The organism is Bradyrhizobium sp. UNPF46 (assembly GCF_006658625.1).
Taxonomy (GTDB): Bacteria; Pseudomonadota; Alphaproteobacteria; order Rhizobiales; family Xanthobacteraceae; genus Bradyrhizobium; species Bradyrhizobium nitroreducens.
On record NZ_LFJB01000007.1, the window covers coordinates 1 to 56,448 of the forward strand.

At 65.5% G+C, this 56,448-nt stretch carries 53 protein-coding genes and 1 pseudogene (1 of these 54 only partly in view); 19 read left to right on the top strand and 35 right to left on the bottom strand.

Annotation, left to right across the window (positions count from 1 at the left end; all coding sequences use genetic code 11):
* Positions 1–79: 79 nt before the first annotated feature.
* The 15 genes and pseudogenes from UNPF46_RS03885 to UNPF46_RS03955 all read right to left on the bottom strand — a co-directional run bounded on the left by UNPF46_RS03885 (position 80) and on the right by UNPF46_RS03955 (position 14,894).
* A complete protein-coding gene (locus UNPF46_RS03885; protein ID WP_142249100.1) occupies positions 80–376 on the bottom strand; it encodes a HypC/HybG/HupF family hydrogenase formation chaperone in 297 nt (98 codons plus the stop codon).
* A 21-nt stretch (positions 377–397) separates the two neighbouring features.
* Positions 398–976, bottom strand: a complete 579-nt coding sequence (locus UNPF46_RS03890) for a HyaD/HybD family hydrogenase maturation endopeptidase (RefSeq protein ID WP_142249101.1) — start codon at positions 974–976, stop codon at positions 398–400.
* Between the two features lie 17 nt (positions 977–993).
* Positions 994–1,737: a Ni/Fe-hydrogenase, b-type cytochrome subunit gene (gene cybH, locus UNPF46_RS03895; protein ID WP_100180383.1), complete on the bottom strand. Its 744-nt coding sequence runs from the start codon at positions 1,735–1,737 to the stop codon at positions 994–996.
* 12 nt (positions 1,738–1,749) lie between these two features.
* Complete coding sequence (locus UNPF46_RS03900; protein WP_142249102.1) at positions 1,750–3,540, bottom strand: nickel-dependent hydrogenase large subunit; 1,791 nt, start codon at positions 3,538–3,540, stop codon at positions 1,750–1,752.
* Between the two features lie 22 nt (positions 3,541–3,562).
* The gene (locus UNPF46_RS03905) at positions 3,563–4,654 is read right to left on the bottom strand and encodes a hydrogenase small subunit (RefSeq protein WP_142249103.1); all 1,092 of its coding nucleotides are present in this window, start codon (positions 4,652–4,654) and stop codon (positions 3,563–3,565) included.
* A gap of 198 nt (positions 4,655–4,852) precedes the next feature.
* Entirely contained in the window at positions 4,853–6,292 is a 1,440-nt protein-coding gene (locus UNPF46_RS03910) for a nickel-dependent hydrogenase large subunit (RefSeq protein ID WP_142249104.1), read from the bottom strand.
* Positions 6,289–7,302 carry an NADH-quinone oxidoreductase subunit B family protein gene (locus tag UNPF46_RS03915; RefSeq protein WP_142249105.1) on the bottom strand — a complete coding sequence of 338 codons (1,014 nt, stop codon included), beginning with the start codon at positions 7,300–7,302 and terminating at the stop codon, positions 6,289–6,291. Before UNPF46_RS03915 ends, UNPF46_RS03910 begins: the two co-directional genes overlap by 4 nt.
* Positions 7,303–7,370: 68 nt before the next feature.
* Positions 7,371–8,690 carry a DUF3422 domain-containing protein gene (locus tag UNPF46_RS03920; RefSeq protein WP_142249169.1) on the bottom strand — a complete coding sequence of 440 codons (1,320 nt, stop codon included), beginning with the start codon at positions 8,688–8,690 and terminating at the stop codon, positions 7,371–7,373.
* Between the two features lie 39 nt (positions 8,691–8,729).
* Positions 8,730–9,131: pseudogene (locus UNPF46_RS03925) on the bottom strand (TonB-dependent receptor); the annotation flags it as partial.
* Between the two features lie 396 nt (positions 9,132–9,527).
* Positions 9,528–10,058, bottom strand: a complete 531-nt coding sequence (locus UNPF46_RS03930) for a flavin reductase (protein ID WP_181769760.1) — start codon at positions 10,056–10,058, stop codon at positions 9,528–9,530.
* 8 nt (positions 10,059–10,066) lie between these two features.
* Positions 10,067–11,320, bottom strand: coding sequence for a Zn-dependent hydrolase (locus UNPF46_RS03935; RefSeq protein WP_142249107.1), 1,254 nt, complete (start codon positions 11,318–11,320; stop codon positions 10,067–10,069).
* Positions 11,321–11,323: 3 nt separating this feature from the next.
* The gene (locus UNPF46_RS03940) at positions 11,324–12,205 is read right to left on the bottom strand and encodes an alpha/beta fold hydrolase (RefSeq protein ID WP_181769761.1); all 882 of its coding nucleotides are present in this window, start codon (positions 12,203–12,205) and stop codon (positions 11,324–11,326) included.
* A gap of 11 nt (positions 12,206–12,216) precedes the next feature.
* A complete protein-coding gene (locus UNPF46_RS03945; RefSeq protein WP_142249108.1) occupies positions 12,217–13,362 on the bottom strand; it encodes a pyridoxal phosphate-dependent aminotransferase in 1,146 nt (381 codons plus the stop codon).
* Between the two features lie 7 nt (positions 13,363–13,369).
* Complete coding sequence (locus tag UNPF46_RS03950; protein ID WP_142249109.1) at positions 13,370–14,149, bottom strand: SDR family oxidoreductase; 780 nt, start codon at positions 14,147–14,149, stop codon at positions 13,370–13,372.
* 67 nt (positions 14,150–14,216) lie between these two features.
* The gene (locus tag UNPF46_RS03955) at positions 14,217–14,894 is read right to left on the bottom strand and encodes a GntR family transcriptional regulator (protein ID WP_210248323.1); all 678 of its coding nucleotides are present in this window, start codon (positions 14,892–14,894) and stop codon (positions 14,217–14,219) included.
* Between the two features lie 263 nt (positions 14,895–15,157).
* Here UNPF46_RS03955 and UNPF46_RS03960 point away from each other — a divergent pair, with 263 nt between their 5' ends.
* The 7 genes from UNPF46_RS03960 to UNPF46_RS03990 all read left to right on the top strand — a co-directional run bounded on the left by UNPF46_RS03960 (position 15,158) and on the right by UNPF46_RS03990 (position 21,739).
* Positions 15,158–16,021 (top strand): ABC transporter ATP-binding protein, encoded by an 864-nt coding sequence (locus UNPF46_RS03960; protein ID WP_142249110.1) that lies wholly within the window; start codon positions 15,158–15,160, stop codon positions 16,019–16,021.
* Positions 16,018–16,809, top strand: coding sequence for a class II aldolase/adducin family protein (locus tag UNPF46_RS03965; protein ID WP_142249111.1), 792 nt, complete (start codon positions 16,018–16,020; stop codon positions 16,807–16,809). Before UNPF46_RS03960 ends, UNPF46_RS03965 begins: the two co-directional genes overlap by 4 nt.
* A gap of 23 nt (positions 16,810–16,832) precedes the next feature.
* The gene (locus tag UNPF46_RS03970) at positions 16,833–17,849 is read left to right on the top strand and encodes an ABC transporter substrate-binding protein (RefSeq protein WP_142249112.1); all 1,017 of its coding nucleotides are present in this window, start codon (positions 16,833–16,835) and stop codon (positions 17,847–17,849) included.
* 50 nt (positions 17,850–17,899) lie between these two features.
* Positions 17,900–18,661, top strand: a complete 762-nt coding sequence (locus UNPF46_RS03975; protein ID WP_246668588.1) for an ABC transporter permease — start codon at positions 17,900–17,902, stop codon at positions 18,659–18,661.
* Entirely contained in the window at positions 18,658–19,416 is a 759-nt protein-coding gene (locus UNPF46_RS03980) for an ABC transporter permease (protein WP_142249114.1), read from the top strand. Before UNPF46_RS03975 ends, UNPF46_RS03980 begins: the two co-directional genes overlap by 4 nt.
* A gap of 16 nt (positions 19,417–19,432) precedes the next feature.
* The gene (locus tag UNPF46_RS03985) at positions 19,433–20,737 is read left to right on the top strand and encodes an LLM class flavin-dependent oxidoreductase (protein WP_142249115.1); all 1,305 of its coding nucleotides are present in this window, start codon (positions 19,433–19,435) and stop codon (positions 20,735–20,737) included.
* A 141-nt stretch (positions 20,738–20,878) separates the two neighbouring features.
* Entirely contained in the window at positions 20,879–21,739 is an 861-nt protein-coding gene (locus tag UNPF46_RS03990; protein WP_142249171.1) for an alpha/beta hydrolase, read from the top strand.
* Positions 21,740–21,850: 111 nt separating this feature from the next.
* Here the strand turns inward: UNPF46_RS03990 and UNPF46_RS03995 are convergent, their stop codons facing one another.
* The 10 genes from UNPF46_RS03995 to UNPF46_RS04040 all read right to left on the bottom strand — a co-directional run bounded on the left by UNPF46_RS03995 (position 21,851) and on the right by UNPF46_RS04040 (position 32,826).
* Complete coding sequence (locus UNPF46_RS03995; RefSeq protein ID WP_349628165.1) at positions 21,851–22,207, bottom strand: Rieske (2Fe-2S) protein; 357 nt, start codon at positions 22,205–22,207, stop codon at positions 21,851–21,853.
* A complete protein-coding gene (locus UNPF46_RS04000; RefSeq protein ID WP_174719222.1) occupies positions 22,200–22,904 on the bottom strand; it encodes an ABC transporter ATP-binding protein in 705 nt (234 codons plus the stop codon). Before UNPF46_RS04000 ends, UNPF46_RS03995 begins: the two co-directional genes overlap by 8 nt.
* Positions 22,897–23,679 (bottom strand): ABC transporter ATP-binding protein, encoded by a 783-nt coding sequence (locus tag UNPF46_RS04005; protein ID WP_181769762.1) that lies wholly within the window; start codon positions 23,677–23,679, stop codon positions 22,897–22,899. The genes UNPF46_RS04000 and UNPF46_RS04005 overlap by 8 nt, the downstream gene beginning before the upstream one ends.
* Complete coding sequence (locus tag UNPF46_RS04010) at positions 23,679–24,725, bottom strand: branched-chain amino acid ABC transporter permease (protein ID WP_142249118.1); 1,047 nt, start codon at positions 24,723–24,725, stop codon at positions 23,679–23,681. The genes UNPF46_RS04005 and UNPF46_RS04010 overlap by 1 nt, the downstream gene beginning before the upstream one ends.
* On the bottom strand, positions 24,722–25,594 hold the full coding sequence (locus tag UNPF46_RS04015) for a branched-chain amino acid ABC transporter permease (protein WP_181769763.1): 873 nt from the start codon (positions 25,592–25,594) through the stop codon (positions 24,722–24,724). Before UNPF46_RS04015 ends, UNPF46_RS04010 begins: the two co-directional genes overlap by 4 nt.
* Before the next feature lie 290 nt (positions 25,595–25,884).
* Positions 25,885–27,039 (bottom strand): ABC transporter substrate-binding protein, encoded by a 1,155-nt coding sequence (locus tag UNPF46_RS04020; protein ID WP_181769764.1) that lies wholly within the window; start codon positions 27,037–27,039, stop codon positions 25,885–25,887.
* 77 nt (positions 27,040–27,116) lie between these two features.
* Positions 27,117–28,316 (bottom strand): xanthine dehydrogenase family Fe-S subunit, encoded by a 1,200-nt coding sequence (locus tag UNPF46_RS04025; RefSeq protein ID WP_142249120.1) that lies wholly within the window; start codon positions 28,314–28,316, stop codon positions 27,117–27,119.
* Complete coding sequence (locus UNPF46_RS04030) at positions 28,313–29,149, bottom strand: FAD binding domain-containing protein (protein WP_142249121.1); 837 nt, start codon at positions 29,147–29,149, stop codon at positions 28,313–28,315. The genes UNPF46_RS04025 and UNPF46_RS04030 overlap by 4 nt, the downstream gene beginning before the upstream one ends.
* Positions 29,146–31,539 carry a xanthine dehydrogenase family protein molybdopterin-binding subunit gene (locus UNPF46_RS04035; RefSeq protein ID WP_142249122.1) on the bottom strand — a complete coding sequence of 798 codons (2,394 nt, stop codon included), beginning with the start codon at positions 31,537–31,539 and terminating at the stop codon, positions 29,146–29,148. Before UNPF46_RS04035 ends, UNPF46_RS04030 begins: the two co-directional genes overlap by 4 nt.
* A 9-nt stretch (positions 31,540–31,548) precedes the next feature.
* Complete coding sequence (locus UNPF46_RS04040; RefSeq protein WP_142249123.1) at positions 31,549–32,826, bottom strand: amidohydrolase/deacetylase family metallohydrolase; 1,278 nt, start codon at positions 32,824–32,826, stop codon at positions 31,549–31,551.
* A 161-nt stretch (positions 32,827–32,987) separates the two neighbouring features.
* On the opposite strand from UNPF46_RS04040, the gene UNPF46_RS04045 reads away from it, so the two are divergent.
* The 3 genes from UNPF46_RS04045 to UNPF46_RS04055 all read left to right on the top strand — a co-directional run bounded on the left by UNPF46_RS04045 (position 32,988) and on the right by UNPF46_RS04055 (position 36,152).
* Positions 32,988–33,482 (top strand): MarR family winged helix-turn-helix transcriptional regulator, encoded by a 495-nt coding sequence (locus UNPF46_RS04045; RefSeq protein WP_246668589.1) that lies wholly within the window; start codon positions 32,988–32,990, stop codon positions 33,480–33,482.
* Between the two features lie 289 nt (positions 33,483–33,771).
* Positions 33,772–35,190, top strand: coding sequence for a cytosine permease (locus tag UNPF46_RS04050; RefSeq protein WP_181769765.1), 1,419 nt, complete (start codon positions 33,772–33,774; stop codon positions 35,188–35,190).
* Positions 35,191–35,210: 20 nt separating this feature from the next.
* Complete coding sequence (locus UNPF46_RS04055) at positions 35,211–36,152, top strand: acetamidase/formamidase family protein (protein ID WP_502705480.1); 942 nt, start codon at positions 35,211–35,213, stop codon at positions 36,150–36,152.
* Between the two features lie 43 nt (positions 36,153–36,195).
* Here the strand turns inward: UNPF46_RS04055 and hydA are convergent, their stop codons facing one another.
* The 5 genes from hydA to UNPF46_RS04080 are packed head-to-tail and all read right to left on the bottom strand — an operon-like array spanning position 36,196 to position 40,974.
* Positions 36,196–37,605, bottom strand: coding sequence for a dihydropyrimidinase (hydA, locus tag UNPF46_RS04060; protein ID WP_181769766.1), 1,410 nt, complete (start codon positions 37,603–37,605; stop codon positions 36,196–36,198).
* Between the two features lie 11 nt (positions 37,606–37,616).
* Positions 37,617–38,348: a maleate cis-trans isomerase family protein gene (locus UNPF46_RS04065; protein WP_142249127.1), complete on the bottom strand. Its 732-nt coding sequence runs from the start codon at positions 38,346–38,348 to the stop codon at positions 37,617–37,619.
* 10 nt (positions 38,349–38,358) lie between these two features.
* Positions 38,359–39,135 carry an ABC transporter ATP-binding protein gene (locus UNPF46_RS04070; protein ID WP_100180357.1) on the bottom strand — a complete coding sequence of 259 codons (777 nt, stop codon included), beginning with the start codon at positions 39,133–39,135 and terminating at the stop codon, positions 38,359–38,361.
* Positions 39,135–39,986, bottom strand: coding sequence for an ABC transporter permease (locus tag UNPF46_RS04075; protein WP_142249128.1), 852 nt, complete (start codon positions 39,984–39,986; stop codon positions 39,135–39,137). Before UNPF46_RS04075 ends, UNPF46_RS04070 begins: the two co-directional genes overlap by 1 nt.
* Entirely contained in the window at positions 39,970–40,974 is a 1,005-nt protein-coding gene (locus UNPF46_RS04080) for an ABC transporter substrate-binding protein (RefSeq protein WP_142249129.1), read from the bottom strand. The genes UNPF46_RS04075 and UNPF46_RS04080 overlap by 17 nt, the downstream gene beginning before the upstream one ends.
* Before the next feature lie 198 nt (positions 40,975–41,172).
* On the opposite strand from UNPF46_RS04080, the gene UNPF46_RS04085 reads away from it, so the two are divergent.
* Both UNPF46_RS04085 and UNPF46_RS04090 read left to right on the top strand, forming a co-directional pair.
* A complete protein-coding gene (locus UNPF46_RS04085) occupies positions 41,173–41,880 on the top strand; it encodes a GntR family transcriptional regulator (protein WP_100180354.1) in 708 nt (235 codons plus the stop codon).
* 2 nt (positions 41,881–41,882) lie between these two features.
* Complete coding sequence (locus tag UNPF46_RS04090) at positions 41,883–42,632, top strand: aspartate/glutamate racemase family protein (protein WP_174719367.1); 750 nt, start codon at positions 41,883–41,885, stop codon at positions 42,630–42,632.
* Here the strand turns inward: UNPF46_RS04090 and UNPF46_RS04095 are convergent.
* Positions 42,629–44,068, bottom strand: a complete 1,440-nt coding sequence (locus UNPF46_RS04095) for an amidase (RefSeq protein WP_246668590.1) — start codon at positions 44,066–44,068, stop codon at positions 42,629–42,631. The two genes, UNPF46_RS04090 and UNPF46_RS04095, sit on opposite strands and share 4 nt — an antisense overlap.
* Before the next feature lie 40 nt (positions 44,069–44,108).
* On the opposite strand from UNPF46_RS04095, the gene UNPF46_RS04100 reads away from it, so the two are divergent.
* Genes UNPF46_RS04100 through UNPF46_RS04115 form a run of 4 tightly spaced genes read left to right on the top strand, consistent with a single transcriptional unit; the run spans position 44,109 to position 47,973 of the window.
* Entirely contained in the window at positions 44,109–45,203 is a 1,095-nt protein-coding gene (locus tag UNPF46_RS04100) for an ABC transporter ATP-binding protein (RefSeq protein WP_100180351.1), read from the top strand.
* 29 nt (positions 45,204–45,232) lie between these two features.
* Positions 45,233–46,279 (top strand): ABC transporter substrate-binding protein, encoded by a 1,047-nt coding sequence (locus UNPF46_RS04105; RefSeq protein ID WP_142249130.1) that lies wholly within the window; start codon positions 45,233–45,235, stop codon positions 46,277–46,279.
* A 15-nt stretch (positions 46,280–46,294) separates the two neighbouring features.
* Entirely contained in the window at positions 46,295–47,158 is an 864-nt protein-coding gene (locus UNPF46_RS04110) for an ABC transporter permease (RefSeq protein ID WP_142249131.1), read from the top strand.
* Positions 47,158–47,973 (top strand): ABC transporter permease, encoded by an 816-nt coding sequence (locus tag UNPF46_RS04115; protein WP_181769767.1) that lies wholly within the window; start codon positions 47,158–47,160, stop codon positions 47,971–47,973. Before UNPF46_RS04110 ends, UNPF46_RS04115 begins: the two co-directional genes overlap by 1 nt.
* Here UNPF46_RS04115 and UNPF46_RS04120 read toward each other — a convergent pair whose 3' ends face one another.
* Positions 47,974–48,309 carry a hydroxyisourate hydrolase gene (locus UNPF46_RS04120; protein WP_174719215.1) on the bottom strand — a complete coding sequence of 112 codons (336 nt, stop codon included), beginning with the start codon at positions 48,307–48,309 and terminating at the stop codon, positions 47,974–47,976. It abuts the gene before it with no gap.
* A 26-nt stretch (positions 48,310–48,335) separates the two neighbouring features.
* Here UNPF46_RS04120 and UNPF46_RS04125 point away from each other — a divergent pair, with 26 nt between their 5' ends.
* From UNPF46_RS04125 to UNPF46_RS04135, 3 genes are all read left to right on the top strand, one after another.
* Positions 48,336–49,532, top strand: coding sequence for an MFS transporter (locus tag UNPF46_RS04125; protein WP_142249133.1), 1,197 nt, complete (start codon positions 48,336–48,338; stop codon positions 49,530–49,532).
* On the top strand, positions 49,513–50,880 hold the full coding sequence (locus UNPF46_RS04130) for an amidase (RefSeq protein WP_142249134.1): 1,368 nt from the start codon (positions 49,513–49,515) through the stop codon (positions 50,878–50,880). Before UNPF46_RS04125 ends, UNPF46_RS04130 begins: the two co-directional genes overlap by 20 nt.
* Positions 50,881–50,958: 78 nt before the next feature.
* Positions 50,959–51,858: a LysR substrate-binding domain-containing protein gene (locus tag UNPF46_RS04135; RefSeq protein ID WP_100180333.1), complete on the top strand. Its 900-nt coding sequence runs from the start codon at positions 50,959–50,961 to the stop codon at positions 51,856–51,858.
* A 165-nt stretch (positions 51,859–52,023) separates the two neighbouring features.
* Here UNPF46_RS04135 and UNPF46_RS04140 read toward each other — a convergent pair whose 3' ends face one another.
* The 3 genes in view from UNPF46_RS04140 to UNPF46_RS04150 are tightly spaced (at most 16 nt apart) and all read right to left on the bottom strand, a layout consistent with a single transcriptional unit that may run on beyond the window.
* Positions 52,024–53,514 carry an amidase gene (locus tag UNPF46_RS04140; protein ID WP_142249135.1) on the bottom strand — a complete coding sequence of 497 codons (1,491 nt, stop codon included), beginning with the start codon at positions 53,512–53,514 and terminating at the stop codon, positions 52,024–52,026.
* A 16-nt stretch (positions 53,515–53,530) separates the two neighbouring features.
* Entirely contained in the window at positions 53,531–54,328 is a 798-nt protein-coding gene (locus tag UNPF46_RS04145; protein WP_142249136.1) for an FAD binding domain-containing protein, read from the bottom strand.
* A gap of 11 nt (positions 54,329–54,339) precedes the next feature.
* On the bottom strand, positions 54,340–56,448 hold the 3' portion of the coding sequence (locus tag UNPF46_RS04150; RefSeq protein ID WP_142249137.1) for a xanthine dehydrogenase family protein molybdopterin-binding subunit. 279 nt of this gene lie beyond the right edge of the window; 2,109 of the gene's 2,388 nt are visible here — the last part of the coding sequence; its start codon lies off the right edge, out of view — the gene reads right to left on this strand; the stop codon is at positions 54,340–54,342.

Below are 56,448 nucleotides of genomic sequence, written 5' to 3' on the forward strand. Positions count from 1 at the left end.
ACACCGGTTCGCGTGAAGAAAACGCGTCAAAACAAGAATCTAGAGCTTCGGTTCTGATTCAATCAGAACCGAAAATGCTCTAGCCGAGCCGAAGGTGCTCGGGAAGCTGCGGCTCACGGTCGATGAGGTCGGCGAAGAAGCGGTCGCAATCCTCGCCGTTGAGGGCCGCGCCGAGACCTTCGATTGCATCCGCGATCAGGCGCGCCTCCACTTCATCGAGCAGCCGGACCGCGGTGTCGATATAGACCAGCACCTTGGCGCCGACAGGAGGATCGGACAGCAGCAGCATGGAGACGCGACGCTGCTCGCCGCGGAATTCGCACAGCGCGGAGACACCATCCGTCTCGACAATCGTCATCGGCAGGCCGAGACACATCGCGATATTCTCCGGAAGTGGTCAGGCCGGCCGCATCTCGTAGCTGAGATGATCGATGTCGTTGGCGAGCAGGCGCTCGGAGGCGGGCAACGGCTCGCTGCGCGGCGTCACCGCAACGCCCCACCCGGCCAGCACCTCACAGGCGAGCGCGATCGCGGGCGCGATCTGGTCACGCACCGGCTGCGTCAGCGGCCCGCCCCAATCCTCCAGGTCGAGCGGCTGGCAGCCGATCAATGCCAGATGCTTCGGACAGCGGCCGAGCAGGTCGGCCGCGGAGATCACCTCCTGGAAGCCGGTCTGGTGCAGGCTCATCTTCTTGGCGCCGGTGAAGCGCGGCACCTCATCGTCGCGCACGAGCTTCAAGCGCCCCGGCTCGAGCCCGTAATCGATCGCGTCGAACACGATCAGGCAGTCGGCCTCCTCGAGATAGTTCACGAGGTAAAGCCCCTGGGTGCCGCCGTCGAGGATGGTGACGTTGTCGGGCACGGCGTAGCGGCGGTGGAATTCCTCCACCGCGCGCACGCCAAAGCCTTCGTCGGCCCACAGGATGTTGCCGATGCCGAGCACCAGGACGCGGCTTTCTTGCGAGGATGTCGGCATCGATCTCACTTCTCTTTTCAGTCGCGGAACTGCCGCTCGCCCGAGATCATCGAGGAGATGATGCTCTGGCGCGACATGATGTCTTCGCGGATCGCGGCGTAGATGTGCACCAGCACGAACATCACCAACGCCCACATGCCGAGATGATGCCAGGTGTGCACGTCCTGGCTGTTCGGCCAGATCGCGAACACCCAGCCGAACAGCCTGTGCTGCCAGCTGTCGATCCCGGTGCCCTCCGAATAGAGCGCAAAGCCGGTGACGATCATGAACGCCACGAACAGCGTGAAGCCCGTGAACATCGCGGTTTGCGCCAGCGGATTGTGGCCGACATACATCTTCGGCTCGCGCTCAAGGAATGCGTACCAGCGGATCTCGTGCAGGACCTCCTTCCAGAACTGCTTACGATGCACGGGAATGTAGAAGATCTGCCGCGAATGATGGTTGCCGACGAAGGCCCACAGGATGCGGGCGAGGAAGAACACCGCCAGCACCTGGCCCGCCGCGAAATGGGCAAAGCGGATATAGCCCATCACGAAGTTGTCGGAGGCTTCGCCCGCGACCGTCGGCAATGGCGTCCCGATCAGATAGCCGGTCACCATCAGGACAAGAATCGAGACCGCGTTCACCCAGTGGCAGATCCGCACCGGCGCCTCGTAGACGTACACGGTAGGCCGTCCCACCGCCTGTTCTCCGGCAGCGTCGGCGGCGATCGCCGTCAGGTCCGGCTTGGCTTCGGAGGTCGGAGCAACTGCATCCATCATGGTTTCCCCTCCCTATCTGACCTTGACGGTCGCCATCTCCTGGCCGTCCGGGCTCATCACATGGGTCGAGCAAGCCAGGCACGGATCGAAGGAGTGGATGGTGCGCAGGATCTCGAGCGGCTGCTCCGGATTCGCCATCGGCGTATCCATCAGCGAGGCCTCGAAGGCGCCGATATTGCCCTTGGGATCCCGCGGTGAGCCGTTCCAGGTGGTCGGCACCACACACTGGTAATTGTCGATCTTGGTCTCCTTGATCTTGATCCAGTGCGCGAGCGCGCCGCGCGGCGCCTCGGTGAAGCCGTAGCCCTTGGCTTCCTTCGGCCAGCTCTCCGGCTTCCACTTCTCGACATTGGCGGTGGAGCTGTCGCCGGCCTTGATGCGCGCCACCAGCTTGTCCTGGAAGTAGCGCATCTGGTGCGCGGCCCATTCGCATTCCAGCGCGCGCGCCGCGGTGCGCCCGAGCGTGGAGAACAGGGCGGACACCGGCAGGCCGAGCGTCTTGAGCAGCTTCTCGGTCGGCTCCTTGAACTCGGCCTTGTTCTGGGCGTAGCCGATGATGTAGCGGGCCAGCGGCCCGACCTCGACGGCGTTGCCGCGCCAGCGCGGCGCCTTGATCCAGGAATACTTGCCGCCCTCGTCGAGTTCCTTGATGTCGGTCTTGGTGCCCTTGGCGTTGGGGCCGAGCACGTAGTTCGGCTCGGTGACGCCGTCCCAGGGATGCAGTCCCTTGGACTCGTCGGGGTACTTGTACCAGGAGTGCGTGACGAACTCCTGGATCTGCTCGGGATCGCCGTGATCGATCGGCAGCACCTCGTTGAGATTGCCGTTGAGGATCACGCCGCGCGGCAGCTTCAGGCTCTTCGCCGAATAGTCGTTGGCGGTCTCGGGGATGTCGCCATAGGACATCACGCTCTTGCCGGACAGGCCGCCGCCATAGAGCCAGTCCTTGTAGAACGAGCCGATCGCGACGACATCGGGCAAATACACCTTCTCGGTGAATTCGATGCAGCGATCGATGATCGAGGAGACGAGGTTGAGCCGCTCCATGTTGATGGCGCCGACCGCACCGGTGCCGTCGACATTGATGGCGCAGGGCACGCCACCGACCAGCCAGTTCGGATGCGGGTTCTTGCCGCCGTAGATGGTGTGAACCTTCACGATCTCCTTCTGGAAATCGAGCGCCTCGAGATAGTGCGCGACCGCCATCAGATTGGCTTCCGGCGGCAGCTTATAGGCGGCATGACCCCAATAGCCGTTCTTGAACGGACCTAGCTGGCCGGACTCGACGAACTTGGTCAGCCGGATCTGCAGGTCCTTGAAATAGCCGGGCGAGGACAAGGGCCAGGACGAGATCGACTGTGCCAGCACCGACGTCGCCTTCGGATCGGCCTTGAGCGCCGAGACGATGTCGACCCAGTCCAGCGCATGCAGGTGGTAGAAGTGCACGAGGTGATCGTGCACCTGCAGGCAGAGCTGCATGATGTTGCGGATCGAGTTGGCGTTGTCCGGAATGGTGATGGAGAGCGCGTTCTCGACCGCACGCACCGAGGTGAGCGCGTGCGTTCCCGTGCAGACGCCGCAGATCCGCTCGGTGAACGCCCAGGCGTCACGCGGATCGCGGCCCTTCAGGATGGTCTCGATGCCGCGCCACATCGTGCCGGTGGAGACCGCGTTGCGGATGACGTTGTCGGCGTCGACATTGACCTCGACGCGCAGGTGACCTTCGATCCGGGTGAGCGGATCGACGACCACGCGCTTGCCGGAATTGTCGAGCTTGAATCCGTTAGGTGTCTGGATGCCCATCGTTTGTGCTTCCTGAAATCGATTAATGATCTTGCTTGGTGTCTTCGCGCTTCGACGCGAGTCGCTTTACCGCGGTCACCGCAGCATGCGCGGCCACCGCCGCACCGACGGCGCCGGCCGCCACCATGCCGATCTGATCGGCGTTCTTCTCGATGCCGAACTGCTTGATGTTGGTGAGACGATCGTAGAACGAGCCCTTGTCCCAGAAGCCGTCCTCCGAGCAGCCGATGCAGCCGTGACCCGACTGGATCGGGAACGACACGCCGCCGTTCCAGCGCACGGTCGAGCAGGCGTTGTAGGTGGTCGGGCCCTTGCATCCCATCTTGTAGAGGCAATAGCCCTTGCGCGCGGCCTCGTCGTCCCATTCCTCGACGAATTGGCCGGCGTCGAAATGCGGCCGCCGGTAGCATTTGTCGTGGATGCGCTGCGAGTAGAACATCTTCGGCCGCCCCTGGCGATCGAGCTCGGGCAGCTTGCCGAAGGTGGTGATGAAGGTGACGACGCCGGTCATCACCTCGGCGATCGGGGGGCATCCCGGCACCTTGATGATCGGCTTGTTGGTGATCACCTTGTCGATCGGCGTCGCCTGGGTCGGATTGGGCTTGGCCGCCTGCACGCAGCCCCAGGAGGCGCAGGCGCCCCAGGCGATGATCGCCATCGCGTCCTCGGCCATCATCTTCAGCTTCTCGACGAACGGCTTGCCGCCGTCGATGCAGAACATGCCGCCCTCGTTCAGCGGCGGATTGCCTTCCACTGCGAGGATGTACTGGCCCTTGTACTTGGTGCGTGTCTCCTCGAGAATCGCTTCGGCCTGATGACCGGCGGCCGCCATGATGGTGTCGTCGTAGTCGAGCGAGATCATCGACAGCACGGCATCCTTGACCAGCGGATGCGCGGACCGAATGAAGCTCTCCGAACAGCAGGTGCATTCGAGGCCGTGCATCCAGATCACTGGCACGCGCGGCTTGGTCTCGAGCGCGTTGGCGATGCGGCTCGCTGCCAGCGGGCCGAGACCAAGGCTCGTGGCCGTCAGGCTGCAGAATTTGTGGAAGCTTCGACGCGTGATCCCTTGCCGCCTGATCACGCTGTAAAACGTCTCCGTCGCCGCGCCCATGAATCCTCCCATCCTCGGCTTTGACTTTTCAATGACGCCAAGGACAGCAAGAAGCAGGCCAACGGCCTGGAAGGATTCAAAAGTGGAGAGATTCCAAAATGTTGAGTGTCTGAAGCACTCTTGTGACCGGCATGCGAGGACACTGAATGCACGAGAAGCGGAAACAATTCGATTTGCAGGCGGCAACGAAGTTTCCGGTCAATGCGCGGTGCACACCATGCAGGGATCGAACGAGCGCACGATGTGCTGAATCGCAACCGCGCGCGGGCCGGCATCGCCGACATCGGTGCCGACCAGCGCCTGCTCCAGCGGGCCGCCAACGTCGAAGGAATCGCGAGGTGAGAAATTCCAGGTGGTTGGTGCGATGATCTGGTAGCGCTCGATCCTGCCGTCGCGAACGGCCATCCAGTGCCCGAGGCTGCCGCGTGCCGCCTCGACCAACCCGACATAGTTACCGTCAGGGATGTCGCGCGAATTGATGCAGAACGGCTCCGACAAGCGAAGCGCGCGCGTCCACTGCTCCATGGTCAGCGCGATGCGCGCAGTCTCGATCAGGCGCGCGATCACGCGGCTGCGCACATTTGTGCCGTCACGCGCAACCAGATCGGTGATGAGCGCCTGACCGGCGACCGTCTGACGCGCGATCGCGCCGACCTCGATCGGTTGGCCCGACAGCCGCGGCGCCTTGCACCAGCTGTAGGCGGCAGCCTTGTCGGGATCGGGGACCGTGCTGCTATGGGCCGGATCGGCGGATGAGTCCTGCATCCAGGCGTGCGAGACGTCCTCTGTGATCTGTGGCAGCGGCAGCGGTTCGACCATCGCGCGCGGGCCGAACAGACCGCGCGGAAACAGCGCGCCGTCGACGCCATGATAGGCGCCATAGCTCATCAACAGGCCGGTGCCTCGGCCGAGCCCGGTCAATGCCAGACTGTCGGCAAGCCGCAGGAAATGCGCGAAATCGCCACCGCGGCCGTCGCGCCAATTGTCGAGCTCGTCAGCGGTCGCGATCGCCAGCACGTTCTCCAGCGAATCCGCGAACACGACACGTTCGAGGAAGCCTCGAAACGACGTCGCGATCGACAGCAGCCGGACGCGCTCGCCAAGATCGATGGCGCGCGTCGTGCCCCCGGGCTGGAACGCCAGGCTGTGCGGCCATTTTCCGGCGACGATGCCCATGGTCTCCAACAGGCGCGCCCGCGCGGGCAAGGCCTCGCGCGCTGCTGTGCCTCTCGTCGCCGCAAAGCGCTCGCGCGCTTCCTCGTGCCAGCCATGCGCGGCATAGGCTTCGCGGGCGAAGTCCGGCATGAAGAAGATGTAGAAATGGGTTAGATGGTCGGCGGCGTTCTCCGCGGCATGGGCGATGTTCGTGGCGAGCAGACCGTTTGGCGCCACTTCGATCGACATGGCATCGCGCAGGGCCGCGGCAGCGGCAACCGACTGCGAGACCGAACAGATGCCGCAGATTCGAGGCGCCAGCGCCAGCGCATCCAGCGGCGGCCTTCCTTCGAGGATCTGCTCGAAGCCGCGGTAGAGCGGCGCCGTCACTTCGGCGCGCATGACCCGGCCGCTCTCGACGTCGAGGCGGACTTCGAGATCGCCTTCAACGCGGTTGAACGGACCGATCGTGATCCGCGTCATGGCTTGCTCTTGTTGGTCGCGCGGCCCGGCGGCACGACCACGTGGTCGGCGGTCGCGTTCAGCCGCACGCGACGCGGCGTCGCCGACTTCGACAGGGCGGCGAGCGCGACGAACCAGGCCTTTGGCATGTCAGTCGGAAGCCCGACCGGGATGCCGGCAAGCTTGGCGGTCTCCAGAAAATTCTGCGCGCCCTCGAAGCCTGGCGAGGTGCAGGCGATGCAAGCATAGCCGCCCTTGGTGCAGGAACCACCGCCGTTCCAGGAGCGCTGGTTACAGTCGCCGACCGCCTGCGTCGCCTTGCAGCCGAGATGCTCCATAAGGCAGCCACGCTCCGACATCGTCTCCGCGCTGGCCTTGAACTCGTAGAACTCGTTGCGCGAGCAACCGTGATGGGCAAGGTGATTGGCGACGAATTTCGGCCGTCCATAGGCATCGAGGTCGGTGGCGGCAATATCCTTTGTCTTCAGTGCCAGGATGGTTTCCATCATCCAGCCCGGATGCGGCGCGCACCCCGCGACGTTGATGACCGGCAAGCCGAGCCGTGAGCGGAAGCCGGTGCCGAGGGCGCCACCGCTGTCGGCCCCTTCGAACTGCAGGCCGACGGCATCGGTCGGGTTCGATCCGGCAGCGGGCACGCCGCCATAGGCGGCGCAGCTTCCGACCGCGATCACATAATCGGCGAGCGGCGAGAGATCGAGCATCCAGCGATAGACCGAACGGTTGGTACCCGCGAGCATGTTAAAGCGGCCGGTGTCGTTCGGCCCCCGGGCGACGGAACCTTCCAGCAACAGCAAGTCGAGCCGCACCTTGCCGTCGAGCACGGATTGAAGCACCTCGACCGCCTCGTCGCCGGTCTCCTCGCTGACCGACGGATGCCACAGCAGGTTGATGCCGAATTGCCTGAGCTCGTCGAACCAGCCGGAAGCGCCGCTTTCCAGGATCGACATGGTGCAGCCGCCGCAGCTTGCGCCCTGCAGCCAAAGCATGTTGGTCCCATCCGATCGGCTCATGGCTCCTCCCTCAGCCCTCAAGCATCAGCCGCTCCTAGCACAAGAGCAAAGCCCTGGCTTGAGGGAACTCAATCATGCCCGGCGGAAGTCCCGCCATCGTGCTTCAAATGGCGTTGGCGAATCCGGTGCGTGACGATCCAGGTGACGCCAATGGCCACCGGAACGAACAGCGCGGTCGCCAGCGATGGCTCGACATGCAGCCCGCCGTCATGCGCGCCCTTGGCGAGATAGCCGAACAAACTGACGACATAATAGCCGATCGCCGCCACCGACAGGCCCTCGACCGTACTCTGCAACCGCAACTGCAGCTTGGTACGCTCGTTCATCGAACGCAAGAGGTCGCGGTTCTGCTCCTCCAATTCGACATCGACGCGGGTGCGCAGGAGGTCGGCGGCGCGCGCAAGCTTGATCGACAGATTGGCCTGGCGATCCGCCAGGGCAGCGCAGGTCCGCATCGCCGGCGCCATCCGGCGGGCGAGAAACGACGACCAGGTCGGATAGCCCGCGATCTCGCCGCCTTCGATCACCGCAAGGCGTGCCTGCACGATGTCATAATAAGCCCGGCTGGCGCCGAACCGGAACAGGCTGCCGGCTGCGCCGCGCTCGAGCGAGGCGGCGAGCGCGGTTAGCTCGGTCAGAAGATGATTGTTCAGCTTGAGGTCCGCCGCACCCTGCATTTCCTCGAGCACCTCGACCAGCCGATGCCCGATGCGATCGACCGACGGGCCAAGCTCGAGCGCGGCCGGCAGGCCGAGCAGCGCCAGTGTGCGATAGGTCTCGATCTCCAGTACGCGCTGCACCAGCGCGCCCAAACGGCCCGGCGACAAGCCGTCGTTGCAGACCAGGAGACGCACAAAGCCCTGCTCGTCGACACGGAAGTCGGAAGCGACGACGGCTGGGCCGCTCCGGACAGTTGCCATGGCGAGGCTGCCCTTCTCGAACAGCTGCTCGGCGCGCTCGACCGCCGCCGACGTCTGCTCGACCTCGAGCTTCAGCGCGACCAGCAATTGCCCGACTTGCGGCAGCGTGCCGATCAGCGCGGCAAGCTCCTCGTCCACCGCCCCAAATGAACCGGAAGAGCCCTCATGGCTCGATATCCAGGTGAACGTCGTGAACTCGGAATGCTGCTCCCAGCGCAGCATGATGGCACCGATCGTCACCTGATGGTGTTTTGCCGAGGCCACCGGCACGGACAGTCCATGCGCCGCGCAAAATGCGGCAAAGCTTTGCCGGTCGGCGGCAGCGGCATCGCCCTGGCTGAGAAACGCAAAGCGCACCACACTGAGCGGAGCGGTCAGCCGCGTAAACGGGCGGGCATGGACCTCACTCAACACCGCGCCGCGCTGCGGATGCAGCCGGAAGCCGGCGAGATCAGGACCGGGGTTCATCGGCAAATCCTCGATTTCTGGCTGCATCACATACCGCTCCTAGAATGTTCCGGCTACGATCACGCGAAACGTCGGCGGCTCGACCGGGTACAGCACGTAGTCCTCCACGCCGTTCTGGCACACTGCGGTCGGCGCCGCGGCCGAGGTGCAGAGATTATAGAGCGCGTCAATCTTCAGCAGAGAACCATAGGCATAGGTGATCTGGTTTGCCCCGGCGTCGAAGAGATTGAGCACGTCGAGCTGGATACGCCAGCCATTGTTGGCGCGATAGCCGAGACGGCCGTTGAAGATGCTGGTTGTGGACGATCGGAATGCGTTGTCTTCCGTCAGCGGGCTTGAAGCGAGATAGCGCCAGCGCAAGGCCCCGAACCAGCCGGTCTTCTCGCCGAGCGTGAGGCCAACGGAGGCCACCATCGGCGGTGCGTCCGGAATGAGCACTCCCTTGTGTGATTTTTTTATAGAAACATCACACCTGGAGCAACATTTGGGCCAGATAGCCATGGCGCTGCGGGGGCGTCTTGCATCTCAGCGCAAGTCTCTGCCTTCAGGGGCGAATTGGTCTTGGCGGTCCTCTTCAGACTGTGGGCTATGATGCGCGGCTGTGGAAACCAACTAACCAAAATCGCAAACATGGTCTGACTTCCGTCGCGGCGGTACAGGCGCGTACGAAGTTCGCAATCGGCACACGCGGCCTTCCAAGGCATTGAGCCAGTTTCAGCCAGCAACGGTCAAAACGCGGCCGCCGAATACCTCCCCGCCCGCGGGTGCGTTGCCCGGGTGACGATCTCTGTCCATGACATGGAGGCTGTTGGAACAACCGGCGATAACGCCCGTCGGTCAGGACCGGCCAGGAGCGGATTCGGGTCCTGCCTCAGCCGAATTGGTCACCCCGACCGCGTGATAGGCACGACCGAAATAGATCAGATTGTCGGTACAGCCGGATCTTTGCAGCGCGACGATCTGGCAGAACAGTACATCATGCGTGCCGACATTGACGACATCCGCAATCCGGCAGTCGAACGCGGCGGCACAGTCGGTCAGCACCGGTGCACCGGTCGCAAGGGTAGACCACGCCGCGGCGGCAAAGCGCTCTTCGGCAGGCACCTTGCCGCCGAACAAGCGGGACAGTTGCTCGTGCCGCGCCGAGAGCACGTTGACACACACCACCTTGTTGCGCGTGACGCTGGCATAGGCCGAGGAGCCGCGGTTGATGCAGACCAGCAGCGTCGGCGGATCGTCGGTGACGCTGCAGATCGCGGATGCGGTGAATCCCGCACGGCCCGCGCTGCCGTCGGTCGTGACGATGCTGACGGCAGCACCAAGACAGGCCATCGCGTCGCGGTAGTCCCGAGGGGCCACATCCTGCATCGATGTCCTCACGCCTCGACGCCAGGCGCGAGTGCGAATTCGCGCAGCACCTGCGCCAGCACCGACGCTCCCGCAGCGACATGATCGGGCTCGGCCCATTCATGCTCGACATGGCTCACCCCGTCGCGGCACGGGATGAAGATCATCGCGGCTGGACAGACTTTTGCGAGATGACGGGCATCATGACCGGCGGCGGAGAGAATTGCCATGGCGGAATGCCCCTGCTCACGCGTGGCTTCCGCGATGCTCGCCCGCAAGTGCTCGTCAAAAGCGTTCGACGGCGCATCGACAAGCGGCGTCAACATGGCCGTGCACGGCGGAACGTGCTCGCGGCAGAGAGCCTCGATGCGCGCCCCGGCTGCATCGAGCACCGCATTGTCGGGATGGCGCAGATCGATGCTGAAGCTGACGCGCGACGGCACTACCGATGGCGCGTTCGGCAAGACCGTCACCCGGCCGATGGTGAACTTGATGTCGGCGTCGATGGTGCCGATCTCCGCATGAAGCGCGGTCGCCATCCGCGCAAAAGCCGCGAGCGCATCCCGCCTTTCCGACTGCGCCAGCGTGCCAGCGTGGCCCTCGGCCCCCTCGACCACCACCTGAAAGGTCTTCTTGCCCTGGATGCCGGTGACGACGCCGATCGTGCACGCAGCTGCTTCCAGCAACGGTCCCTGCTCGATATGCAATTCGAGGTAGGCCCGGGCCGCGAAGCCGAGCCGCATGTGCGGTACATCGGGAAACGCCTGGTGCAGCCGATCGAGCGCATCGCCGACACTGATGCCGTCCGCATCGCGCGCGGCGCGGATCGCCGCCAGATCGCGCTGGCCGGTGAAAGCCTCCGAGCCCATCATGCCCGGCGCAAAGCGCGAGCCCTCCTCGTTCATCCAGGCGACGACGATGAGGTCGCGCGCGGGCTTGTGACCTTGCTCGGCCAGTGAGACGACGGCCTCCAATGCCGCCATTACACCGGCTGCGCCGTCAAACTTGCCACCGGTCGGCTGGCTGTCGAGATGACTGCCGAGCAGCAGCGGCGGCGCTGTGCGGTCGCGGCCGGCCAGCGTCAGGAACAGGTTTGCCGCAGCATCCGTCGATGGCGTCAAGCCCGCCTCGCGGGCCCAGCCGATGACGCGTCGCCATGCGGCGATCTCGCCGTCACTCAGCGCCTGGCGGTTGACCCCGCCGGCCGGCGTCGCGCCGATCTCGGCGAGCGCCATCAGCCGGGCCCAGAGCCGATCGGCATTGATCAAAGGCTGGCTCGCCATCGACTACTTCGTGCGCATGATCTGGCCCGGCAGCGCACGCGGATCGCGCGGCAGCCAGCGCCCGGCCTCGACCTGGGCGATGAACTCGGCGAGCAGCGCGTTGAACGCCGCCGGCTCCTCGAGATTGAGCGTGTGGCCGGTCTTGGGGAAGACCGAGAGACCGCAGGCCGGAATGGTCTTCTTCAGGAAGATGCCGGGCTGGAGGCAGTGATCGTCCTCATCGCCGACGACGACCAGCGTCGGCACCATCATTGTCTTCAAGGGGTCTTCGAGATCATAGAACGACGGCCGTCGCGCCTGTACGCCGCGCATGGTGTTGGCGGCGCCGCGGTCGGAATGGGTCGCGAGGCGATCGGCAAATTCCTGCCAACCGCGCGGATCCTTGTTCTGGAACTGCACGCGGCTCGCGCCGAGAGCGTAGATCTTGGCGAATTCCTTGGCGCCCTGCGTCTCGAAATTATCGGCAACTTCCAGCGAGACACCGCGAAAATACTCCTCGAACTCCTTCTCGCAGCCATAGCCAGCACCGGCCACTGTCAGCGACAAAGCGCGCTCCGGCGTACGCAGGCCGAAATGCACCGTGCAGAAGCCACCCATGGAGAGGCCGACGATGTGCGCCTTGTCGATTCCGAGCGCGTCGAGCACCGCGACCGCATCGTCCGCCGCGATCGCCTGCGAATAGGCCTCCACGCTGTCAGGCACATCCGACGGCGGATAGCCGCGCGCGGCGTAGCTGATGCAGCGGTGGCGCCGGCTGAAATAGCGCAACTGCGGCTCCCAGCTGTCGTGATTACCGCCGAATTCGTGGATGAAGAGGATCGGCGTGCCCTCGCCCGCCTCTTCCACGTAGAGCTTCACGCCGTCCTTTGCTGTGATCATCGTCATCGGCATCGTCCCTAGAATTGCGGCGGCAGGTCGTTGAGCGTGCGCGCCTGCGCGACCATCTCCGGCAGCAGCGTGCAAAACTTCTCGGCCCAGGGCTGCGGCACCGAAGTGCTGATCTTGACGAAGCGGTCGCCGAAGCGCTGGGTGTGATAGGTGCCCTGGCGGATCATGATGCCCTGGCGGCGATAGCACTCGACCAGCGCCTCCGGGCGAATGCCCGCCGCGATGGTCTCCAGCACCAGGAAGTTGCCGTGCGAGGGCATGATCGGCAGCGCCAATCCTTCGATCCCGGCCGCCGCCTCCTGGATCATCGCCTTGTTGGCGCGGTCGGTGCTGCGGACCTTCTTCATCCATTCGGCCTTGACCGACAGCCCTGCCTGCGCCGCTCGCTGCGCGATGACGCTGGCACCGAGCACGCTCGCGGAGGTCTGCGCGAACTCCTCGAACAGATCAGGCGCGGCAACGAGCGCGCCGATGCGCAGGCCGGCGAGCCCAAGCCATTTCGAAAAGCTGGTCGAGACCACCGAGCCTTGCGGCGCCACGTGGAGCGCCGGCGTGTGGCCGTCGGCGAAATCGCGGTAGGTGCAGTCGTGCACCAGCAGGGCCCCGCAATCGCGCGCGATCGCGGCAAAGCTCTCGATCTCCTCGCGGGTGTAGCGGATGCCGAGCGGATTGTTGGGATCGACCAGATAGATGATCGCGGTGCGTTCATCGACATTCGCCTTCAAGGCCTGAGCCGTCAGGCGGTAGTTGCAGGCGGGATCGTAGATCGGAATCTCGATCACCTCGGCGCCCTGCTGGCGCGCGAACAGGCACGGCCATTTCCAGGTCGGGTCGGTGGTGACCAGCGTCGTGCCCGGCTTGCAGCGCGCGCGGCAGATCATGGCCAGCGCATTGACGCCGCCCTCGGTCACTAGCGCTTCCGCGCCTGGTACGCCGAGATCGGCGACGATCGCGGCGCGCAGCGCCTCGAAGCCGAGCGGCGGGGCATAGGCATTGAACTCGCCAGCCTCGATCGAGCGCAGCATCGCCTCGCGCACGGCGGGATGGCTCTCGATATGGTTGGTATTCTGGCCGAGCCAGTAGAGTCCCGGCGTCGCCGAGAGCTCGTCGAAATAGCGGTTGCGGACCAGCGCCGTAGATTGAGATCCCGACATCGACGCCTCAGATCACCGAGCCGCGCGCGGCAATGCCGCCGTCTATCGTCACCACGGTGCCGGTGATGTAGCCAGAGCGTGGCGAGGAGAGGAAGGCGACGAGATCGGCGACTTCTTCCGACGTCGCCGGCCTCTTGCCCGGATATTTGTCGAACAACTCCTCCCAGCGGCCTTCGTCGCCGAGCATGTCGATCGCCTTGCGCTTCATGATCTTGAGCATGCGGTCCGTGGCAACCGGGCCCGGATTGACCGCGACGACGCGGACGCCGTGATCGAGGCTGCGGCCGCCGAGCGCCTTGGTGAAGGACATCAGCGCCGCGTTGCCGGTGGAGCCTGCGATGTAGCTCGCGTCCCAGTTCTCCCCGGAATTGCCGATGATGTTGATGATGACGCCGTCCTTGCCCTTCATGCGCGGATAATAGAGACGCGACAGCGTGATGTAGCCGAACACCTTGAGATCGAAGCCGCGCCGCCAGGCGGCGTCGTCGAGGATTTCCAGCGAACCGGCCGGGATGTCGCCGGCATTGTTGACGAGGATGTCGATGTCGCCGACTTCGGCGGCGAGCTTCTCCATCGCTGAAGTGCTCGACAGGTCGAGTGCGTGAATGGTGATCTTCACGCCGTGGCGGGCTTCGAGCTGCTTCTTGGCCGCGAGCATCGCCTCGCCATTGCGGGCGGCGAGATGCAGATGACAGCCCTCCGCGGCAAAGAGCTCGGCCACCGCAAGTCCAATTCCTTTCGACGCGCCGGTAATCAGCGCGGTCTTGTTCGTCAGCTTCAGGTCCACAGGGGTCTCCAGGATGCAAGCTAGATATACAAGGTCTAGCAATTTGCATACCAAGCACCGGAGGCGGTCATTCGAAGGCGGCGAGGAAGTCCAGCAGGTTGTCGCCGAGCAGGTTGACGTGGTCCCGCATGGCGCTGTGCGCCCGCTCCGGATCGTGGGCGAGGATTGCCTGCATGATCGCCTCGTGCTCCCTAACGGTATCGGCAATCCGGTTCGGCATCCGCGTCACCCGGCGGCGATAGGCGGCCACTTGGTTGCGCAGCTTGCGGGTCTGGTCGGCGAGAAAAGCGTTGCGCGAGGCCTCGTAGATCGCTTCGTGGAATTCCTGGTTGATGTCGTAGAAGACGTCGATGTCACCGGTCTCTCCCGCCGCAACAAGCCGCTGGTGAATCTCGCCAATTTCAGCGCCCCAGGCCTGCGAGACACGCCGCGCGGCAAGCCGGGCGCAGAGCCCTTCCAGCTCCGCCATGACCTGGAACATCTCGATCAGCGCCTGCGCCTTGATGCTGCGGACCGCAGCCCCCTGCCGACCGCGCAGCTCGACCAGATTGTTGGCGGCCATCAGGCGGAACGCCTCCCGCACCGGCGTGCGCGAGACGCCGAAACGCTGGGCGATCTCCTGCTCGTCGAGCCGGCTGCCGGGCTCGAGATGCCCCGCCGCGATCGCCCCCTCGAGCTTCTGTCGCAGGCTCTCGGCGAGCGTCATGCCGGGACTTGGCGCCAGGGACGCCTGCCCGTTTTTCACGCGTTTGCCTCCGACAAGTGCACCAATATCCGCCATCATGTTTCTCCTATACCAATATAAGTATACAAAATGGCACCTATCTTCCAATAAAACGACCGACTCTCCCTCGGAGACGCGCGCGACTCCGACCTATTCGCCGTCCACCTCGCAAGTCTTATGCCTGATTTGCCCGGAAATCGCACTGGCACACGAGTTGCTAAGAGATTTTGACGCGGCCCGCTTTCGTATGCGAATGGCCGCTGCCATTATACAAGGACATGCCGGTGCAGGCCGCCCGCCTCCCAGATCCCGGACCGACCATCGAAGCCCCCCAGGCTCACCCGAAGCCTGAGCCGCTGCTCGAGTTGCGCGCGATCAACAAGACTTTCGGCGCCGTCGCGGCGCTGTCAGGACTTCAGGCGAACGTCGCTCCCGGCGAGTTTGTCACCGTCGTCGGCCCCAGCGGCTGCGGCAAGAGCACCCTCTTCAACATCGTCGCCGGCCTCGAAGAGCCCGACGCCGGCGGCATCCTGCGCTTCGAGGGCAACAGCTGCCACGCGAGCGACCTGCTCGGCCGCGTCTCCTTCATGCCGCAGCGCGATTTGCTATTCCCTTGGCGCAACGTGGTGGACAACGCCATCCTCGCGCTCGAGGTCGAGGGCATGCCGCGCGAGCAGGCGCGCGCCAAGGCGCTGAAGATGCTGCCCGAGTTCGGGCTCGCCGGCTTCGAGAAGCAATATCCCAACCAATTGTCCGGCGGCATGCGCCAGCGCGTCGCCTTGATGCGCACCTTCCTGTTCGAGCGCGACCTGATGCTGCTCGACGAGCCGTTCGGCGCGCTCGATGCGCTGACGCGGGCGATGATGCAGCGCTGGCTGCTCGATGTCTGGCAGAAATACCGCCGCACCATTCTCTTCATCACCCATGACGTCGACGAGGCGATCTTCCTTGGCGATCGCGTGCTGGTGATGACCGCACGTCCGGGCTCGGTGAAGCTCGAACAGATCGTCGACCTCCCGCGCCCGCGCCGGCCCGAGATCGTCACCTCCCCCGAATTCGTGCGCCTCAAGCGTACCCTGCTCGATGCAATCGAAGAGGAAAGCATGAAGTCGTTTCAATCCTCCATCGCGCAGGAGAAGATGCCATGAACGCGATGTCAGCGAGAGAACCGCAAGCCGCACCGCCCGGCATCGATCCGGCCGAGTGGGATGCCCGCGTCAAGCTCGCCGCCTGCTACCGCATGGTCGCCAAGCTCGGCATGGACGATCTCATCTACAACCACATCTCCATGCGCGTGCCCGGCCATGACGATCAGTTCCTGATCAATCCCTACGGCCTGCTGTTCGACGAGATCACCGCGTCGAGCCTGGTCAAGATCGACACCAAGGGCAACAAGCTCGACGACACGCCGCAGGCCGTCAACGTCGCGGCCTTCGTGATCCACGCCGCGATCCACACCTCGAACCACGACGCGGCCTGTGTGCTACACACCCATTCCGACGCGAGCGTCGCGGTCTCAGGGCAGGAGAAGGGCCTGCTGCCGCTCAGCCAGTTCGCGATGCGCTTCTACGATCGCCAGGCCTTCCACGATTACGAAGGCGTCGCCATCGATCTCGACGAGCAGGCGCGCCTGGTGCGCGACCTCGGCCCGCACAAGGTGATGCTGATGCGCAACCACGGCATCCTCACCGTCGGCCGTACGCCGGGCGAGGCCTTCATGCTGCTCTATTATTTCGAGCGCGCCGCGCGGATCCAGCTGCAGATGCAGGCGGCGGCCGCGGCCGGCGCCAGGCTGGTGATGCCCCCGCACGAGGTCTGCGAGAAGGCCGCGCGCCAGTTCTGGGAATTGCAGGGCGACATCCTCGTGCCCGGCGAACGCGAATGGCCGGCACTGATGCGCCAGCTCGACCGCACCGATCCATCCTATCGCAATTGATTTTCACCGCCTGGAGTATGATCATGTTGAGCCGACGCCACGCCTTCACCGTCCTCTCCGCCATCGCACTGGCGACCGGCTCGCTCGTCACGGCCGCGCCCGCCGCCGAATTGCAGAAGGCGAGCCTGCGTCTGAAATGGCTGCCGCAGGCGCAGTTCGCCGGCTTCTACGTCGCGGCGGCCAAGGGCTATTACAAGGCCGAGGGGATCGACCTCACCATCAACCCCGGCGGGCCCAATCTCCTCACCGAGAATCTGGTCGCGACCGGCGCCGACACGTTCGGCCTCTCCGGCGGCACCGACAGCGTGTTTGCGGCACGCGACAAGGGGCTGCCGATCGTCTGCATCGGCGTCTCGCACCAGATCACGCCGTTCATCTTCGTCACCCGCAAGGACGGGCCGGTGAAGACCATCCAGGACTTCAAGGGCAAGACGGTCACCACCTGGTTCACCGGCGCCAATCATGTGCTCAACGGCATGCTGGCCAAGGAAGGCATCAAGCCGGATGAGCTGAAGATCCAGCCGCAGCAGGTTTCGGTGACGCCGTTCGTCGACGGCAACGTCGATGTGGTCACGGCGACCTATTACAACGAGTTCTACACCATCCAGTCCCGGATGCCGAAGGACAGCCTGAAGACCTTCGTCGCCGAGGACTACGGCATCACCTTCCCCCGCGACACGCTGATCGTGGCCGAGGCGACCGCCAAGGAGAAGCCGGAGCTCGTCAAGGCCTTCCTTCGCGCGTCGCTCAAGGGCTGGAAGGACGCGTTTTCTGATCCCAAGGGTGCCGTCGACACCGTGATGGCCGCCGCCCCGACGCTCGACCGCGCGCAGCAGGAATTCATGCTCACCGAGGTGAAGCGCCTGATGACCGCAGGCGCGGCCGCCAAGAACGGGATGTTCTGGATCGATGCCGATGCGGTGAAGACCGCCCACGACTTCTTCCTGAAATACGGCGTCATCTCCAAGCCGGTGGATCTCGCCGCCGCCTATGACGCCAGCTTCATCCAGAGCATCCCAGCGGCGGACCGGCTGCCGTGAGCAGCCCTGCGGCGACATCGCTAAGCGAAGGCCGCGCAACCGCGCGGTCGATGGCAATACCGGATTCGCTGCGCAAGCTGATCCGGCTGCTGCTCGGCCTCGCCATCGCGGCGGTGATCTGGGAGGGCGCGGTGCTGCTGTTCGGCATCCGGCCCTATTACCTGCCGCGCCTCAGCACCATCCTGATGGCGATGGCGGCGACGCCTCGCGCCTATGTCGACGGCTTCCTGCGGACCCTTGCCGAGACGCTGATCGGCTTTGCCTCCGGCGGCGCGTTCGGCGTGCTCATGGGCGTCGTGTTCTTCCGCGTCCGTGCGCTGCGCGAGATGATCTTTCCGATCTTCGTGGTGTCGCAGACCATTCCGGTCATCGCCTTCGGTGCTCTGGTGGTGCTGTGGTTCGGCAATACCCTGCTCGCCAAGGCGATCATTGCATTTTACCTGACCTTCTTTCCGGTCACGGTGAACACGCTGCTGGGCCTCGAGGCCGTCGATCCCAAGCAGGTCGCGCTGATGCGCAGCTTTGGCGCTTCCAACCACCAGCTACTGCTGCGCCTGCAGCTACCGACCGCGCTGCCGCAGATCTTCGTCGCGCTGCGCCTTGCCGCATCGTTGAGCCTCGTCGGTGCCATCGTCGGCGAATGGTTCGGCGACACCACCGGGCTCGGCGTTCTGCTGCTCCAGGCCATGTTCACCGAGAACGTCGTGGCGATCTGGGGCGCCCTGCTCACGGCCGCCCTGCTCGGCACCGGCTTCTACGCGGTCGTCGCTGCGGTCGAGCGTCACCTCGTGTTCTGGAACGCCGAGCAATGAGCCGCGCAGTCGCCTCTCCCTCGCTCGCCGTCCAGCGCGGCATTCTCGGCGCCGTCCTCCTGGTCGTGTGCTGGGAAGGCGCGGCGCGCGGACTGCATCTGCCGGCCTATGTTCTCCCCGCCGTCAGCGACATCCTCGCGGGCCTCTGGTCCAAGCGCGCAACGCTCATCGACGCCGCCGGCTACACCCTGCTCGAAGCGCTGGTCGGCTACGGCCTCGGCTGCCTGATCGGCATCGGCCTTTCCGTCGCCATCGCGCTGGCGCCGGCGCTTCGCAGCGCGATCCTGCCGCTCGCGACCGCAATCAACTCGGTGCCCGTGGTCGGATATTCGCCGCTGATCCTGCTCTGGTTCGGCATCGGCGTCAGCTCGAAGATCGTGATGGTGGCGATGGCGGTGAGCTTCACCGTCCTGCTGTCGATGCTGGCCGGACTCGACCGGGTCGATCGCCGCGCCGTCGATCTCATGAAGAGTTTTGGCGCCAGCCGCTTCGGCGTGCTGTGGCGCCTGCGGTTGCCGACCGCGCTGCCGCTGCTGCTGGCGGGCATGCGCGTCTCCACGGTGCGCAGCGTGATCGTGGCGATCGTCACCGAAATGTTAGGGGCCCATGGCGGGCTCGGCTGGGTGATCTACCAGGCCGTGCTCCAGATCGATTTCGTCCAGGTCTGGGCAGCGATCTTCGTCGCGTCCGCGGCGAGCCTCGCCTTCTTCGGCCTGATCGGTTTCCTCGAACGCAAGATCCTGTTCTGGACGTGACGCCAGGAAACACACCATGAAACGACAGATGCATCTCGGCCTGTTCATCCTTGGCACCGGCAGCCACGTCGCAGGCTGGCGCTATCCGGGCGCGGTCGACAGCTTCCAGGACTTTGCGGCGATCCAGGAGATCGGCCGCACCGCCGAGCGCGGCAAGTTCGACCTGATCTTCATGGGCGACAATCTCTATGCCGATGCCGCAGCCCATCCCTCCTACACGCTGCGGCTGGAGCCGCTGACGATGCTGGCCGCGCTGTCGACCTCGACCAGCCATATCGGCCTCGGCGCCACTGTCTCGACCACCTACAGCGATCCGTTCTCGGTCGCACGGGTCTTCGCCTCGCTCGATCACATTTCCGGGGGACGCGCGGCGTGGAACGCGGTGACGACGGCCAATCCGGCGACGGCGGCGAATTTCGGCACCACCCATCCCGACCACGCCCGCCGCTACGAAATGGCCGGCGAATTCCTCGATGTCGTCAAGGGTCTGTGGGACGGCTGGGCCGATGATGCCATCGTCGCCGACCGCACGAGCGCTCTCTACATCGATCCGGCAAAGCTCCGCCCGATCGACCATGACGGCGCGTTCTTCAAGGTGAAGGGCCCGCTCAACATCGGCCGCAGCCCGCAAGGCCGCCCCGTCGTGCTGCAGGCCGGCGGCTCCGAGGCCGGACAAGCGCTCGCCGCGCGCACCGCCGACATCGTCTTCTCCGTGGTGCAGGACATCGACGAAGCCAAGGCCGGCTATGCCTCGCTGAAGACGCGCCTGCCGGCATTCGGCCGCAGGCCCCAGGACGTCACCGTGCTGCCGGGTGTGATGCCGGTGGTCGGCCGCACCGACAAGGAGGCGTTCGAGAAGCTCAACACGCTGCAGAGCTTCGTCAGCGGCAGCAACGCGCTCGCCATCCTGTCCGACCGCTTCGGCCGCGACATGTCAGCCTACGACCTCGACGGGCCGATCCCGGATATCGCGCCGTCCGACAACTATCACAGCTTCGCCAGCGTCATGCTCGCCAAGGGTCGCCGCGAGAACATGACGCTACGCGATCTCTACAACCTCACCGCAGCCGCCCGCGGCCATTGGGTGCTGTGCGGCTCGGCCGAGCGCATCGCCGACACGCTCCAGCAATGGTTCGAGGAGCACGCCGCCGACGGCTTCAACGTGATGCCGCCTTACTTCCACGTGGGCTTCGAAGATTTCGTCGAGCTCGTCGTGCCGATCCTGCAGGAGCGCGGGTTGTTCCGCGCGGATTATGAGGGCACGACACTGCGCGATCATCTCGGCCTCGCACGGCCCGCAAATCCGTTCTTCGCAGCTTAGAGCGCGGGTGATCCGTAGTGCCACGGAAAACCGCGACAATGACGCGGACAAGAGACAGTAATGATCCCGCATGGCATAGTCCGAGGCAGCCTTGTCCAATCGGACACGGCTGGTCCAACGCCGCAATTGTCCGGAGTGATGATGATTGAGAATACTCATTCGGCAGGTCGACCGCTCGATCCGCGTTCCGCATGGTCCGGGCTGTCCCAGGCAGAACGCGACGCCGCCTATGACAACAACGCGGCCGTCAAGAATAGCGCGGCCCTGATCGCCGAACGGAACGCAGCCTCCAGCCGGCTGCGAGGCTCGCTGAGATCCCATCTCGATCTGGCCTACGGTCAGCGGGCGAACAACAAGATCGATCTCTACCCCGCCGCCAGGCCTGAGGCGCCCTGCCTGGTGTTCCTGCATGGCGGCTATTGGCAGCGCAATTCGCGCGAATTGTTCGCCATGCTCGTCGAAGGCATCGCCGCCCACGGCTGGTCGGTCGCGATTCCCGGCTATTCGCTGGCGCCGGAGGTATCCCTCACCGACATCGTCGCCGAAGTCCCTCGCGCGCTCGACTGGCTTGCCGCAAATGGCCCATCCTATGGCGTTGCCGGACCGGTCGTCTTGTCGGGCTGGTCCGCCGGAGCCCACCTCGCAGCGATGGCGCTGGACCATCCGAGTGTTCATGCGGGACTGGCCATCTCGGGCGTGTACGAGCTCGCCCCCATCCGCGATACCGGCCTCAACAATGCGCTGAAGCTGACGGATGAGGAAATCGCCGCGCTTTCGCCGCTGCGCCTGCCCGTCACATCGAAGCGGCTCGACATCGCCTATGGCAGCAACGAACTGCCGGCGCTCGTGTGCGATTCCATCAATCTCCACGACAAGCGCGTGATGGCGAAGGCGCCCGGCAAGCTCATTCCGGTCGACGGTGCCGACCATTTCACCATTCTCGAGGCCCTGCGGCGACCAGACGGGGTCCTCGTCGACGCCGTCCGCGGGCTGCTGGACTAAATACGCGAAAACAACCCCATGCACAGTAGAGATGCCGTTGTTTTTCAAGGACAAATTCTGCAGGCAGGTCGGCATCTTCGATCATGTTGACCGGTCGGGCAAAACAGGGGCCTAACGCCGCGCCTGCTGCTCCCGCGCTTCCACGCAGATATGTTCGCCCGTGATCCATGTCGGGTAGAGCCGCAACGGCGGGCTCGGCCATCCCGGATTGATCGCCCCGTTGCGCAAATCGAACGATGCCGCGTGACGCGGACAGAACAGCCGGCCGGCCCTCACCTCTCCGAGAGCCAGATCCGCCTGTTCATGCGGACATGCGCGGTCACATGCGACGACATCGCCGTCGTTCCAGATCACCAACAGGTCGAGGCCTGCAACATGTACGCGAACGACCGTCTCCGCTCTCAGGCGGTCCAGCTTGCAGACCGGCGTCCAGCCCAGGCCAGCTGAACCGGGGCCATCGTCATCCACCGAGATAGGCCTTCCGCACATGCTCGTTCTCGATCAGCTCGGAACCTGCGCCCGACAGCACGATGCGGCCGTTCTCGAGCAGATAGGCGTGGTCGCACATCTCGAGCGCGGCGAACGCGTTCTGCTCGACCAGCAGCACCGTGGTGCCGGCATCGCGGATGCCACGGATGATCGCAAAGGTGCGCTCGACGATGTTGGGGGCAAGACCGAGCGAGGGCTCGTCGAACATGACCAGCCGCGGCCGCGACATCAGCGCGCGACCGATCGCCAGCATCTGCTGCTCGCCGCCCGACAGCGTGCCCGCGGCCTGCCGGCGCCGTTCGGCCAGCCGCGGAAATTCCGCATAGATGCGGTCGCGATCGGCCGCGATTTCGCCAAAACCACGGCGGAGGTAAGCCCCCATGTCGAGATTTTCCTCGACGCTCATATGCGGAAACACGCGCCTTCCTTCCGGACAATGCGCGATCCCGCTCGCCAGCACGCGCGGCGGCTTCGCGCCGGTGATGTCGACGCCCTCGAACCGCATCTGCCCCGCGCGCGGCGGCACGAGGCCGGAAATCGCACGCAGCGTCGTGCTCTTGCCGGCGCCGTTGGCGCCGATCAGGGCGACGAGCTGCCCGGCCTTCACGTCCAGCGAGATGCCGCGCAGCGCAGTGACGCCGCCATAGCCGCACACCATGTCGCGGATCTCAAGCACGCGCCGCTCCATGTCCGAGATAGGCCTCGATCACGGCCGGATCGTTGCGGATCACATCCGGTGTCCCCTCAGCAATGATGCGGCCGTAGTTCAGCACCACGATACGGTCCGAGACCGTCATCACCATCGGCATGTCGTGCTCGACCAGCAAAATCGTGATGCCGCGGTCGCGAATGCTGCGAATCAGCTCGACGAAGCGGTGGGTCTCCGAGGCATTCATGCCCGAGACGGGCTCGTCGAGCAGCAGCATCGAGGGCTCTGCCGCCAGCGCCAGCGCGACGCCGACGAGGCGCTGCTCGCCGTAGGACAGCGAGCCGGCCGTATCGTGCGCGCGGCGCTCGAGCCCCACCCACTCGATCAACTCGCTCGCGCGTTGCCGCAGCCTGCGTTCCGAGGCGCGCGCGCCCGGCAGCCCGAGGATGGCATCGAGCAGCCGGACCCGCCCCTGACGATGCAGGCCGATCAGGAGATTGTCGTAGACGGTGTCGTTGGGAAACACGGAGGTTCGCTGAAAGGTGCGGATCAGGCCGAGATCGGCGATCTCGTGCGGCTTCAACCCTGATAGCGTCGTGCCCTGATAGGTGACGCGGCCCGCGCTCGGCGTCAGGAATCCGGTCATGACGTTGAAGGCGGTGGTCTTGCCCGCACCGTTCGGCCCGATCAAGCTGACGATCTCGCCCTCGCCGACGGTAAAGCTCATGTCGGAGATCGCGACCAACCCGCCGAAGCGGACGGCGACCTGATCGATGGTCATGGCCACGCTGCGCGCCGTCATCACGCTGGCTCCTTGGCGCCGGTGTCGGTGAGCGCGACCGGCGCCAACGCCGCGGCCCCGCTCCGCCGCCGGGCGAAGCGCTGCGCGAGCGACGGCACGATGCCGCGCGGCAGCACGAACAGGATGGCGATCAGCACGCCGCCATAGGCGATCCACTGCGCCTCCGGCGCCATGACCGGCCGTAGCGCAACCGGCAGCAGCCCGAAGATCAGGCCGCCAACGACGGGACCAGCCAGCGAGCCCTTGCCGCCTGAGATCACCATAATGACCATGGTGACGGTGTTGATGAAGGCAAACACCTCGGGGTCGATGATCCTGATGTAGTGCGCATAGAGGCTGCCGGCAGCACCGGCAATGGCCGCCGAGATCACGGCCGCCAGCGTCAGCGTCCTGGTGACATCGATGCCGACGGAAACCGCCAGCGTCTCGTTCTCCATCAGCCCGCGCATGGCGCGGCCGAAATGGGAATGAACGAGACGCGCGATCAGGAGATAGGCGATCAGCGCGACCACCAGCACGAGATAGTAGTTGTGAAACTTGGTGCGCAGCGTCAGCTCGCCGAAGCCGGGCAAGGGCAGCGCAATCGAGGGAATGTTGGTGAGTGCCAGCGGACCCTGCGTCAGCTCGACCCAGTTCAGCGCGACCAGCCGGACGACCTCGGCAAAAGAGATGGTCACGATGACGAAATAGGCGCCGCGGACGCGGAAGGAGAGCAACCCGACGAAATAGCCGCACGATCCGGCGACCAGGATTGCCAGAACGAAGCCTGCAATCGGCGGCCAGGACGTGTGAACCAGACGGAAGCCTCCGGGCAGGCCGGCGTCGAAGCCAAGCGACGTCAGCGCGCTGACATAGGCACCGATACCGAAGAAAGCGATGTGGCCGAGGCTGAGCTGGCCGGTGAAGCCGAGCAGCAGATTGAGGCTCATCGCGCCGATGACGAAGATGCCGGTCGTGATCAGCGCATTCAGCAGGTAGGGATCGCGCAGCCAGAGCGGTACCGAGGCAAGCGCAGCGACCACGAGGATGGTGACGGCGGCTCTCATCCAACCCGCTCCGCGCGCGCAAACAGGCCCGTCGGCCGGAAGATCAGGACCGCGATGATGATCACGAAACCCATGGCATCGCGGTAGCCTGACGAGACGTAACCCGCCCCCAATTCCTCGGCCAGCGCCAGGATGAAGCCACCGATCACTGCGCCCGTGATGTTGCCGAGGCCCCCAAGGATGACGATGGCGAACGCCTTGACGGCGGCCAGATCGCCCATCTGCGGGAAAATCACGTAGACCGGTCCGAGCAGCGCGCCGGCGGCGGCGGCAAGGCTGGAGCCGATCGCGAAGGTCGAGGTGTAGATCATGTCGACATTGACGCCCATCAGCGAAGCCGTGTCGTGGTCCTGGAACGTCGCCCGCATCGCACGTCCCAGGCTGGTCCTGTTGATCAGGAGGTAAGTCACCAGGATCAACATCGCGGCCGCAGCGAGCACGAACAGGCGCAACCAGGAGACAGACACCGGCCCGAGCACCAGCGGCGCCTCAGGGAATGGCGTTGCCACCGATTTGGCGACGCCGCCCCAGATCCACAGCGCGCCCGACTGCATCGCGATCCAGGCGCCGATCATGACCAGCATCGTGGTGTCGATGTCGGAGCCGCGCAGCGGTCGCAGCAATGTCAGCTCGATCGCTGCCCCGAGCAGCCACCCGGCAAGCACCGCGACGGGCAACGCCACGAAGAAATTCAGCCCGAGCTGCTGCACCACGATGAACATGATGTAGGCGCCAAATGTGTAGAGCACGCCGTGCGTGAAGTTCACGACGTTCATGATGCCGAAGATCAAGGTCAGCCCGATGCCCAGCAGCGCATAGGTGCCGCCGAGCACGAGCATGTTGACCAGATGCTGGAGAAATTCGCTCAAAGCCGTTCCTGGATGAATCGTAGTGAATTTGGGCTATCGCATATGACGGTGGGCGGCTGCCGGATGAGGTCGGCCTCGATGGTTCGAGACGCCCGCTTTGGCGGGCCCCTCACCATGAGGATCCAATATCTCGCTGCAAAGCCCGACCTCATCCTGAGGGCCCGCCGCAGGCGGGAGTCTCGAAGGATGGGCCGCAGGCGAGCTGCCCGCCACGCTTCCCTTCATATGCGATAGCCCTGTGTAGTGAGGCGAGAGCGGCGATGCACCGCCCTCGCCCGCGACTACGTGTGTTAGAGCGTCTTCATCTCGACCTTGCCGTCGTTGATCTCGATGAGATAGACGTTCGGCTGGCTCTGGCCGCTCTCCTTGCCTTCGGGACCGGACTTGCGGAACACGATGTCGCCGTTCAGCCCCTTGATGTTGATGTTCCAGAGCGCCGCCTTGATCGCGGCCGGCTCGGCCTTGCCCGCTTTCTCGATCGCGGCTGCCGCCGTGCGAATGCCGTCATAGCCGCGGAAACTCTCGGTGCAGCCGGCGAACTCGAAGCCGCGCTTCTTCCATTCCGTGATGAAATAGTTGGTGGCTTCCGGGTTCGGCGTCTTGTCCGGGAACCAGGGCAGGAAGGTGGTCAGATGCATGGTGCCGTTGGCCGCCGCGCCCGCCTGGGCGATGATCTGGTCCGGGTTCTGCGAGCCGCCGGTGGTGATGATGCGCTTCTTCAGGCCGAGTGCGGCCGCCTGCTTGAAGATCAGGGTGAGCTGATCCACCGCGGTGGTGACGATCACCGTCTCGGAATCCGAGCTCTTGATCTTGGAAAGCTGCGCGCTCATGTCCTGCGCACCCTGGTTCATGGTCTCGACGAGGCCGATAGTGATGCCCTTGTCCTTCATCATCTTGCTGAAGTCCTCGGCGGTGCCGCGGCCCCAGTCGTTGTTGATGACGAGGAAGTCGACCTTCTTCAGCGCAAGCTTGTCGACGATGCCCTTGAACGCGGCGGCCTCGACCGCTGACGGCGGCGATATCCGGAAGATGAAGGGATTGCCCGTCGTCGTGATCTTGCCGGAGGACGAGGTCTCCACCACCATGGGTGTCTCGTATTCGATCAGCTTCGGCATCACCGCGAGCGTCAGGCTCGAGCCCCAGGCGCCCATCAGCACCGGCACCTTGTCACTGGTGATGAGCTTCTCGGCGACGGCGGCAGCTTCCGTCGGGTTACTCTTGTTGTCTTCGATGACGAGCTCGATCTTCTTGCCCAAGATGCCACCCTTGGCGTTGATCTCGTCGGCGGCGATCTTCGCGCCGTTGACGACATAGGTGCCGGAGGCCGCGAACGCGCCGGTGAGCGGCTCATTGACGCCGATCTTGATGGTCTGCGCCCCTGCCGGGCCGCCGAACAAGGCCGTCGCCAGCGCGATTGTCCCAACCAGTCCGAGTGCTCGTGTCATGTTGTCTCTCCAAATCCCACGCTGTTGATATCCAGGGTCGTCCGAGGCTTCGTCACTCCGCGGCGCCGGCACGCCGATCATTCCGCACCATCTTTTCCAGTGAAGACGCGGCCAAACATGCGCACCAGCCGGGCGTGCAGAACTTCCGAGATCATTGACCAGAAGCTGAGCTCGGCCGCGGTCACCTGCCCCGGCGCTGTGCCGGACAGGTGGCGGTCGAGATTGCCCGCGAACTCCGCAACCAGGCGCTTGGCTAGATCGCGCACGAGGCCGGGCCGGCCGACCTGGGCCAACATTCCCGAGAGCGTGTAGCCGATCGACAGCTCCACGGCAGTCGCCGCGCCGCCTTCCAGCGGAAGCAGGCGGTAGCGGATCTCTCCTTGCGTCGCCGAACGGCTGCGCTGGTCGGTGCCGATGCCGATGATGCGGCCGGAGAACGTTGCGGGATCGCGTTCGACGCGCGCGGCGCCCTCAAAGGACGCCGCGATCGGCCCGAGCCGGACGCGGATCGCGCCTTCCACGCGCTCCGGCGTTGGCGGCGCCTTCAGCGATACGCCGGGAAGGCAGGATGCAATACCAGCGACATCATCGAACATCGCGAACACCTTTGCGGGTGCGTGCGGCAGCGTGAAGCGCTGGTTCAGAACGGTCGCCGGAGTGAAATCGGGAATGGCACCCGGCGCGACACTGTCTGATGCCGCGGCCAACGCCTGCGTCGCGGGCTGCGGCCCATTTTGACCAGATGTGGCACGCCCTGAACCGGCAGGACCAAGGATGGTCCGGCCGCCATCGGCAAGCGGCGCGATGTTGCGCGCACGCCTTGCTTCGATCACGGACTGAACGGCCCGCACAATTCCGACATAGCCGGTACAGCGGCAGAGATTGCCGCTGAGGCCGACACGGATGCGCCGCTCATCGGCATCGGGCAGACGCAGCACCAGATCGCGCGCCGAGACCAGCATCCCCGGGGTGCAATAGCCGCACTGAAGGGCATGCTCGCGGGTGAAGGCTGCGCGCAACTCGGTCGTGACCTCGTCCTCATCGAGCCCTTCGATGGTGGTGATGTCGGCGCCCGCGCAGGCCACGGCATAGGTGATGCAGGAGCGCGCCGGCACGCCGTCGAGCAGCACGGTGCAGGCGCCGCACACGCCGTGCTCGCAACCGAGATGGGTGCCGGTCAAGTCCAGCCTATCGCGGACGAAATCGGCCAGGCTGGTCCGCGGCTCGGCCAAGATTTCGACCGCACGGCGATTGACCTGAAGCGCGATCGTGGTCATGCCGCGGCCTCCAGGAGGGCGCGCTTCAACACGCTGACATGGATGTGACGCTGCGCGGCGTCGTCGATGCCGGCCTTGGCGAGAAGCGCATCGGCGACCCTGATGTCGAAGCACTGCTTGTAGTCGCCCGCGATCCGTCCGCCGAACAGCTCGGCGGCGTCGGTGACGACGATCGGCGTCGTATCGATCGCACCGATCACGACGCGCGCCGAGGCAGCGGTCGGATCGATCAGTACCGCGGCGATGGCGTGGGCGAACTCGCCGGTCTTGCGGCAGCTCTTGGCATAGCCCCAATGGGCCGAGGCCGCCCGTGACGGGACGTGAATCGCCTCGACGATTTCGCCCGCACGCAGCGCCGATTCCAGGGCGCCGACGACGAAGGCCTCGATCGCCATCGTGCGAGCGCCGGCAAGGCTGCGCAGCGTCACGCGCGCGCCCAAGGCGGCGAGCGCCGAAATCCAGTCCGCAGCGGGATCGGCATGACTGAGCGAGCCGCCGATCGTGCCGCGGTTGCGCACCGCACGGTAAGCGATGTTGGCGGCGACGCCGCGCATGGCGCCGCGGGTCACGTCGGCCGTGCGCCCGTCCTCGATGTCGGCATGGGTGACCAAGGCGCCGAGCACGAGTTCGCCGCGGGAAACCTCGGCCCGCTTGAGCTCAGCCAGGCCGGAAATGTCCACGATCAGCTCCGGCTGCACCAGCCGCAGATTGAGCATCGGTCCGAGCGACTGGCCGCCGGCGATGATCTTTGCCGAACCGCCGCTTGCGGCCAGCATCGACAGCGCGGCGTCGAGATCGCGCGGGCGCTCGTAGGCGAAGGGCGCCGGTTTCATGCCGCGCTCCTCTCAGTCGCGCGGGCGGCCAGCACCGCTTCGACGACGCGATGCGGCGTGATCGGCGACTGCATCAGCTCGACGCCGAGCGGACGCAGCGCGTCGTTGACGGCATTGGCGATCGCGGCCGGCGGCGCAATCGCACCGCCTTCACCGATGCCCTTCACGCCGAACTGCGTATAGGGCGACGGCGTTTCCATGTGGTCGAGCCGCGCGGCCGGAACCTCGGTCGGGCCCGGCAGCAGATAATCGGCGAGCGTCGTCGCCAGCGGCTGGCCGGAGGCATCGAACGGCATCTCCTCGTAGAGCGCGGTGCCGATGCCTTGCGCGAGACCGCCGTAGATCTGCCCGTCGACCACCAGCGGATTGACCAGCACGCCGCCGTCCTCGACGATCACATAGTCGAGGATCTCGACCTCGCCGACATCAGGATCGACCGCGACCACGGCCGCGTGCGCGGCATAGCTGAAGGTCCCGCTGTCGCGGACGGGCTTGTAGCCCTGGGTCACTTCGAGCCCGCCAGGATCGACATCGGCCGGGAGATCCTGCGGGCGACGATACCAGGTGTGGGCGATGGTCTGGATGTTGACGCTGCCATTGACGCCGCGCACCTCGCCGTTCTGCAACACCACGGCGGCCGGATCGTGCTGCAACAGTTTTGCGCCGATGCGCCTTGCGCGTTCGCCGAGCTCACGGCAAGCAGTCGCCACCGCGCCGCCGGCCATCACCATCGAGCGTGAGCCCCAGGTTCCCGTCGAATAGGGCGTCATCGCGGTGTCGCCGAGGATGATGCGGATCTTTGCAACGTCAACGCCAAGGATCTCGTGCGCGACCTGGGCAAGCGTCGTTTCCATGCCCTGCCCGTGCGAATGCACACCGACGCGCAATTCGAGGCCGCCGTCCGGCGTCAAGCGTGCCGAGGCCTGCTCATGACCCGGCACCATGGGGATGCCCCAGCCGGAATAGACCGAGGTGCCGTGCGCCGCCTGTTCGCAGTAGATGGAGACGCCGACGCCGATGCGACGACCGTCAACCTCGCCCAGCCTCTGCTTGGCACGAATGGAATCGACATCGATGGCGGCGAGCGCGCGCCGCATCGCTTCCGGGTAATCGCCGCTGTCGAAATGCTTCCTGGTGATGTTGTCGAACGGCATCTGCTCCGGCAGCACCAAATTGCGCAGCCGCACCTCGCCGGGCTCGAGCCCTGCTTCGGCCGCCACGAGGTCGAGCATCAGCTCCAGCGCGAAACAGACGCCGGTGCGCGCGACGCCGCGATACGGCAGGATCGGGCATTTGTTGGTGGCGACCGAGAAGGTGCGGCAGCGATAGGCCGGCATCTTGTAAGGGCCGGGCAAGATGCTCGCGATCTGCGCGGCCTCGAGACAGGCCGAGAACGGATAAGACGAGTAGGCCCCGGAATCCACCGTCGCCTCGCAATCGATTCCGCGCAGCGTGCCGTCGCGGTCTGCATAGACCGTGATCTTGTAGTGATGCTCGCGGCAATTCGAGCTGGCGACGAGATGCTCGCGGCGATCCTCCAGCCAGCGCACGGGATGACCGTTACGCATGGCCAGCCAGGACAGGCAGACCTCCTCCGGCAGCAGAATGCCCTTGTGGCCGAAGCCGCCGCCGACATCCGGCGAGATGACGCGGATCTGGCCTTCCTCCATGCCGAGGCATTCGGCAAGGCCGCTGCGCGTGATGTGCGGCATCTGTGCCGCCGAATGCAGCGCGAGCTGGTCGAGCCGCCGGTCGAAGGTCGCGACCACGCCGCGACCCTCGAGCGGCGACATGCATTGCCGTGCCGTCGAGATCTCGCGCGTGACCTTGATCGGCGCATCGAGCGCGGCGGAGATGTCGACCTCGTAATTGGTCTCGAGGAAGACGTTGTCGCCCCAATGCTCATGCACCAGCGCCGAGCCGGGCTCGCGCGCCTTCAACATGTCGTAGACCGCGGGCAGCTCCTCCAGATCGAGCATCACCGAGGCCGCGATATCCTCTGCTTCGGCGCGCGTCGGCGCAAGGCACATCGCGACGAGCTCGCCGACCTGGCGCACCTTGCCGGTGGCCAGCACCGGCTGCTCGGAGATCTTGAAGCCCGGCAGCCCCGACATCGCGCGGATCGGCTTGATCCCGCCGAGATCGGCGGCCGTAAACACGCTGCCGCGATAACGCTCAGGCACATGGATGCCGCGAATGCGCGCATGCGCCAGCGGGCTGCGCACGAAGGCGACGTCCTGAAGGCCCGCGAGCCTGATGTCAGCGACATACTGGCCGCGGCCGCGCATCAGGCGGTCGTCCTCCTTCCGCGGCAGTCGTGCGCCAACGCCCTGCCCGGATTTGCCAGAAGGAAACTCTCGCTCGTTGCGCAACCCCGCGCCCTCCTTCACCGCGTGGCCTTAAGCCGCGACAGCCTGCGGCAGGATCGGCGCGACTGCGTCGAAGCGCGTGCCGGCGCGCAGGCAGAAGGCCGGCTGCAGCAGGCGCTCGGCGATGACCTCGTTCTTCTCGTTGTCGGTGAGGACGAAGCGGCCGTTCTGCTCGGTGAGCACGGAGACGTCGGCGTCCATTCCGACCTTGAGGGCTCCGATCTCCCCACTGCGGCCGAGCATCCTGGCAGGATTTGAGGTGACCATCGGCACCACCTGCTCCAGCGACAGGCCGAGCGCCATCATCGAGCTCATCGCCTGCACCAGGCTGAACTTGGCCTGTCCTGCGAACGGATGGTTCTCCTCGTCCTCGTGCTGGTCGGGCGTTCCGGCCGGCGCGGGCACATGCGTGTTGTAGCCGTGAATGTCGGCACCGAGCGTGGTCGGAATGATGCCGGCGGCGATCGCCTTCCTGGCGAGCCGGTAAGAGAAGTGGCTGCCGTGGCCGACGTCGACCTTGAGGCCGCGCTCGAGCGCGGCCTGGATCACCGGATGCACCTCGCCCTCGCGGTTGACGAAGCCGCCGGGATGGCGCGTGAACGGATGAGCGAGAACATCGCCTTCACGCAAGAGCGGGATCACGCGCGTAAGAATGGTGTCGGCATCCTCGCCATTGGCGCCACTCTCGGGCAGGCCCCAGAGCTGGCCGAAATGCACGTAGACCGGAAGATCGGCGCGCTTGCCGATCTCGGCCGCCATCTCGATGACGCGGATGCCCCAGCGCGCAAAGCCGCCGATCTCGGCGTGGGCCTTGATGCCGCGCACGATATCGAGATTGGCCGTCGCCGCCTTCACGGTCGCATCGATGTCGACGCCGTCGGGGCTGTAGAGCTGCGGATAGAAGTGCCCTTCGAGGCCGCCGACGAGATAGGCGGACAGAAAGGCATAGACTCGTGAGGCCGCGGGCTCCGCGATGAAGTGACGAAAGCCGGGCAGCGTCATGCAGGACGGGCCGCCCTGATCGACCAGCGTCGTCACGCCCGACTGCACGCCGACCATGTCGGGATTCATGCCGAAGCGGCCGGAGACATACTGATAGACATGTGCATGGGTGTCGATCAGCCCGGGCAGCACCAGCTTGCCGCTGACGTCGACGATCTCCTTGGCGCTGCTCGGCAGAATGTCGGACGCGACGGCTGCGATCTTGCCGTTGCGGATGGCGACGTCCTTGATGCCATCAACGCCGGAGGCCGGACAGATCACGCGGCCGCCTCGCAGCAGAAGGTCGAAGCTGGCAGTGACGGACATGGCGTCCTCCTCTATCTCATCCATCTCGCGCAGGCGGATGCCCGCGAATTACGAAGCATGCTTCGTATTCTGCAAAAGCAAGCCTCGTGCCATGATCTGGCGGTGGCGGGCGCGTTCGAATCGAGCTAATCGCAGGGGGTTCCGGGTTGGGAGAGCGTGCATTGCGGCAAGCAAAGAAGGGTCGTAGCCGGGCCAAGCACCGCCCCTGGCCATTGTCGCAGCGGCCCGGCTATCTGATCCGTCGACTGCATCAGATTCACGTGGCGCTGTTTCAGGAAGCCTGCGGGCAGTTCGAGGTCACGCCACTGCAATACAGCTTGCTTTCGGCGCTGGCGGTGCGCGAAACCGCCGATCAGACCACTTTGGCGGCCGATATTGCGCTCGATCGGACTACGACGACCGGCGCGCTGAAGCGGCTCGCCGCGCGGCATCTGGTCGAGCGCGCCGTCAACAAGGACGATCGCCGTGCGCGCTTGTGCCGATTGACCCCGGCCGGCGCAGCACTGCTGGTCAAGATCGAAGGCGCGGCGCGGCAGGCGCATCGCGCCACGCTCGGCGATCTCAGCGAAAAGGAACAGGCGCTCTTCATTGAAATGATGCAGCGCATCGTCGCCGGCAATCCCACTCGCGACAGCGCTGCTGCCATATTCGACTAGACGCAGCTGCTGCCGTTTTGGGTTTGGCTGCTTAATTTATCATCGTACCGCTGCCCGGCCGTGCAACGTCCTCCACGTCCTGCCGGCACGTTCGGACGGCGGAGCGACGGCTCGAACGCGGCGCAACGAGCCCGCGCGTGACGGCGGCGTGCGCTTGAAATTCCAGTAGCAATCGAGCCCGTACCCGATTGCATTGGGCCTCGGCGCACGCCCTGTTCCGACCGCCCCATAACCCATGGCACGATTTATGCTGCCACGATGCGAAGCGTGCTTCGTATTGGGGGATGTCATGACGGATTCCGAACTTCGCGCTGATCTTCACAGCATCGAGCCAATTCCCGACGCGGACCGGGACTCGACCGGGCCGCAGCAGATGTGGATCTGGGCCGGCGCCAACATCGCGCCGGTGAACTGGGCGCTCGGCGCGCTCGGCATCATTCTGAAACTCGGCCTGATGGAAACGATCGCGGTCATCGTGCTCGGCAACATCGTGGGATGCGCGATCTTCGCGACCTTCACGGTGATGGGGCACAAGACCGGCGTCAACCAGATGGTGCTGAGCCGCTCCGCGTTCGGAGTCCGCGGCGCCTACCTGCCGAGCATCCTGATGTTCCTGATGACGCTGGGCTGGATCGGGGTCAACACCTACTTCCCGGTCAAGGTCTCGATGGGCATCCTCGGGCAGTTCGGCGTTCCCGACACATGGCCGGTCGAGATCGCCGTCATCACGCTGGTGATGGCAGTGCAGGTACTGATCGGAATCTACGGCTTCTACGCGATCCGCACCTTCGAGAAGTACACGGTGCCACCGACCATCGCCATCATGGTGCTCATGAGTGTCCTCGCATGGACGCGCCCGGGTGTCGTCAACTGGAACCTGACGACATCGCTGCCTCCGGGGGCACATCTGGCGATGCTGACGCTGCTGACCACCGCGATCGGGGTCGGCTGGGGCATTTCCTGGGTGACCTGGGCCTCCGACTATTCGCGCTTCGTGCCGAAGAGCGTGCCGTCGAAATCCGTGTTCTGGTACAGCTATGTCGGCATGTTCGTGCCCACGGTCTGGCTCGGCATTCTCGGCGCGACCATCGCCTCGACGACGCTGGACACCGATCCCGCCAAGATGGTGAGCGCGGTATTTGGTGGGCCCGTCAGCATCCTGGTCCTCCTGATGGTGCTGCACGGCCCGATCGCCACCAACATCCTCAACGTCTATTCGGCGACGTTGGCGGCGCTCAGCGCGGGGCTGAAATTCTCCCGTTTCTGGCTCACCGTCATCGTCGGCGTCGCCGGCTATCTGGTCACGCTGTACTTCATCTTCGCGCCGTCTTTCGCGAAAGCGTTCGACAACTGGATGATCAGCCTGCTCTTGTGGATGAGCCCGTGGGCCGGGGTGGTGCTGGCCGACTTCTTCATCAAGCGGAAGGGCAAGATCGACATCGCCGAGCTCTACCGCTCGCCGGAGACCAGCGCCTATGGCGACATCAACTGGGCCGGCATGATCGCCTTCCTTGCGGGCCTCGTCGCCGGATGGCTGGTCGAAGACGGCCTCGTCGGCGCGCTGCAGGGGCCGATCTCGACCAATCTGCTCGGCGGTGCCGACCTGAGCTGGCTGTTCGGCATCGGGGTTGCGGGCCTCGTCTATCTCGGGCTCGGCAAGCTCGTGACTTCGCCCGCCTCGATCGTCGCGAGCAGCGCAGGCAGCTAGCGGCAGGCAGTGACGGTAGACTGATGGACCACGTGCTGCGATCCATTCCCGGAAACGTCCAGTGGGGACTCTGGGACGGACGATTGAAGCCGGTGCTCCGGATCGCATCCGGAGACCGGGTGACCATCGAGACGCTATCGGGCGAACCGGACGATCTGCCTGATCCATCGCTCGGTTTTGAGGTGGTGCCTGGACATGCGGAGGTGCTGGCAAGCGCCTTCCGCGGTCCGGGCCCGCATCTTCTCACGGGGCCGATCCATGTCGAGGGCACTGAACCCGGCGACGTGCTTGAAGTGCGCGTGCTGAATATCGAACTACGCTGCAATTGGGGCTGGAACCTCCAGGTGCCGACGCTCGGCACGCTGCCCGAGGATTTTCCCGAGTTTCGTCGCATCCACATTCCGCTTGACCGCGCGCGTAACGTGGCGCGCCTGCCCTGGGGACAGGAGCTGCCGCTGTCCCCCTTCTTCGGCAATTTCGGCGTCGCGCCGCCGCTCGCCTGGGGCCGGTTGTCCTCGAAGGAGCCGCGGGCGTTCGGCGGCAACATGGACAACAAGGAGCTCGGCGCAGGCAGCACGCTGTATTTTCCCGTCTTCGTGCCGGGCGCGCTGTTCTCCGCCGGCGACGGCCATGCGCTCCAGGGCGACGGTGAGGTCTGCCTGACGGCGATCGAGGCCGCGCTCACCGGCACCTTCGAATTCCACGTCCGGCGCGATCTTCGCCTCGCCTCCCCGCGCGCGGAAACCGCGGTCGACTGGATCACGATGGGATTCGACGAGGACCTCGACGATGCCGCCAAGGCGGCGCTGCGCGACATGATCGCGCTGATCCGCGAGAGGAGCGGCCTCAGCGCGCAGGACGCCTATACCCTCTGCTCGATCGCCGCCGACCTGCGCGTCACGCAGCTGGTCGACGGCAACAAGGGCGTCCACTGCGTTCTGGCAAAATCCCGCATGCCCTGACCGCGCCCTTCTCTAGACCAGGCGCCAAGCGAGCCGCGCCTGATCAGATCAGGCTCGACTTGCCGCGGCTCAGCACCTCGCCTGCGCCCTTGTCGCCGACGATCTTGCCGCGTTCGTACACGACGCGCCCCCGCGCAATGGTGGTGACGGGCCAGCCGGTGACGTCAAAACCTTCCCAAGGCGTGTAGTCCGCGCCGTGGTGCAGGTCGGCCTGCTGGATTTTCTTCCGCAGCTTCGGGTCCCACAGCACGACATCGGCATCGAAGCCAACGCCGATCGAGCCCTTGCGCGGATACAGGCCATAGATTCGGGCGTGGTTGGTCGCGGTGAGCTCGACGAACTTCTGCAAGCTGATGCGTCCCTTCGAGACGCCCTCGGAGAACAGGATCGGCAGCCGCGTCTCGACGCCGGGAATGCCGTTCGGCACCCAGCGGAACGAGGTGCGGGCGTTCGGCGTCAGCTTGCCCCTGGGATCGTCGTAGCGGAACGGGCAGTGATCGGACGAGAAGGTCTGGAACACGCCTGTGGTGATGCCCTCCCAGATCGCCTGCTGGCTCTCGGCATCGCGCGGCGGCGGCGAGCAGACGTACTTCGCGCCCGTGATGTCCATGTTCAGGCCCTTCATGTCGTCGGCCGTCAGCGTGATGTATTGCGGGCAGGTCTCGGCATGAACAGGCAGGCCGCGCTGCTGCGCCCAGCGCACCTGCTCCATCGCCTCGCGCCCGGAGACATGCACGATCATGATGGGCACGCCGATTACCTCGGCATGGCTGATGGCGCGATGCGTCGCCTCGCGCTCGACCGCCTGCGGCCGCGAGACGCCGTGATAATAAGGCGCGATGTGGCCCTCGCGTTCGAGCTTCGAGGTCAGGAAGCGGATGGCATCGTAGCCCTCGCAATGGACCATGACCAGCGCCTCTTCGCGGCGCGCGACCTCAAACACCTCGAGCAGCTGCTTGTCGCTGAGCACGAGGTCGTCATAGGTCATGAACACCTTGAAGGAAGTGTAGCCGTCCTTGACCAGGGCCGGCAGCTCCTGCCCGAGCACGACCGCGGTCGGATCGGAGATGATGAGGTGGAACGCAGTGTCGATATAGCACTCACCTTCCGCGAGTTTGCGGTAGGTCTCCACGCACGTGCGCAGCGAGGTGCCCTTCTCCTGCAGCGCGAACGGCAGCACCATGGTGTTGCCGCCGGCCGCTGCTGCGCGCGTGGCCGAGGCGAAATCGTCGGCCATCACGACGTCGGGGCCGGAGGGCTGGGAGATGTGGACATGGCTGTCGATGCCGCCCGGTAGTGCCAGCAGGCCGGTCGCGTCGATCTCGCGCGCAGCACCTTCGAGATGATCGGCAATGCTGACGATGCAACCGTCGCGAATGCCGATGTCGGCGCGGAACTCGTCGCTGGCCGTCACGATGGTGCCGCCGCGAATGGCGAGATCGAGCTGAGTCACAGGCGCCTCCGTTACTTGATGACCGCTGGTGTCTGGAAGATCCGCCCCCACGGCGCAAGAGCGGAGATGTCCCCTCCGGCCAGCTCAAGGGTTCGCCACAACGTCACCGCGACCGAATCGAGCACGGCAATGTTCAATTCCCGTTCGAGCGAAGCCGCAAGCGCGGCCCCGTCGAGATTGGTGCAAAGGATAACAATCGCGTCGGCACCTTCCAACGCCACCGCGCGGATCATGTCCGCGATGGTCGCAGGCGCAACCTCGCCGAAGGAGAAATTGTCGCGCAGGCCCAGATGCCGCTCGGCGGACGGGGCAACGCCCTCCTCGGACCAGACATCGCCGATCCGCCGCTGCACGTCATCGGTATAGGGCGAGACCAAACCGATGCGTCTCGCACCGAGCGCGCGCGCGGCATCGATGCAGGCGAGCGTGGATGTCGTCGCGGGTACGCCCGTGCGCGCCGCGATCGCCTCGCACAGGCTCCGGTCGCGGCCGATGCCGAGCCAGCTCGCGGAGGTGCCGTTCCAGGCGATGGCATCGACTTTTGCGTCGGCCAGCAAGTCCGCCGCCGGCAGCATGACCGAGGCGTCGAACTGTTTCAGCGCCGCGGTATCGAGCGCAATCTCGGTGACGCGGAAGCGCGAGAAATGGGCGGTGACATCAGGCACGCCAGCGAGCATCGCGCTGGTGACGGGCTCGAGCACCGAGTTGGAGGACGGCGTGATCATGCCGAGACGCTTGCGCATGGTCTTAACCTTACGACGCCTGCGCAAGCCGCGTCGACTCCTCCCGGATCAGGGACAGGACGTGGCGCTTGGCGTCGTTGAATTCGGGGCTGGTGATGTCGCGCGGGCGCGGCAGGTCGAAATTGACGGCCTCGCGGATCCGGCCCGGCCTCTTGGTCATCACCACAATCTTGTTGCCGAGCACCAGCGCCTCATCGACGCTGTGGGTGACGAATACTATGGTGCAGCGCCGTTTCTGCCAGATCGCGACCAGTTCCTCCTGCATTTCGAGCTTGGTCTGGGCGTCCAGCGCAGCAAACGGCTCGTCCATCAGGATGACGCTGGGGTTCATGAGCAGCGCCCGGGCGATGCCGACCCGCTGGTTCATGCCGCCGGACATCTCGGAGGGATGATGGTGCTCGAAACCTCGTAGGCCGACGAGATCGATGAACTCCATGGCGCGGTCGTGCCGTTCGGCTTTGGCGACGCCCTTGAGCTTGAGATGGAAGGCGATGTTGTCGATCGCGGTCAGCCACGGCATCAGGGTCGGCTGCTGGAACACGACGCCGCGGTCGGAGCCCGGCCGCTCGACCTGCTTGCCGCCAACCAGCGTCCGCCCGGAGGTTGCCTGCTCGAAGCCGGCGATGATGTTCAGGAGTGTCGACTTGCCGCAGCCGGACGGGCCGAGCAGGCAGACGAAATCATTGGCCTCGATGTCGAGATTGATGTTGTCCAGCGTCAGGAGGTCGCGGCCGCGCCGCTTGTCGGAGAATACCTTGACGATGTTGCGAAGCTCGATTGCCGCCATCAGCCTGCCCTGCCCTGCACGGTGGTCGTCTGCTGCCAGCGCAGCGTGCGCGCCATGATCGCCTTGAGGCCGAGGTCGGAGAGATAGCCGAGCAGCCCGATCGAGATCATTGCCGCCAGCACGATGTCGTAGCGCAGGAAGTAGTAAGAGTCCCACAGCACGTAGCCGAGGCCGCTCTTGACCGCGACCATCTCGGCCGTGACCGTCAGCATCCAGGCCGAGCCGACCGCGATGCGCAGACCCGCAAAGATCGAGGGCAGCGCCGCCGGAAGCACGATGTCGGTCAACATCTGCCGCCCGTTCGCACCCATCATCGCGCCCGCGCGGACCAGATTATGGTCCACGGTCTTCACGCCATGGATCGCGTTCATCAGCACGGGGAAGAAAGCACCCAGGAAAACGAGGAAGATCGCCGGCTTGTCGGCGATGCCGAACCAGATGATGGCGAGCGGAATCCAGGACACCGGCGGGATCGGCCGCAGCATCTGCAGCGTCGGCTCCAGCGTCTTCTCGAACAGGCGCGACCAGCCGATCGCGACACCGGCGAGGATGCCGAGCAAGCTCGCCAGCGCAAAGCCGCCGAACACACGCAAAGCGCTGGCGAGCGCATCGCGCAGCCAGTGTCCGGAATAGGTCTGCGTGGTCTCGTCGAAGCCGAACACCCAGTCGCCGAGCGCGTGCAGCACGGCGCTCGGCGCCGGCAGCAGCGCGGGCGGAAGCACGCCGCTGCGGGCAAAAGCCTCCCAGCCTGCAATCAGCAGCGCCGGCACGATCAGGCGTTCGAGCCCCTGGATCGCCCGCGTCAGCCGAAGCGCAGGCCTTGCGGGCGAGACGTCAGTAACCGAGGTCATTCTTGGCCTTTCCGGTGGCCTGCTCCAGGAACGAATAGTCCATGTTTTTCTCCGCTTCCGCGGAGACGTCCTTCTGGATGTATTTGAGGTCGCGCATCATGGCGGCGATCGCGAGCGTTTGCGACCGGTGGATCGCAGGATCGGGCGAAGCGTTCTTCAGCGCCTCCGCCGCCACGTTCTTATCGAGGCCGGTCAGCTTGTTGATGACGTCGATCCACGGCGTCTTGTCGGCGGCCAGCTTGTTGTCGAGCTCGACCACGGCGCTGACGACGCCCTGAACACCAGCGCGCTGGCTGGCGATGACGTCAGAGCGCGTCACGATCAAATTGGTCAGATTGCCGGCCGCCTGGTCGTACGGCAGCACGAAGTGCTTGCCGGCACCGGCGAGCCGGATCTGCGAGGCGAATGGCTCGACCGAGCAGATCATGTCGACCTCGCCGCGTTGGAGCGCTGCAAGATGGTCGGAAGGGTTGGGGATGTTGATGAACTGGATGTCCTTGTTGGGATCGACACCCTGCTTGAGGAATGCGCCGCGCATGTGGATGTCCTGCGCGTTGCCGCGGGAGGCCGCGACCTTCAGCAGCTGACCGTCGCTCTTGCCCTTGGCGACGACGGCCTTGAACGCGGTCCAATCGTCGGGCGGCAGGCTCAGCTTCGCAGAGGAGAGACATTCCGAGCCGCCGTTGATCTGGCCGGACACGGCGACGACGTCAAAGCCCTTGTCGAGCGCGGTGATGTAATGGAGATAAGTCACCTGCGCGACGTCGATGCTCTTCGAGATCAGGGCGGTGAGCACGTCGTTGCCCGAGTTGAAGCCGGTGGCCTCGACCTCGACACCCCTGGCCATGCCCGGGATCAGCGACATCGGCAGGCAGTGCGCGCATTTGGCGTAGCCGAGCTTGATCTTCGCGGTCTGCGCAATGGCGAGGTCGCCTCCGCCGAATATCGCGGCCATCACCACGAGGCCCATTCGCAAACTCGTCCGCATTGCTCACTCCGTTTCGAAGGCGCGAGACCTCGCGCGTCTCGGGAGATCATCGGTCGGCCTTCGCGGCAGCGCAACGGGGATTCTGCATGCTGCATACAATTTGCGCGCTATGCCATTGTTTTCAGCGACATGCGTCGGTATTTTGGGCAAGCAAAGCGGCCGGAAACGGCTAGGATGAACTGAAGCAACGAGGCGCGCGTGCAGCAGAAGTCGGAAACCCCGAAGGGCCGAAAATCACCCAAACTCAAGAGGATGGGCTTGCATGAGCGCGCCGCCGCGCGGATGCGGACGATGATCATTCGCGGCGAGCTGGCGCCGGGCTCACAGACCCAGGAGACAAGGCTGTCGAAGGAGCTGGGCGTGTCCCGTACTCCCCTTCGTGAAGCCATGAAGGTGCTCGCGGCCGAAGGGTTGATCGAGCTTCGCCCCAACCGCAGCCCGCGCATCGCCGACATCGCGATCGCCGGCATCTCGGAGTTGTTCGAAGCGCTCGCGGGGATCGAACGGCTGGCCGCAGAGCTTGCCGCCGAGCGCGCGACCGAACGCGACCTCGCCCGCCTGCGGACGCTTCAGACCCGGATGGAGGGGCATCACCGCAACGGCAAGCTCGACGATTATTTTGCCATCAACGGCGAAATCCACAACACCATCGTCCGGATGGCGCGCAACACGCCGCTCCGCGAAGCGCACGAGACACTGATTTCCCGCGCCGAGCGTGCACGCTATCTGGCCCTGGGTGCCGACAAGCGCTGGAGCAATTCGGTCGACGAACACGCCGGTATCCTCGCCGCGCTCGAGGCGCGTGACAGCGAGGCGGCAGGACGCCTGCTCGGCGCCCATGTCCGCCAGACCGGCACCGCGCTGCTCGAAACGCTCGCGCCCAAGCCAAAACTGACGGCGGCATGACCATGAAGCTGCTGCTGCTCAATCCCAACACCAGCACAGGGGTCACCCAGTTGATGAGCGATGTCGGGCAGCGCGCGGCCGCGCCCGACACTGAGATCATCCCCTGCACCGCGACACGCGGCGTGCCCTATATCGCGACGCGAACCGAGGCGCAGATCGGCGGCGCCATCGCGCTGGAGATGCTGGCCGAGCAGCACACCAAGGTCGATGCTGCGATCATTGCAGCGTTCGGCGATCCCGGCCTGTTCGCTGCGCGCGAGACTTTTGACATTCCCGTGGTGGGCATGGCCGAAGCCGCGATGCTGACCGCCTGTATGGCCGGACGGCGCTTTGGCATTGTCACCTTCGCCCAGGCACTCGGGCCCTGGTACGAAGAGTGCGTCCGCGACCACGGCCTGCGGGAGCGCTGCGCCGGCATCCGCATGCTCGATACGCCGTTCAAGGCGATTTCTGAGGTCGGCACCGAGAAGGAGGATCTGCTCGTCGACCTCGCGCACCGCGCCATCGTCGAAGACGAGGCCGATGTCCTGATCTTCGCAGGCGCGCCGCTCTCGGGCCTTGCCGAACGCGTCGCCGACCGGATCCCCGTCCCCGTCGTCGACCAGGTCGTTGCCGCCGTGAAGCAGGCCGAGGCGTTGGTGGCCTTGAGCCTACGCAAGGCCACGGCGGGCACGTACCGCCGGCCCGCTGCCAAACCCACCATCGGTCTTGCCGGCGCGCTCGCCGCCCGGCTCGAGCATCGCGACAGCTAGGGGAGCTTCGGCCGGCGATGCGAGAAGCCCAATTCGTTTTCGATGGCACGGCCGAAGGCAAACAGGCGGGATTCGCAGCCCGGTGGCGCGATGATCTGGATGCCGAAGGGCAGTTCGTCCTCCCCCCGCCGCGCCGGCAAGGTCAGGACCGGGAAGCCGACCAGCGACACGATGAAGGTGACGGCGAGATAGTCGATCGGGGTTTCCAGGGCTGCGCCGTCGATCGCGGTGACGTCACTGACCTCGTTCGGCCAGGGCAAGACCGAAGCCGCTGGCGCAATCAGGAAATCGGCGCGCGCGAACAGCTCGCGAAAGCTGCGGTAGATCGCGGTGCGCCGCCGCTCGGCGTTGAGGTAATCCTCCGCCGTGAGCTTGGCGCCCGCCTCGATGTTCCAGATCACGGTGGGTGTGAGCTCGGCACGGCGCGTCCGCAGCAATTCGCCATAGCTGTTGGCGATGTGCGCGGCGCGCAACGTGCGGAAGGTCTCGATCGCGCCGCTGCAATCGGGCGAAAACGGCATCAGATCCGCAACACCAGCGAGCGCGTCGCAGGCGGCAGCAAAACGTGCACCAACGTCGCGCGAAACGGGCGCAACGCCGAAATCAGCTGTCACGGCGATCCGGGGGCGTACTGCGAGCGGCCGATCGTCATTGCAGATGCCGGTCGAGATCGGATCGTTCGCGTCGCTACCAGCGCAGACCGACAGCGCCAGTTCGAGATCATCGACGCCGCGGGCAAGAAAACCGTGGCTGGCCAGCATGTCCCAACCGAGTGGCCGGCGCGGCGACGGGATACGGCCGGGCGTCGGCCGGATCGAGGCAACGTCGCAGAAGCTTGCGGGCGTACGCACGGAGCCGCCGAAATCGGTGCCGTGCGCCAGCGGCACCATGCCGGCCGCGACCGCGACGGCAGAGCCGCCGGACGATCCGCCGGAGGTCAGCGCGCGATCGAACGGATTGCGCGTCGGCCCGCACAATTTGTTGGTGCAGACCGCGCCAAAGCCGAACTCCGGCGTGTTGGTCTTCCCCAGGATGATCGCACCGGCGCGCCGCAGCCGCGCGACCACGAGATCGTCCTCGACCGGCACGTGGTCGCGAAACAGAACCGAACCGCAGGTGGTCGCAAGCCCCGCGGTGTCGGTAAGATCCTTGATTGCGACGGGCACCCCATGCAGCGGGCCGGTCGGCGCAGCCGCCGCGTCGCAGATGTCCGCCGCACGGCGGGCACCGTCCGCATCAACAGTCACGAACGCCGCCAGTTGCGCATCCTGATCCGCAATCCGCGCCAGATGCGCCTCGACGACGTCACGCGAGGACAGCTCGCCCTTCGCAATGGCGCGCGCGAGAATTGTGCCGGTGAGGTCGCAAATCGATTGATCCGAGGTCATCGGACTACAATGCCAAAACACACCGCAAAAAGCGACCGCGCCGGGCACGAGACTTGCTTTCTCCTTAGGGGCAACGGGAGGCAACACCATGGCTGAAGCGCAAGGCGGACGTTCGCTCGTCGTCGACGCCGTCACCCACCGCTACCCGAGCGGCGCGCTCGCGGTCGAGAACATCAATCTGGACATCAAGGGCGGCGAGATCATCGCCCTGCTCGGCCCATCCGGCTGCGGCAAGACCACCCTGCTGCGCATCATCGCCGGCTTCATCGCGCAGACCCAAGGGCGCATCATCATCGGCGACGACATCGTCGATGCGCTGCCGCCGAACCGCCGCGCGGTCGGCATCGTGTTCCAGAACTACGCGCTATTCCCGCATCTCAGCATCAGCGAGAATGTCGGCTACGGCCTCGCTGCCCGCGGCGTCGACAAGGCGACGCGCCAGCGCGAGGCCCAGCGCCTGCTGGAGCTGGTGCAGCTGCCGACCATGGCCGAACGGCTGCCGCGGCAACTCTCCGGCGGCCAGCAGCAACGCGTCGCGCTCGCCCGCGCGCTCGCGATCAAGCCGTCGATCCTGCTGCTCGACGAGCCCTTTGCCGCACTCGACAAGAATTTGCGCCTGGACATGCAGATCGAGGTCAAGCGGCTGCAGCGCGTCTCCGGCATCACCACGCTGATCGTGACCCACGACCAGGAGGAAGCCCTCTCGATGGCCGATCGCGTCGCTGTGCTGAGCCACGGCAAGCTCGAGCAGTTCGGCTCGCCGTCCGACGTCTACGACCGCCCGCAGACGCTGTTCGTGAATACCTTTGTCGGCTCGACCAACCGCATGCCCGGAATCGTGGTCTCGGCGGATCGCACCGCAGCAAAGGTGCGCCTCGACGCCGGCGCGGAGATCATCGCGCGGCCCGCCGCCGGCGCCCTCACCGAGGGGGGCCGCGTCACCGTGTGCATCAGGCCCGAACATCTGCAGTTCGTCGGCGACGAGACTGGCTTTGCCGGCGTAGTCGGCATGTCCTTGCCGCTCGGGGCCACCGTCGTGCACGAGGTCACCACCGCAGACGGCTCCGGCGTCAAAATCTCCCAGGCGCGCATCGGCGAGACGCGCGCGCTGGAGAGCGGCGCCGCCGTGCGCCTCGCACCACTCGCCCCTTCGCTCGCCAACGCATTTCCCGCAACGCTTTAGTTCCTGTCATTGTCCACACGGAGTTCGACATGATCCTCAATCGCCGCAGCCTGATGACGACCGCCCTCACGCTCGGGGCCATGAAGGCGTTTCCCGGACTGAGCTTCGCCCAGGCCCGCCCGCTGGTGTTTGCGACCTTCACCGGAAGCTGGGAGGAAGCGCACAAGGCCGTGCTGGTGCCGGCCTTCCGCAAGGCGAACGCCGACGCCGCGATGGTGCTCGATCCCATGCTCTCGGTCGACCAGATCGCAAAGGTGAATGCCGCGAAAGCCAATCCGCCGATCGACGTCATGCTGCACGATCCCGGTCCTGCCCTCGTCGCGATCGGTCAGGACCTGGTCGAGCCCTATCCGGTCGAGAAGAGCGCCTATTACAAGGACCTGATCGCCGAAGCGCGGGAGCCGATGGGACCGGCTCCGTTCTTCCAGGTCGTCGGCCTCACCTACAACCCGGAAGCCGTCAAGACGCCGCCGACCTCCTGGGCCGATCTCTGGAAGCCCGAGTTCAAGGGCCGCGTCGGCATCACCAACCTCAACTCGACGCTAGGCACCGGCTGGCTGGTCGAGATCGCCAAGATGCGCGGCGGCTCGGAAGCCAATGTCGATCCCGGCTTCAAGGCGCTGGAGGAACTCAAGCCCAATCTCGCCGCGGTGGCCGCCAATCCTGGCGCGCTCGCGACCCTGTTCCAGCAGGGCCAGATCGACATCTCGCCCGGCAATTTCAACGCCATCCAGATTCTGAAAGCGCGCGGCGTGCCGGTCGAGTTCGTGGCGCCGAAGGAAGGCGCCATCGCCTTCAAGACCACGATCCACATCGTCAAGAACTCGCCGAACCGGGAACTGGCCTTCAAGCTGATCGAGGCGGCGCTGACCCCGGAGGTGCAGACCACCCTGATGAATCCGCCTTATCTGATCGTGCCGACCAATTCCAAGGTGACGATGGGCGGCGAAATCGCGCGCGTGCTCGCCAAGGACACTGCCGAGCTGAAGAAGAAGTTCGTGTTCCAGGACTGGAAGAAGATCAACGAGCAGCGCTCGGCCTGGATCGAGCGCTTCAACCGCGAGATCAAGATCTAGCGCAAGGACCTGACGATGGGCACGGCACCGGCATCACGGGACGTCACGTCCTATGGAATGGGATTGGCAGCGCCGCTGGCGCTGTTCTTCCTGCTGTTCTTCGTCGCGCCGCTGCTGCAACTGTTCTGGCTCTCGCTGCACAACGACACGGCCGGGCTCCATTGGGGGCTCGGCCAGTACCTGCACTTCCTGACCGATCCCTTCAGCCTCGGCGTGCTCGGCTCGACGCTGCTGCTGGGGGCCGAGGTGACGGCCGTCTGTCTCGTGCTCGGCTTTCCCATCGCCTGGCTCTATCAGCGGGTTGGGCCCAAGCTTCAGACCGTCATCATCCTGATCGTGCTGCTGCCGCTTTTGACCAGCGTGGTGGTGCGCACCTTCGCCTGGATCGTGATCCTGGGCCGCCAGGGCATCATCAACGCGACGCTGCAGTCCCTCGGGATCATCGATACGCCCCTGAAGCTGCTCTACACCCAGTTCGGCGTCGTGATCGCACTGGCGCAGGTGCAGATGCCGCTGATGACGCTGCCGCTGATCACCGCGCTCGGCCGCATCGATCCCAATCTCGACGATGCCTCCTGCTCGCTCGGCGCGGGGAGCTGGCGCACCTTCTTCCGGGTCGTGCTGCCATTGTCGCTGCCCGGCGTAATTGCCGGCTGCACGCTGACCTATGCCGCCGCCATCACGGCCTTCATCACCCAGTCGCTGGTCGGCGGCGGGCAGATGCTGTTCATGCCGATGTATCTCTATCAGCAGGCCTCGACGCTGCAGAACTGGCCGTTCGCGTCGGCGATCTCGATCATCTTCCTGCTGGCCGTGCTCGCGGTCGTGTCGGTCTTCACCACGCTCGGCCGTCTGTCGCGGGGCTATGGAGGCGCATGATGGCTGGCCGCAAGCGCACCCTTGAGGCGTTCAGCTTCGAATTGGTCATGACATTGATCGCGATCATCGCGCTCATCCTGATCATCGCGCCGTCGCTCGTCGTCCTGATCGTCTCCTTCACCAGCGGCTTCTCACTGAAATTCCCGCCGCCGGGCTATTCGCTGCGCTGGTACGCCGAGCTCTGGGACGCCTGGCAGCTGCACTTCGCCGCGAAGAATAGCCTCATCGTGGCGCTGTGGGCGACGGGCCTGTCCGTCGCGCTCGGCGTCGCCGCGGCGCTCGCGATCTCGCGCTCGCAGGCCTTGTCGGCGCGGCTGCTCGATTCCCTCTTCATGTCGCCGCTGGTCCTGCCTGCGCTGGCTTTTGGTCTGGCCGCGCTGATGCTGTTCTCGCTGGTCGGCCTGCCGGTGTCGCCGCTGACCCTGGTGATCGGCCACACCGTGGTCTGCGTGCCCTATGTCGTGCGCAATACGGTGGCGGCGCTGGTCCAGCTCGAGCCGACGCTGCTGGAAAGCTCGGCGGTGCTCGGCGCGAGCCGCCTCTACACGTTCCGTCGTATCGTGCTGCCGCTGATCCGGCCCGGCATCATTGCCGGCGCCTTCATCGCCTTCATGTCGTCGTTCGACAACGTGCCGGTGTCGCTATTCCTGCGCGATGCCGCCACCGACATGCTGCCGATCCGGATGTGGCAGGATCTCGAAGGCAAGCTCGACGTCACCATCGCCGCGCTGTCGGGCGTGCTGATCATCGCCACCGTCGCGCTGGTCGCGGTCATGGAGCGCGTCACCGGCCTGTCGCGGCGGCTGACCAACTGATCAGGCGCCGCGGAACAGCGAATAGCCCCAGCGCGTGAATTTCAGCGGCAGGTGAAAATGCTCGTCAACGTTCTTGATGCGGAAGCGGAACGGCGTCACGGTCAGGAAGCCGTCACGCTCGCCAAAGAACTCGCCGAGATGAAACAGCACCTCGTACTCGCCTGCCGTCACGCCGGCGCCTTGCGCAACGGCATGATCGAGCACCCCGTTGGCGCCGAGTCGCCCGTCGGCGATGCGCTGGGAATCCGGATCGATCCGCCAGATCTCGACGCGCAAGCCTTGCGCCGGGCGCCCGCTCGCCACGTCGACCCCGTGAATGGAAATGCCGCCTGCCACCATGTTCCTCCCATGAGCACGCCACCATGATAAACGCAGACGCAGCCGTTCGGCCAGCGCCCGCGTTGCTGCCGGCGCTGGGGGCGATGACCGCGCTTCAGGCCCTCGTGGCGCTGGCCTTGTTCGCGCCCGGCGTGGTCGCGCCCCGCGCCCATATCGAGGTCTGGCAGCTCTCGATGTTCTCCTGCGCGGTGTTCGCGGTCGGCATTCCCGCCTCGTTCTGGGGCGGCGGCTTCATCGCGCGGGTCGGCTCGCTCAGGATCGCGAGCCTGTGCGCGGCGGCCATCGTCATCAGCATGGCACTGGCTTCGATGGGATCGAGCGCCGCGCTGCTGGCCGCAGGCCTCTGCCTCGGTCTCGCGATGGGGCCCGAAACACCCGCAAGCGCGGCGCTGCTGGCGCGGCTCGTCACCGCCGAGCGGCGCGCCTTCGTCTTTTCGGTACGCCAGACCGGCAATCAGATCGGCGCCGTCTGCGGCTCGCTGGCCCTGCCCGCGATCGCCATCGCGTTCGGGCCGGCCTGGTGCTATGCAGCCGTCGCGGCCTTGGCGCTGCTGGCTATCCTGCTGTTCGAGCGGCTGCGGCCGGCCTACGCCGGCAAGGTCGTCCCGCCCCCGACGCTCGATCTCCGCGCGCGCCTGGCGCTGGTCACGGCGGACCGACGGATCGCGATGCTGGCACTGGCCTCGATGCCGTTCAGCGCCATGCAGGTGTCGCTCAACACGATATTCGTCACGCTTGGCACAAGAGAGCTCGGCCTCAGCCATATCGAGGCCGGCATGGCGCTCGCCTGCGCGCAAGTCGGGGGCCTCGTCGGCCGGCTCGGCTGGGGTTACGTCGCCATGCGCCTCGATGCCTCGCGCATGGTCCTCATCGTCATCGGCCTCGGCATGGCCTTCTGCGCCGCCCTGCTTGGCCTCGATGGCGCATCGCTCGGCCGCACCGGGCAATTCGCCGTCGCGGCCCTATTCGGCCTGACGGCATCGGGCTGGAACGGAGTTTTTGTCGCGGAGATTGCCCGCCTCGCCCCGCAGGACAGGATCGGCGAGACCACCGGCGCGGTGCTGACCGCGTCCTATGCCGGCCTGCTGGCCGCGCCGGCCGTGGTATCGATCCTGGATGGTGTGGCCGGCCTCGGGGCTGCCTTCTTCGCCTTGGCGTGCCTCGCGCTGTGCGGCACATTGGCTCTGATCTGGGGAAGCCATGACAAAGCCGGTCAATAGAGCGCGCGAGATCGCAGCGGACGTCACCGACGGGCGGACGACCGCCGTCGCGGCGGCGAAGGCCGCCCTTGGGCGCATCGACGCCGCCAAGGCCTTGAACGCGGTGGTCACGACCGATCCCGCACGCACGCTCGCCGATGCCGCCGCTGTCGATGATCGCCTGCGTGCCGGCGAGAAACTGCCGCTCGCCGGGGTGCCCATCGTCGTCAAGGACAACATCTGGGCCGCTGGCTGGCGTGTGACGCAGGGCTCGCGCCTGTTCGCCGATTTCATCGCGCCGCAGGATGCGATCGCGATCGAGCGGCTTCGCAAGGCCGGAGCCGTCGTTGTCGGCATGGGGGCGACGTCGGAATTCGCCTGCAAGGGCGTGACGACCTCACCGCTGTTCGGGCCAACGCGGCACCCGCTCGATCCCGCGTTGACTCCCGGTGGTTCATCGGGTGGTCCGGCTGTCGCCGTCGCTACCGGTCTCGTGCCGCTCGCGATCGGGACCGATGCCGGCGGCTCCAGTCGCAGGCCGCCAGCCCATGTCGGTGTCGCCGGCTTCAAACCGTCCTACGGCGCGATACCCTATGGACCCGGTTTTGCCGAGCCGTTCTTCGGTCTCTCCGTGATCGCACCGATCGCATCTGACGTGGCCGATATCGCATTGGCGTTCGAGGCCATGGCCGGCCCCGATCCGCGCGACCCGGATTCCGCCGTCATCGCGGCGCAGGCTGAAGACGTCGCCGGCTTGCGCATGGCATTCTCGCCGCGTCTTGGGCTCGACGTCGCGGTCGACGACATCGTCGCGGATGGCCTCGCCTCCACCGTCGACCGCCTTTCCGCGGCAGGCTTACGCATCATGCGGCGCGATCCCGTCTGGCCGACGGGCGCGACCGAAGACGCCATCATGCCGCTCCAGCATGCCGGTCTCGCCGCGCTCTATGGGGACGCGTTCCGCAAGGATCCCTCGATATTTGATCCCGACGTCGCCAGGCAGATCGAACGCGGCCTCTCCTGGTCGGGTGCAGAGGTTGCTGTAGCTCTGGTCGCGAGCGCCGCGGTCGCCCGTACCTTCGCCGCCTTCCTCACCGACGTGGACTTGCTGCTGACTCCGACCGTCCCCTGCGTCGCTTGGTCGCTGACGCAGCTTGGGCCCGACATGATCGGCGGAAAGCCCGCGAGCCCGCGGGGGCATGCGGTGTTTACTCCCTTCGTCAACCATGCCCGCCTGCCGGCGATCTCGATTCCGTGCGGAACGGATCCGCGCGGCCTTCCGTTCGGCCTGCAAATCATCGCCAGGCGCGGACAGGACCGCACGCTGCTTGGCGCCGCACAGCGGATCGAGGCCATGTTGCGGAGCTAACCTTGCTGGAGCCATGATCCGACAGGGTGGACGCGCTAGCATGGGTTTTGCATAAATTGTGGGCGATATGGACGCCGCATGAACCTCATCAGTCTCGACATCCGCATGCTTCGGTCGCTGATTTCGGTGGTCGAGACCGGCAGCATCACCGAGACCGCGCGACGGCTGGGCCGCACCCAACCGGCGATCACGCTGCAATTGCAGCGGCTGGAGGAGCTCACCGGCAAGCAATTGTTCGAGCATGGCGGCCGCAGGCTGATTTTGACCGACGACGGCACCACGGTCCTCACCTACGCCAAATCCATCCTCCGGTTGCATGACGAGCTGATTTCGCAACTGGCGTCGCAGGAGATCGAAGGCCAGGTCGTGCTCGGCACGCCCGATCTCTATGCCGCTTTCATGCTGCCGCAGATCCTCAGCGTGTTCCGAAAATCCTTTCCGCGGGTGCAGGTCGAGCTCAACTGTGCGCTCTCGACACCGCTGGTCGGCCTCGTCAAGCGCGGCGATGTCGACATCGCGCTGGTCACGCGCATGAACGATTTCACCGGCGGCCAGGTGGTGCGGCGCGAGCAACTGGTCTGGATGACCGGCGAGCAATCCGCCGCGCATCTGGAACGTCCGATCCCGCTCGCGCTATTGCCGCCGGGCAATATCTACCGTGACTACGCCATCGACACGCTCGAGCGCGCGAATTTGCGCTGGCGCATCGCCTGCGTCAGCGAAAGCGTCGGCGGACTGCAGGCAGCGGCCTTTGCCGGCATGGCCGTCACCGTGCTCGGCCGCAGCGCATTGGTGCCGGCGATGCGCGAGATCGGGCCGAACGAGGGTCTGCCGCCGCTGCCGAAGATCGAGCTGCTGCTCTACAAGTCCAGCGGCGCCACCTCGAAAGCCGCGACCGCGCTGCACGACTATCTCGCGCATTACCTGCGCCTCGACGAAGAGCTCAGCGGCCGCGGCGCACCGATCGAGCTGGGTTAGACTCACAAAAACGCGAAAACAACCCCATGCACAGTAGAACGCCCTTGTTTGCAAAGGGCTTTTTCGCGCGTCATTTGAGGGAATAGCGAGGCCCTCGATTGCCTACCGTGCCTGAGCGACCTGACACGTCGGGCAAAACACCTGTACTATTGCATGATAAGCGCTTCACCCCTTGGCGCGCCCTCCACTCCCCTCGCGTAGCGCGAGCTGCGGCCAGAACTTGGCCCAGGGTTGCGCCGCCTCGAATGCCGCGGCGATACGAAAGATCGTAGGTTCGTCGAGCCAGGGCGCGATGATCTGCAGGCCGATCGGCATGCCGTCGCGATCGAAGCCGCAGGGCAGCGTCGCCGCCGGCAGACCTGCCAGATTGATAGGCCAGGTGAACGGAGACCAGCCGAGATGCGGATCGACCTTGCTGCCATCGACGGTGTCGACGCCGATCTGGCCGGCCTCGAATGCGGTGACAGCAACCGTCGGCGTCACCAGCACATCGACGCGCTCGAACAATTTGACGAAGGCATTGCGCGTCTGGCCGCGGCGGTAACTCGCCTCGATGTAATCCGTGCCGCTGTAGCGCCGTCCAGCGCCGATGACATTGCGATAGTCGGCCTCCGAACCTGCAAGATCGGTTGCGGACTTGCTCGCAACCGCCGCCGCCTGTTCGGTAAAGGCGATCGGCTTCAGCGTATGCTCCAGAATGCCGGGGTCGAGACCCGGGCCGTCCATGGTGACCTGCGCGCCACAGGAATCGAGCGTGGCGAGCGCCTTGCCGAATGCTGCGCACACGTCAGGGCTGACGGCGGCGTAGCCGAGATCGGCGCTGGCGCCGATACGAATGCCATCCAGACGCCCTGCATTCGTATCGAAGCGGCGTGCGGACACGGGAAGGCTTGCGGCATCACGCAGATCGTAAGCAGCGATGACCTCCAGCGTCATCGCGGCATCCGCGACCGTACGGGTGATCGGGCCGGTATGGGCGAGCGAGGCCCAGGACGGCGGCGAGAAGCCGGGCGAGCGCGGCACGAGGCCAAAGGTCGGCTTCAGCCCGAACACGCCGCAAAAGGAGGAAGGCACGCGGATCGAGCCGACGCCGTCGGTGCCGATCGCGATCGGTCCGCAGCCGGCGGCAACGCCGGCGGCCGCACCGCCGCTCGAGCCGCCGCTGGTGCGGCCGGGATTCCAGGGATTTCGCGTCGTGCCCGTGACCGGACTGTCCGCCGTCAGCTTGTAGCCTGACTCGCATGTCGTGGTCTTGCAGGTGATGATCGCGCCGGCGGCCTTCAGGGACGACACCACGGCGGCGTCGGCATCGGGCACGAAGTCCTTATTCATCGGCGAACCGGCATAGGCCGGAACGCCCGCGACGAAGACGAGGTCCTTGATCGTGACCGGGACCCCGGCGAGCGCCCCCTTGGCTTCGCCCGCGCGCATCTCCCTGGTGAGCCGATCGGCCTCGGCCCTCGCCTGCTCGTACATCGGCGTCACCACCGCATTGCAGGCTTCGTTGGTCGCCTGAAGCGCGGCGATGGTGTCGTCGACGACGTCGCGCGGCGTGAACGCCTTGCGCCGGTAGCCGGCCATGATCTCGCTTGCAGAGAGCGCGCCAAGGCCAGTCGGCGCCGGCGGGAAGGCCGTTCGGCCGGAACCATCAGTCATCATCAAACCTAAAGAGCTAGCTGAGCGCCGCGTCGACGGCGCGTTTGGCCATCATCGTGACGAGATGCGCACGGTAGTCGGCTTCGGCGTGGATATCGGAGGTGAGACCGTCTGTGTCGATCTTGATCGCCGCGATCGCGGTCGGATCGAAATTGCCGGACAGCGCCGCCTCCATCGGCGGCACGCGGAACACGCCCGGCCCCGCGCCGGTGACGGCGACGCGGACCCCATCGGCGACTTTCGCGACGAACACGCCGACCAGCGCATAGCGCGACGCCGGCGCCTTGAACTTGGCGTAACCCGCCTTGAGGGGTACGGGAAAGCGGATCGCGGTGATGATCTCGCCGGGTTCAAGTGCGGTCTCGAACAGGCCGAGGAAGAAACTGTCCGCCGCGATCTCGCGCGTGCTGGTGACGATGGTGGCGCCAAGACCGAGCACACCGGCCGGATAGTCCGCTGCCGGATCGTTGTTGGCGACGGAGCCGCCGATGGTGCCCCGGCTGCGCACGGCGGGGTCGCCGATCATGGACGCCAGTGCAGCAAGCCCCGGGATCTTCGTCTGCACCAATTGCGAGGCGGCAACCACCGCATGCGGCGTCATCGCGCCGATCGTGATGGTCGCACCCTCGTCGGTGATGCCCTTGAGGCCTCCGAGCTTCGACAGGTCAACCAGCGCGACCGGGCTTGCCAGCCGCTGTTTCAGCGTCGGGATCAACGTCATGCCGCCGGCAACGAGCTTGCTGTCCTCGATCGAGGTCAGGAGCTTGGCCGCATCCGGAATCCGGGCAGGCTGGTGGTAGGCAAATGGCTTCATTGTTGTCCTCCCTATTCCGCCGCGACCGGCAGCGATGCATTCTGCAACAGGCGCCAGATCCGGTTCGGTGTCGCAGGCATGTCGACATGGGTGACGCCGAGATGCGAGAGCGCATCGACGACGGCATTGATGACGGCCGCAGGCGAGCCGATGGTGCCGACCTCGCCGCAGCCTTTCACACCCATCGGCGTGTGGGTGCACAGCGTCGAATGCGTTGAGACCTTCATCATCGGCAGATGGTCGGCGCGCGGCATGCAGTAATCCATCAGCGAGCCCGACAGCAGCTGGCCCGAGCCTTCGTCGTAGACCGCATTCTCGAACAGTGCCTGGCCGACGCCCTGCACGATGCCGCCGTGCAGCTGACCCTCCACGATCATCGGGTTGATCACCGTGCCGACGTCGTCGACCGCGGTGTAGTTGACCAGCGTCACCGTGCCGGTCTCCGGATCGACCTCGACCTCGGCAATATGGCAGCCGCCGGGATAGGTGAAGTTGACGGGGTCGTAGTAAGCCTGCTCCTCCAGCCCCGGCTCCAGCACTTCGAGCGGATAGTTGTGCGGCACATAGGCCGCGCCCGCGATCTCCTCGAAGGTCTTGATACGGTCCGTGCCGGCGACGGAGAATTTGCCGACCTCAAACTGGATATCCGCCTCGGCGGCTTCAAGCAGATGGGCGGCGATCTTCTTGCCCTTGACGATCACCTTGTCGGTCGCCTTCGACAGCGCGGCCCCGCCGACCACGAGGGAACGCGAGCCATAGGTGCCCATGCCGAACTGGACGCGGTCGGTATCGCCGAACACGATGTCGACATTCTCGAAGGCAACGCCGAGCTTCTCGGACACGATCTGCGCAAACGTCGTCTCGTGGCCCTGGCCGTGATTGTGGGTACCGATCATGACCGTCACCTGGCCGGTCGGATGCACGCGCACCGTGGCGCTCTCATAAAGGCCGCCGCGCGCACCGAGCCGTCCCGCAAAGCGCGACGGGGCAAGGCCGCAGGCCTCGACATAGGTGGAGTAGCCGAGCCCGCGGAATTTGCCTTTGCTGGCGGACGCCGCCTTGCGCACGCCAAAGTTCTTGACGTCGGCTGCAACCAGTGCACCGTCGAGGCAGCCCATCGGATCGCCGGAATCGTACTGCACCAGCACCGGCGTCTGATACGGATAGGCTTCCTTCGGGATCATGTTGCGGCGGCGGATCTCGACGCGGTCGATGCCCATTTCGCTGGCGGCGACATCGACCATGCGCTCGAGCACGAAGGTTGCCTCGGGCCGGCCCGCGCCACGATAGGCGTCGACCGGCACGGTGTTGGTGAACACCACCTTCACATTGCAGTAGATCGCGGGCGTGGTGTAGACGCCGCCGAGCAAAGGACCATAGAGATTGGTCGGGATGTTCGGCCCGAAGGTCGAGAGATAGCCGCCCATATTGGCGAGCGTGTTGACGCGGAAGGCGAGAAACTTGCCGTTTTCATCGAGGGCGAGCTCGGCCTCGGTGACATGATCGCGGCCGTGACGGTCGGAGACGTAGCCCTCGGAACGGCTCGCGACCCATTTCACCGGCCGCCTCACGCGCTTGGCGGCCCACGTGATCACCGCCTCCTCGCCGTAATGAAACTGCTTGACGCCGAATCCGCCGCCGACATCTGGCGCGACCACGCGCAGCTTGTGCTGGGGAATGTTCAGCACCAGCGCCCCCATCAGGAAGCGCACGACATGCGGGAACTGGCTGGTGGTCCACAGCGTGTAGCGATCGGTGCCCGGCTCGTATTCGGCGATCGCCGCCCGCGGCTCCATGGGATTGCCGATCAGACGGTTGTTGACGAGGCTGAGCTTGGCGACATGCGCCGCCTTCTTGAATGCGGCTTCGACCGCAGCCTTGTCGCCGAGCTCCCAGTCACAGCAGATGTTGTTCGGCACATCGTCGAACAATTGCGGCGCACCGGGCCGCACCGCCTCCAGGACGCCGACCACGGAGGGCAGCACCTCGTAGTCGACCTTCAGGAGCTCGGCACCGGCATTCGCCTGCTCCGGCGTTTCCGCGATGACGAAGGCGACCATGTCGCCGACGAAGCGCACCTTGTCCTGCGCCAGCATCGGAAACGGCGGCTCCTTCATCGG

What these genes read in the sequence shown, in the direction of transcription:
- UNPF46_RS03885 (WP_142249100.1), bottom strand. Translation starts at nt 376, where the DNA reads ATGTGTCTCGGCCTGCCGATGACGATTGTCGAGACGGATGGTGTCTCC.
- UNPF46_RS03890 (WP_142249101.1), bottom strand. Translation starts at nt 976, where the DNA reads ATGCCGACATCCTCGCAAGAAAGCCGCGTCCTGGTGCTCGGCATCGGC.
- cybH (WP_100180383.1), bottom strand. Translation starts at nt 1,737, where the DNA reads ATGATGGATGCAGTTGCTCCGACCTCCGAAGCCAAGCCGGACCTGACG.
- UNPF46_RS03900 (WP_142249102.1), bottom strand. Translation starts at nt 3,540, where the DNA reads ATGGGCATCCAGACACCTAACGGATTCAAGCTCGACAATTCCGGCAAG.
- UNPF46_RS03905 (WP_142249103.1), bottom strand. Translation starts at nt 4,654, where the DNA reads ATGGGCGCGGCGACGGAGACGTTTTACAGCGTGATCAGGCGGCAAGGG.
- UNPF46_RS03910 (WP_142249104.1), bottom strand. Translation starts at nt 6,292, where the DNA reads ATGACGCGGATCACGATCGGTCCGTTCAACCGCGTTGAAGGCGATCTC.
- UNPF46_RS03915 (WP_142249105.1), bottom strand. Translation starts at nt 7,302, where the DNA reads ATGAGCCGATCGGATGGGACCAACATGCTTTGGCTGCAGGGCGCAAGC.
- UNPF46_RS03920 (WP_142249169.1), bottom strand. Translation starts at nt 8,690, where the DNA reads ATGAACCCCGGTCCTGATCTCGCCGGCTTCCGGCTGCATCCGCAGCGC.
- UNPF46_RS03930 (WP_181769760.1), bottom strand. Translation starts at nt 10,058, where the DNA reads ATGCAGGATGTGGCCCCTCGGGACTACCGCGACGCGATGGCCTGTCTT.
- UNPF46_RS03935 (WP_142249107.1), bottom strand. Translation starts at nt 11,320, where the DNA reads ATGGCGAGCCAGCCTTTGATCAATGCCGATCGGCTCTGGGCCCGGCTG.
- UNPF46_RS03940 (WP_181769761.1), bottom strand. Translation starts at nt 12,205, where the DNA reads ATGACGATGATCACAGCAAAGGACGGCGTGAAGCTCTACGTGGAAGAG.
- UNPF46_RS03945 (WP_142249108.1), bottom strand. Translation starts at nt 13,362, where the DNA reads ATGTCGGGATCTCAATCTACGGCGCTGGTCCGCAACCGCTATTTCGAC.
- UNPF46_RS03965 (WP_142249111.1), top strand. Translation starts at nt 16,018, where the DNA reads ATGAACGCGATGTCAGCGAGAGAACCGCAAGCCGCACCGCCCGGCATC.
- UNPF46_RS03970 (WP_142249112.1), top strand. Translation starts at nt 16,833, where the DNA reads ATGTTGAGCCGACGCCACGCCTTCACCGTCCTCTCCGCCATCGCACTG.
- UNPF46_RS03975 (WP_246668588.1), top strand. Translation starts at nt 17,900, where the DNA reads ATGGCAATACCGGATTCGCTGCGCAAGCTGATCCGGCTGCTGCTCGGC.
- UNPF46_RS03980 (WP_142249114.1), top strand. Translation starts at nt 18,658, where the DNA reads ATGAGCCGCGCAGTCGCCTCTCCCTCGCTCGCCGTCCAGCGCGGCATT.
- UNPF46_RS03985 (WP_142249115.1), top strand. Translation starts at nt 19,433, where the DNA reads ATGAAACGACAGATGCATCTCGGCCTGTTCATCCTTGGCACCGGCAGC.
- UNPF46_RS03990 (WP_142249171.1), top strand. Translation starts at nt 20,879, where the DNA reads ATGATTGAGAATACTCATTCGGCAGGTCGACCGCTCGATCCGCGTTCC.
- UNPF46_RS04005 (WP_181769762.1), bottom strand. Translation starts at nt 23,679, where the DNA reads ATGACGGCGCGCAGCGTGGCCATGACCATCGATCAGGTCGCCGTCCGC.
- UNPF46_RS04010 (WP_142249118.1), bottom strand. Translation starts at nt 24,725, where the DNA reads ATGAGAGCCGCCGTCACCATCCTCGTGGTCGCTGCGCTTGCCTCGGTA.
- UNPF46_RS04020 (WP_181769764.1), bottom strand. Translation starts at nt 27,039, where the DNA reads ATGACACGAGCACTCGGACTGGTTGGGACAATCGCGCTGGCGACGGCC.
- UNPF46_RS04025 (WP_142249120.1), bottom strand. Translation starts at nt 28,316, where the DNA reads ATGACCACGATCGCGCTTCAGGTCAATCGCCGTGCGGTCGAAATCTTG.
- UNPF46_RS04030 (WP_142249121.1), bottom strand. Translation starts at nt 29,149, where the DNA reads ATGAAACCGGCGCCCTTCGCCTACGAGCGCCCGCGCGATCTCGACGCC.
- UNPF46_RS04040 (WP_142249123.1), bottom strand. Translation starts at nt 32,826, where the DNA reads ATGTCCGTCACTGCCAGCTTCGACCTTCTGCTGCGAGGCGGCCGCGTG.
- UNPF46_RS04050 (WP_181769765.1), top strand. Translation starts at nt 33,772, where the DNA reads ATGACGGATTCCGAACTTCGCGCTGATCTTCACAGCATCGAGCCAATT.
- UNPF46_RS04065 (WP_142249127.1), bottom strand. Translation starts at nt 38,348, where the DNA reads ATGCGCAAGCGTCTCGGCATGATCACGCCGTCCTCCAACTCGGTGCTC.
- UNPF46_RS04070 (WP_100180357.1), bottom strand. Translation starts at nt 39,135, where the DNA reads ATGGCGGCAATCGAGCTTCGCAACATCGTCAAGGTATTCTCCGACAAG.
- UNPF46_RS04075 (WP_142249128.1), bottom strand. Translation starts at nt 39,986, where the DNA reads ATGACCTCGGTTACTGACGTCTCGCCCGCAAGGCCTGCGCTTCGGCTG.
- UNPF46_RS04080 (WP_142249129.1), bottom strand. Translation starts at nt 40,974, where the DNA reads ATGCGGACGAGTTTGCGAATGGGCCTCGTGGTGATGGCCGCGATATTC.
- UNPF46_RS04090 (WP_174719367.1), top strand. Translation starts at nt 41,883, where the DNA reads ATGAAGCTGCTGCTGCTCAATCCCAACACCAGCACAGGGGTCACCCAG.
- UNPF46_RS04100 (WP_100180351.1), top strand. Translation starts at nt 44,109, where the DNA reads ATGGCTGAAGCGCAAGGCGGACGTTCGCTCGTCGTCGACGCCGTCACC.
- UNPF46_RS04105 (WP_142249130.1), top strand. Translation starts at nt 45,233, where the DNA reads ATGATCCTCAATCGCCGCAGCCTGATGACGACCGCCCTCACGCTCGGG.
- UNPF46_RS04110 (WP_142249131.1), top strand. Translation starts at nt 46,295, where the DNA reads ATGGGCACGGCACCGGCATCACGGGACGTCACGTCCTATGGAATGGGA.
- UNPF46_RS04115 (WP_181769767.1), top strand. Translation starts at nt 47,158, where the DNA reads ATGGCTGGCCGCAAGCGCACCCTTGAGGCGTTCAGCTTCGAATTGGTC.
- UNPF46_RS04125 (WP_142249133.1), top strand. Translation starts at nt 48,336, where the DNA reads ATGATAAACGCAGACGCAGCCGTTCGGCCAGCGCCCGCGTTGCTGCCG.
- UNPF46_RS04130 (WP_142249134.1), top strand. Translation starts at nt 49,513, where the DNA reads ATGACAAAGCCGGTCAATAGAGCGCGCGAGATCGCAGCGGACGTCACC.
- UNPF46_RS04135 (WP_100180333.1), top strand. Translation starts at nt 50,959, where the DNA reads ATGAACCTCATCAGTCTCGACATCCGCATGCTTCGGTCGCTGATTTCG.
- UNPF46_RS04140 (WP_142249135.1), bottom strand. Translation starts at nt 53,514, where the DNA reads ATGACTGATGGTTCCGGCCGAACGGCCTTCCCGCCGGCGCCGACTGGC.
- UNPF46_RS04145 (WP_142249136.1), bottom strand. Translation starts at nt 54,328, where the DNA reads ATGAAGCCATTTGCCTACCACCAGCCTGCCCGGATTCCGGATGCGGCC.